The organism is Aliiglaciecola aliphaticivorans, from assembly GCF_054782055.1.
The window spans coordinates 1-52,970 of sequence record NZ_BAAGTF010000049.1 but is presented as its reverse complement, the minus strand read 5'-3'; the positions used below and the strand labels follow the sequence as shown (position 1 = coordinate 52,970).

Here is a 52,970-nt window from a genome sequence, read left to right as displayed (position 1 = left end):
GTTTAAGGGGTTGTTAACCTCATAATTTGCCATACTTTGGAGAAGTAACCCACCTTTGTATGCCTTTAAATATGGTGAGTATGGCGATTTATGTTACTTTAGAGGGGAAAATCCCTAGAACCCCAATAATGGAAATTATTTCCTTATAAAATAGTAACAATGCAGTTGAAAGGTCTAAATAGTAAATATATAGTGTCACAATGACATAAAACAGGTTCTTCAATGTTGGAATACGATATTAATCAATTTAAGAATCCGCTTTTCACAGTGGACAGTGTATTATTTACTGTTGTTGAAAGTGAACTTAAAGTACTAATGGTCAAACGGGCTAATGAGCCCTTTGCTGAACGATGGGGTTTGCCAGGTGGTTTTGTTGATGTAGACAAAGACGACAACACAGACATGACTGCGCGAAGAAAACTAACTGAGAAAACAGGTTTGTCACCTCGTTATCTCGAGCAGCTACAGGTTTTCTCTGGCATTAATCGTGACCCCAGAGGCTTTAGTGTTACCTCGGCCTATTATGCCCTTGTGGCTCACCAACCTGTCCAACCAAGTATTGATACCGTGGAGCAAGCAAAATGGATAAGTTTGTTTGGGCTTAAGTCCTTAGCTGTTGCGTTTGACCACAAATACATCATAGACATTGCGCATAAACGTTTACAGCAAAAAGCCCTGTATTCCATGGTGCCTGTGTATTGTTGCCCAGAGCAATTTACCGTAGGTCAGCTAAAAGATGTAATTGAAACCATCATAGAGAAAGAAATACAACGTAAAAGCCTTATGAGGCGGATTGACTCATCAGGTATGTTCGAGTTTGTGGATGAAAAAGTTAATTCCGGAGGCCGATCAGCGCAGTTATATAAAACCAAAAAGGACGTCAGCATGGCTCATTTTGAACGTAATTTCAGTATATGAATATGCAAAAACCATTAGTAGTTTATATCGATATGGACGACGTTCTGTGCGACTACAAGAGCGCACATAGTACCAAATTGGCAGCCAATCCTGGAATCACTTTTCCGCAAAGTCAATATGGCTTCTTTGCTTCATTACAACCCATTGAGGGTGCGATAGAAAGTGTAAAAGCCCTTATTAAAGATAAACGGTTTTCACCTTACATTTTGACAGCACCATCATATGTAAACCCTCTTTGTTACACTGAAAAAAGGGTGTGGATTGAAACGTATTTTGGCTTGGAATTCACAAAGAGACTGATAATTAGCTCTGATAAATCCTTATTTAAGGGAGACGTCTTGATTGATGACAATGCATTTGGAAAGGGACAAGAAGGGTTTGAAGGCATGATTTTTCAGTTTGGAAACCCAGAATATCAGAATTGGAAAATGGTAATGAAAGGACTTCTTGAATTGGTAAAGTAGTGAAAAATGCCACCGTTAAAGTTGAACCTGAGTTGCTAACTTTACGCTTTTGGGGGACGTTATCGAAATCAATAATCCTATGAATTTTTATTCAAAAAAAATTTCAGATTTCGATAATCAATGTTGAATTAAAATCAGGATTTAATCCACCCGGGTAACCTTTGGGGTTGCAAATGACTCTACAACCATTCACCGAATAATCAGAAGTATTATGAAGATGGCCATGCAACCATAAACATGGTTCATAACTATTAATTAAACCTTCAAAGTTGGATACGTATGCCGACGTAAGTACATCATTTCTATAGTGCTCTGGAGCAGACAAAACAGATGGGCCATGATGTGTTATAACGACGTTTTTTTGGGACCGGTGTTGCTCAAGTTGCTCCGTCATCCATATTTGCGACTTTTTGTTGATAAGGGCTGTATCAATAGAGCGTATTTTGGAATAACCCGGCAACCGCTTTATCTTCTTATAGTCGTTCATATTCTGTTGACACTGATAGCCAGATAACCGTGGATTGCCAAAAAGCTCAAAGTCAGTCCATAAGGTACAACCAAAAAAATTCACATCAGCAATTTTGAAAACATCATTTTCCAATACATGAATATTTGTTCCTAAGCTTTGCTCTTTTAATTTATTGATTAGTTTAGGGTATGTTTCTCCGTAGAATTCATGATTACCTAAAACATAAAGGGTTGGCTTCATTTTGATGGTGTCGAGCGCCCATTCTAGCCCGCGATTTTTTGTGTGAATATCTCCAGCCAGAACAACAACATCACACTCTGTTTCTTCGTATTGATATTTACCAAATTCTAAATGTAAATCACTGAGCAATTGAATCTTCAATATTAAGCCTTCGAAAATAAATTAGTTACATAGCTTGAGATTGAAATTAAAAGCATATAGATACGGTACGCCGATAATCACCCACTCAAGAGCTAAACAATGCAGTTTACGATAGTGTGACTATGGCATCACCAACATTGATCTTAATTATATCGCCTGTATTAACGCCTAAAAATTCGACAGACTCTTGACTTAATTCCATGAAATGCCGGCCACGTTTAGATGCGTAAACTAATCCTGGATGAACGTGACTACCTATCGGTAGTTCCGAGTCGCGGATCTTATCTAGTTCAAAACAAAAGTCAGCACGTTCTGCTTGTGTCGATTCACTTTCGTTTATATAGGTGTCCCACGTTGGCTTTGCAGTAATCATTTTTTCATGCCAGAAAGCGCCAAGAAGTTCCTTCGAACAACGCTGGCAGAGGTCTACTTCGAACACTTTCCCATCATCCTGGCCACTGCTATAGCCACAGTTTCTAGTAATGCTAAGATATTCGTGAAACTCAGATGGTTGTTTTTCTTTATCGGCAGCAACACCACATTTGTCACACGTAATTAGGTTGCATTCTTTCACTTCAACTACTTGATAAGTTTTCAAAATTTACCTGCTGAATTTGTACTTTTAGTATAATTAATTGAGTTCTTTTGGTGAGAGCTCATTGAGTACGTACTAATAATTGCGCGTTTTTTATTGAATTAAGGTTTGCACAACCGCTCAATAAAAGTAGTTAACTCACTCACGCTAAAAGTTTCAATTTCTCCTCTGGTAAGGCTTCTTGCAGTGGAAAAGGTTACGCCTAACTTGTGAGCCACGCGCTTGATTGGTATTCCACTAAAATCAATTTGTTTATGAAGTTCGACCATCAGGTCAGAACGCAATTTGTCATTAGCGGCATCCTCGATGTTTCCGGCAGTAACTTCAAAAATATTATTGTATTCTAATTTCATAGTGTAAATAATTGACGGCACATTGGTCAGCATAAAGTTTACACAATTATTTTTGAGCACGCTGCATTACTAGGCCACCTTTTCACATAAAAAAACTGATTATTCAATTCGTAATAATAAACATTATTACGAATTGACGAGATGTACTTGTCTGTGTACGCTACCCTCTATGAAATATCATCCCATCACAGACACTTTCAAGCTATTGCCTCAGCAACGAGCATTGTTGGACTCTCCCGAGTTTGCGCATGTTTACCCCTCTTTGGATGACTACCTAAACAAAATGGCAAGGGACGGCATTGCTGCGCGCAAAGACCTGGCCTTGTTGCTTCACTTTCTGGTTAGCGTGGTGGGTAATTCAAAAGGCACACAAATGCGCTTTCGAAATGAAGCTGAACGCTTTGTGTTGTTTTGTTGGAACGAAAAGCATAAGTCAATTCTCGAGCTAGATACCGAAGACATCCGGGATTACATTGATTGGATTTGGTCACCGCCCAAAGCGCTGATTTCGGATACCACGATTGCCAGTCGCTTTAAAGCTAAGGCGGGTTCTGATATACGCACAGTGAATAAAACCTGGCGACCATTCGTCCTTCGACAGTCCAAAGCAAACCGTAAAACTAATGAGTTCATTTCACCAGAGCGCTCTTCTTTAGACAAGCCTAAAAGCCGCTACAGTCTTAATCAAACCTCATTGCAAAATTCTTATGCCTCCTTGAATGTGTTTTTAAAGGAGCTATGGGGATCAGAGCACATTGCGCGAAATCCCATTAGTTTGGTGAAGAAAAGCTGCAAATACATGGTGAAAGGCAATATCTATAAGCCACCGCATACATTAGACGATGAAACCTGGCAGCTGTTTGTGGATACGCTGACGTTGGCAGCCGATGAAAACCCGGCTTATGAGATGCATCGATTTCTTGTTCTTACGTTAAAAGTTCTATTCTTGAGGATTTCAGAACTGTCGCATCGTGATTATTATACGCCCATATTTGGGCATTTCAGACAGGACTCCAGTGGTGAAGGCTGGGTTTTAAACATTATTGGCAAGGGCAAAAAAGAACGCCTGGTAACGGTGCCTGACGAGTTTATTGATAATGTCCTTATTCGCTATAGAGAGTCGTTAGGCCTGTCTCCCCTGCCCCATATTGACGAAAACACACCCATTATGCCGTCACAAAAAACCGGTCAACCGCTTCATCAAGATAGCCTCAATAATATGGTAGAAGAAGCATTTAATTTGGTGATCAAGTCGTTGGTTAAGAAAGAAAAAAAGGAACAGGCTCACGCCATTGCTGGCTCCTCTTCCCATTGGTTAAGACATACTGGCGCCACGCAGGCATTAGGTGAAATCAGCGAAACCATGCTAGCCGAAGAGCTTGGCCATGCGAGTGTCAAAACTACGGTTGAGGTCTATGTAGCACCGGCACACAGGGATCGTATTAAAAAAGGCGTGTCAAGAAAGCTCTAACGAACCGACAAAAATTGCCTCAGGCTGTGTAAAAACGAATATCCATGACTCAAGTTTATTCCTTTGGATTTATTACCCAGATTTAAACCTATTGGGAACTTTAATTTTTATGGACAACAACATTTGTGCAAATGTTTTTGCTTGAGAATCTAATTTAACAGAGGCTGTACCACCACCACCAAGTGCTTGTGTTATAAAGAAATTAAGCCCATTAATGCCGGGAATTTCATAGCGAGTTACATTACCTTTAATTGTATGAGCAAAATAGCTAGCAATAACCTCAGCGGTAAGTTGTTGAGATAAAACAGCCATGTATTCTGGCTTTCTGGCAATAACACCAATATTAGCGTTATCTCCTTTATCACCACTACGAGCATAAGCAAGCTTCTCCAATATAACTTCTTGCCAATTCGCCTGGGGAGTTGACAATTCTAACTCTTCTGCTGAGAATTTAAATAATGCTGGCTTTTTACTCGTTGAGTCAGGTTCACTTAAGTACGTTTTATTTATTATTACATTTTCATTTAATTGCACCGTAACAGGTATTTGTGATTTATCTATTAAAGTAGAATGAACACGCATTAACGGCAAAGGCTTAACTCTTGATATGCCAAAAGCGGTCATACCAGGTGAGGCTGATGTTGCTAAATAGGCAAGTTCAGCTGAGGCGAATGTTAAAGCCTTACGGTTTTGATGATGCAAACCATATTTAGCCATTACTTCACGTGGTGAAACATCTTGTTTATGCGGTCCGTAAGTATCTTCTGCTCCAACAATTTCGATACTCACTTGCTCATACTTTCCTAAATTATTCTCGACAAAATAATTCTCTGTTCGTTTTACCCAAGCATTCAAGTTTGCTCTTGCTTTATCAACTGCTCTTAAACCAGCCATATAAAATGTACCCATTAAACGGTAACCGTCTATATAGGTAGCACATACTTTATATTTACTGCCGGGAGAACGCCCTTTTGCTCCCTGCACTTTTACCTGATTTTTACCAATTTGATTAAGTTGAACATTGCTCCAATCACAAGCAACATCAGGTAATAAATAGTTAGCAGGATCGCCTATTTCATAAACAATTTGTTCTGCTACTGTTGCCACCGACACCATCCCTCCTGTATCGGGGGGAATGGATACTATAAAGTCGCCATTTGAACTAACATCGGCAATAGGGTAACTCATATTAGAAAAATCAGGCACTAAATGCCAATCTGTGAAGTTCCCCCCAGTACATTGAGCACCACATTCAAGTACATGCCCAACTAATGCACCTTGTGACAATTTATCATAATCGGTGGCTTTCCAGTTAAACTCATGAATAAGTGGCGCCAACATAACAGCACTATCAACAACTCTACCCGTTACAACAACATCAGCACCCGCATTAAGTGCATCCACAATAGGTTGAGCACCTAAATATGCATTTATGCTTGATAATTTTTCCGGTAAGGGTTCGCCACTCTGGTTTTCTGTTAGTTTTTCAATGGGTAACTCAGATATTTCACTTGATAAGTCATCGCCATAAACCCCTGCAATATTTAATGAAAGATCTAATTCTTTACAAAGACTCTGTAATGCTAAAATACAACTAGGTACATTAACACCACCCGCATTGGCAATTACTTTAATACCTTTTTCAGCGCAATCCGCTAAAACATCTTTCATGGCGACAGTAACAAAATCAACGGCATAACCAAGGTTTTCATTTTTAGCTTTTGCTTGAGATAAAATAGCCATAGTCACTTCCGCTAAATAATCAAAAACCAAATATTGAATATCACCTGAATCAACTAATTGGCGTGCAGATAATTGACTATCACCATAGAATGCTGAAGCACAACCTATTCTAACTTGTTTATTTGTCATAATAATCTCTTGTTAATCAGCATGTTGTTCTACGGTTATGTTTAATAATATTTGTTTTGATTTGACTTGCTGACCCTTTTCAACATTTATCGCCTCAACAACACCATCAACCACTGATTTCAATTGATGTTCCATTTTCATCGCCTCTAAGATGCCTAAGGTTTGTCCTTTAGTTATTACTTGACCTACTTCAGCTAAAATATCAACAATAGCGCCATCCATTGGTGCCCTAATTTGTCCGCCACCTTCACTATGCTCTACATCAGCTGGCTTATTAGAGACATTATCAAAAATAAAATGTCCTAAACCATCATCCAAATATAATCGTTGTCCATCGAACGCATAGTGATACTTGTTTCGAATATTCTGTTCAAGAAAGACACATATGCCTTGCGTAAGGTTGAGTTGAGAGTCTACATCGATTATTGCAATTATTTCTTCATTTACGCTGACTTGAAATTTACCACTATCAAATTGCTCAGTTGCCAAATGTAGGTTATAAATATCACCATTAAACGATAACTTTAGCGCATAATTTAATACTGCTGAACTAGCCCAGTCGAGTTTATTAGGCGATTGATTTACTAATAAATGCTGTTTATAAAATAACACTGCAGCTCTTGCTAAGGTTTTTTCACTAGGCTTATCTTGAGCCATGCTAAAGTCATCAGTAAAGTGTTGTTCAATAAAAGCTGTTGTTGCTTCGCCTTGAGCAAAAATAGCGTTACTTAATATATTTTTCAAAAACAGTTTGTTGTTATTGACCCCAAGTAAAGTTGTATCTTGAACAGCTGACTTTAAACGTCTTATCGCTATATCGCGGTTTTCTCCAAAAGAGATAATTTTAGCCAACATGGGATCATAAAACTGACTAACTACCTGTCCTTTTTGGATACCTTGATCAACGCGCACACCTTCTCTGTTTTCATTTGCGGGGGTATACCAATCTACAACTGTACCGGTTTGAGGCATAAAATCATTTCGCGGATCTTCAGCATATAAACGAACTTCAACAGCATGCCCTGATAGTTTGATTTGCTCTTGAGATAAAGGTAGCTCCTCTCCAGCAGCAACTAGAAATTGCCAGTGGACGAGGTCTACGCCTGTAATGAGTTCAGTAACGGGGTGCTCTACTTGCAAGCGAGTATTCATTTCTAAGAAATAAAAATTATTATTTTTATCCACTAAAAACTCAACCGTACCCGCCCCTTTGTATTCACATGATTTGGCTGCATCCACAGCAGCCTGTCCCATTTCCTGACGAAGATCTTCGCTAACAAATGGAGATGGAGCCTCTTCAACCACCTTTTGGTGGCGTCGTTGAATCGAGCAATCTCGCTCACCTAAATAAACAACATTACCAAAGTTATCCGCAAAAACCTGAATTTCAATATGTCTAGGCTCTATAATCGCTTGTTCTAAAATCAATTCACTACTACCGAAAGCAGTTTGCGCTTCAGATCTTGCCGTTTTAATGTTTTCTATTAAATCTTGTTCTTTTAAGACTAAACGCATGCCTCGGCCACCACCGCCAGCAGATGCTTTGACCATAAGCGGAAAACCTATCTCTTTTGCTTTTTCAACTAAAACATCAATTGTTTGATCGGCCCCTTGGTAACCTTTTATGCAAGGCACACCGGCTTCAATCATTGCAATTTTAGATAGACGCTTACTTCCCATAAGTTCTATAGCACTAGCATCAGGACCAATAAACGTAATTCCAGCGCTTGCACAAGCTTTAGAAAAATCAGCATTTTCAGATAAAAAGCCATAACCCGGATGTATTGCTTGAGCACCCGTTAATTTTGCTGCGTTAATGATTTTCTCGTGTGATAAATAAGATTCCGCCACATTTGAAGCCCCTATATGTACGGCTTGATCAGCCTCATGTACAAATAACGCATCGATGTCGGCATCGCTGTAAACAGCAACAGTTCTATAGCCTAACTGACGAGCAGTACGAATCACCCTGACGGCAATTTCACCACGATTGGCAATTAAAATTTTATTAAATTTGTTCATTATTTTTCAGCTCATTGTTATAAGGTGGAATTAATTTACCCAGCTAGCAGGACGTTTTTGTAAGAACGCAGCTGTGCCTTCTTTGCCTTCCCCCTTTAGTGAGTTGCAGAAATAACTTGCAGCTTCATCTAGTAGTTGCTCATGTTCGACTAAACCAACTTGTAAAATTAATTTTTTAGTTAATGCATTAGCTTCTGGTGCACAAAGCATGATTTTAACGATAACATTTTTCAATTGAGTTTCGAGTTCATCTTGATTTTGAGTAACATAGTGAACAAAGCCTAAAGCTTTAGCTTCTTCACCATATATAGACTCACCTAGTAATGTTAATCGCCTTGTTTGCATTAAACCTATTCTAGATACGACAAAAGGCGCTATTTGCGCTGGAACGATACCGAGACGAGTTTCAGGCATTGCAAATTTAGTATTAATATCAGCAATAGCTACATCAGAAATACACGCCAAGCCAATCCCTCCACCTAGTACAACGCCTTCTAATACAGTAACAACCACTTGAGGGGCACTATTGACAAGGGTTATCATTTTTCCAAAGCTTCGATTAAAGAGCCACATAGGATCATGAATTTCTGATGCCCCATCAAAGTTCATTCCTGAAATATCACCACCAGAGCAAAAATTATTTTCAGCTCCTCTGATAACAATAACCCGAATAGAGCGTTCATCTTTGACGCAATCAACAACGGAAATTAATTCATTTACTAAGGCAAGGTTCATCGCATTTTTTTTATGTGGTCTATTCAAGGTGATATATAGAACACCTTCGCTTACTTTAGTGATTAATTCTTGGCAATCGGGCAACTTCATAATTTTTCACTTCTTATTTTATTAGAATCGAGCAATACCAAAACTGGTTGCATTAATAGAACGTTCTTGGGCTTCCCGGCAAAGACTCAGAACAAACCCAACAATAGAGCGTGTATCCCTAGGGTCAATAATGCCGTCATCCCATAAACGTGCGGTATTAGCTAGCGCGTGTGATTTTTCTTCCATTGCAGTCACTACATCTGTTTCTAGAAGATCTAGCTGCGCATTGTCCACTTGTCCTGAACGAGACATTTTAGCTTCGGCTATTGTTCGCATAACACTTCCAGCCTGAGCCGGTCCCATTACAGACACAACAGAGCGCGGCCAAGCAAACATGAAACGTGGAGAGATCCCCCGTCCACACATCGCATAATTACCGGCACCATAAGAGCCGCCAACAACAATGCTAATTTTGGGAACAGTCGCGTTAGTGACAGCTTGAATAAGCTTAGCGCCGTGTTTAATTATGCCAGCTTGCTCTGATTCTGTGCCAACCAAGAAGCCCGTGGTATTATGTAAAAACAATAAAGGCACACCAGATTGTTCGCATAATTGAATAAACTGGCCTGCTTTTGCAGCTCCATTTGCGGTAATAGGGCCGTTATTACCAATAACACCACAAGAATAGCCTTGAATATCAATATGTCCGCATATAGTCCCAATGTCATAATCTTTTTTAAAATCAACAAAGTCAGAACCATCACAAATGCGAGCAATAATTTCACGCACATCATAAGGTGTTTTGCTTTCAGTTGGTACAATGCCTAGAATTTCATCTTTATCATAGTTTGGCTCTTTAAAACTAGGGGCTTTTATTGCTGATACTTTGTTAGACCAGCCTAACTTATCTACCACTTCCCTAGCTATTCTTATGCCATCGGCATCATTTTCGGCTAAATAGTCTGCTGTTCCCGCAATTTCACTGTGCATTTGAGCACCACCAATTTCTTCATCAGTAGCAATTTCACCTGTAGCCGCTTTTAATAATGGCGGCCCTGCAAGGTAGACTGTAGATTGTTTTCGGATCATGATGACGTAATCTGATAAACCCGGCTGGTAAGCCCCGCCAGCAGTAGCACTACCATGAACAACGGTTATTTGTGGTACACCAGCGGCAGATAATTTAGCTTGAATAGCAAAGGCAGAACCAGAGAAAGCAAACCAATCACCCAATTGTTTTAAGTTCCCCCCGCCACTTTGAGCTAACGTTACAATAGGCAATTTGTTTTCTAATGCAATAGCCAACATACGTTGACGTTTTGCACTACCTAACTGGGTGACACTGCCACCCTTTGTTAAATAATCATCAATCATGATCATACAACGTACGCCTGAAATATAACCAATGCCTGCTATACAGCCACCACCTGCCGCTGAACCATCTTTATCACCCTCTTGCATGTAACCGCATAGCGTTGATAATTCAAGGAAAGGTGTGGCTAAATCAAGTAGCGCGGTTAATCGCTCACGTGGAGGTAATAATCCACGTTTAACGTAGCGCGGTGCTTTAGCTTTAGCTGCTTCAATAACACTCAATTCTATTTCTTTGAACTCAAGTACAGAATCGTACATTACCTGCCAATTATATTTGAATTGTTCAGATTGAGTTTCTAATTGTGTTTCAATAATTGACATTTCTATACCTTCCTCGAAGGGAATATCCCCATACCTTTGGCTATGATTGATAACATCACTTCATCTGCTCCACCCCCAATTGACATTAAACGAGTATCTCGATATGCACGAGAAACTGGGTTATCCCACATAAAGCCCATTCCTCCCCAATACTGCAAACATGAGTCGGTGACTTCTCTAGCCAAACGTCCGGCTTTTAATTTGGCCATAGAGGCTTTCATGGTGACATCATCGCCATTAACATAACTTTCAACGGCATCATAGGTTAATGCTCTTAGGGCTGAAATTTCTGTTTGCAGTTCAGCTAATCTAAAATAGACTACCTGATTATGTAAAATAGGCTTACCAAAAACGTGGCGTTCTTTCACATATTCAATAGTGTCTCCAATGCAAAATTCTAAACATTTTAGGTTGGCTGCTGCACTATATAAGCGTTCTTCTTGAAATTGCTCCATTTGATAAATAAAGCCCATACCTTCTTCACCCACAAGGTTTGCTTGAGGAACGCGTACATTGTCAAAAAACACTTGTGCAGTATCAGAAGAGCGCATTCCCAACTTATCTAGCTTTTCAGAAAAAGATACCCCTGGTAAATTCGTGGGAACGATAACGATAGATTTGTTCTTATGTGGGTTTTCGCCTTCTGTATTAAGTAATACACACAAGTAATCAGCTTGCGTTGAATTGGTGATCCACATTTTAGAGCCATTAATGATGTAATCATCACCGTCTTTCACAGCTTTAGTTTTGATTGCCGCAACATCGGAGCCAGCATGAGGTTCACTTACTGCAATAGAAAAAACGGCATCACCAGAAAGAGCTTTACTAAGATATTTTTCACGTAAAAAATCACTACCATATTTTGCTAATGCTGGGGTAGCCATGTCTGTTTGCACGCCAATCGCCATAGACACACCGCCAGAACGAATTCGACCTAGCTCTTCAGTAAAAACAATTTGATAACTGTAATCAAGGTCTAAACCACCAAACTCTATAGGCTTATTAATACCTAGCAACCCTAGATTCCCCATTTTTTTGAATAAGTCATGCGCAGGAAAAATGCCATCTTTTTCCCATTGATCACAATATGGGTTTATTTCTTTATCAATAAACTGGGATACCGTTTTTCTTATACTGTCGTGCTCTTGTGTGAAAATCATGACTCACCCCTTTTAAAGCCTTTAAAGTTACTATTTTCTTCGCCAATAACGACAACCTTTTGAAACACGGGTCTTGCTTTCATTCGTTGTAGATAAGCTACAACTTGAGGTTTATATTCACTATCAAAACCTAATAACTCTCCTAAATAGAGCGCGTAGGCAACTGCAATGTCGGCAACAGTAAATTTATTTGCACATAAAAACTCACGGTCAATCAAATGATTACTTAGTCGATTTAAACGTGCGATAAACCATTTACGGTAATCGTCTGCAACTTGTATTGCTCGTCGCTCTGGTTTTTCAAAAACACCATAACGTAAAGCAATTGTTTGCGGGAATGTCAGTGTGGCATCACTATGAAATTGCCAATTAAGGTAATCACCATATTCAGGATGTGAGGCTTCTAAACCAAAATCATAACGTTGGTAACGCTCAACCAAATATAGACCGATTGCTGAAGATTCAGTCATATGCGTTTGGTTATCAACAAAGTAAGGAATTGTGCCTAATGAGTTAATGGTTAGAAAATCTTTTTTAAATACACGGGGGGGGAAAGGTAATTCAATAAGTTCGTAATCGAACCCCATTTCCTCCAATGCCCATAGCGGTCTTAGTGAACGGGCATTATGGCAATGCCATAATTTTATTTTTGTTTTATTATCAGGTGTCATGCTCAAACCTCATACTGTCTACATGCTAAATCACGCATGATTTCTTCAGAGCCACCACCAATAGCGTTAACGCGAACTTCACGATAAAGACGCTCAACTTTAGAGCCGCGAATGTAGCCAATACCACCTAATATTTGCATTGCTTCGCGAGCACAAAACTCCATAGTTTGACTCGCTTGTACTTTTAACATTGCAATATCACCCGCGTTAGGCTTGCCTTGTTCTAATTGGTAAGTACATGTTTGCAAATAGGCTTGTGTTGCGTTAATACGTTGTTTCATATCTGCAATTTTATGACGTATAACCTGATGTTCACTTAGTGTTTTACCAAAGGTTTTCCTTTGTTGCGCCCATTCAACTGCTTCAGCCAAACAGACTCTGGAATAGGCTTCCATATTCACAACTAAACCTAATCGCTCTAGATTGAAGTTATTCATAATGACTTTGAAACCTTGGTTTACTTCGCCTAAAAGGTTTGCTTTAGGTACTCGTACATTGTCAAAATAAATAGTCGCGGTGTCTGATGCCCACCATCCTTGTTTTTTATCTAATGCTGTTCTTGTAACGCCCGCTAAATCAGCAGGTATAAGTAAAACGGATACACCCCTAGCGCCTTTTTCTCCCGTACGTACTGCGGTAGAGAACCAACTTGAATACATACCACCTGTAATATACGTTTTAGAGCCATTTACAATATAATAGTCACCATCACTTTTAGCAGTAGTGGTTAGCTGGGCTACATCTGAACCCGCACCAGGCTCAGTAACCGCAAGTGAAATTCTTTTCTCGCCACTTAACACAGCAGGCCCAACTTCTTGCCTAATATCTTCATTCGCAAATTTTAATACGCTGGGTAAAGAAATGCCGTGAACAGACAGCGCAGCAGTAACTCCGCCAGCCCCAATGCGAGCCAGCTCTTCTTGAACAATGTGGCCATACCAAATATCTAATCCCTCAGATAAGCCGCCATAAGCTTCTGGATAACCAACTGCGAAGATACCTACCTCAGCAGCCTTTGGCCAAAGTGAATCAGGTATTTTCCCGCCTTCATCCCATTCTTCTGCATATGGCATAATTTCTTTATCAATAAAACGCCTCAGCTGCATTCGCCATTCTTCATGAGAAGGCGTTAAAAAGGGGTTGGTTAAACGTGCACTATCGAAGTCTAAAGACATTGCTCACTCCTGATTAATTAAGGTCATTGGTGTAGTTGTCTAATGTACTAAATTCGAAAAAATATGTTTTCTTGGGGGAAATAGAACACATTGACAACAAATTTTTTTGTTTCCTATTTAGTGAGTGCTATATATTATTGCTATCGGCCAAAATCATTTCAGCCGCTTTTTCGCCAATCATAATTGTGGGGGCATTGGTATTTGCAGAAATTAAAGAAGGCATAATAGATGCATCAACCACACGTAAAGATTCGATACCATAAACTTTCAAACTGGCATCAACTACCGCCATATCGTCATTACCCATTTTACAAGTGCCTACAGGGTGGTATACATGCGATGCTTTATCGCGTATAGCCTGAGCTATCTCTTCATTTGTTTGACAATCTTTCCCTGGAAAGAGTTCTTCGCCCTTATGCTGGCTGTACGCTGGCATATTAAAAATTTCTCTCACTTTTCTAACCGCTTTGACCAATACATCAATATCATAAGGATCGTCTAGCAAATTGAGCTGAATAAGCGGATCAGAGGCTGGATTAGCATTGCGCAATGTTACCTGGCCAATGCTTTTCGGGCGACAGACATTGAGCTCCGCGGTAAAACCATGTTGGAAGAATAAATCAAGATTACGTCCATGATCATCAAACAAAATTGGCACATAATGAACCTGAACATCAGGCACTTCAACATCATTAGAAGACTTCAAGTAACCACCAACGCGAGTAATAGAATGTCTTAATGGGCCTTTTTTACCTAAAGCAAACTGTATAAGTTCTTTGGTACGTGTCGCTAGTGCGCCTGGAGATAATGAAAAACCATCTTTTTTCAAGCTACTACACACCACAGATACGGTAGGATGCTCTTGTAAATTTTTTCCAACCCCTTTTAAGTCATGTACACATTCAATACCAAATTTTTCAAGTTCATCTTTATCACCAATACCTGAAAGCATTAATAATTGTGGTGAATTAAATGTTCCACCACTAACAATAACTTCCTGGCTGGCAAAAGCTTCTTTCAACTCTCCTTGTTGTTGGTATTGAACTCCCACCGCTTTTTTATTCTTGATTAAAATTTTGCTTGCGTGTGCTTCAGTGATCACGGTTAAATTTTTACGTTGCAATGCAGGCTCTATAAAGCATTTTCGAACGCCAGCTCGTTGACCATTTTTAATAGTAAATTGGTAATTACCAATACCTTCAAGCTCATTGTCATTAAACTCATTTCTAAATGGCACACCTGCTTCTTGAGCCGCTGTAATGAACATATCTTCAAGCTTGTAATAGTTCCTGTCTACACTTGAAACTGATAACAAACCTCCTTCTCCGTGATATTCATTGGCACCATTTTCATTATCTTCGGATTTTTTGAATATGGGTAAAACATCTTTAAAACCCCAGCCTGGGTTGCCTAACGCTGCCCAATGATCATAATCACTACTATGCCCACGAGTGTAAACCATTGCATTAATTGAGCTACTACCGCCAAGCCCTTTACCACGAGGACAAAACTGTCCTCTGCTGCTTGTACCAGCGTCCGGTTGACTATTAAAGGCCCAATTAAATTTTCTCATATACATATGAGCACCGAAGGCTCCCGGCGTAGAAACAAAAATAGAACTATCTGCGCTTCCAGCTTCTATTAAGCAGACTTTATTATTAACGTTTTCACTTAAACGATTAGCAAGCACGCCACCAGCACTGCCACCACCAACAATAATGTAATCAAACATAAAGCTTCCCCATACCTAATTTGGAAATTATAAAAATCATTTTCTGTTTTTTAAGAAATCATGATTTTTGTTGTTTATATTTACTTGCCGTAAAGCGTCACTACAACCGCACCGCCTAAACCTACGTTATGCTGCAGAGCCAGTTTTGCACCTTCAACTTGGCGATCACCTGCTTGACCTCTTAAATGCCACGTTAATTCCGTACATTGTGCTAAGCCAGTTGCGCCGATAGGATGGCCTTTTGACATTAAACCGCCCGATGGTCCAATAACAAACTTACCCCCATAAGTATTATCTCCATTGGCAATAAACGCTTCCGCGCCACCTTCAGGACATAAACCTAAGCCTTCATAGCTTATTACTTCATTGGTAGTGAAACAGTCGTGCAACTCAATTACATCAATATCTTCCGGGCTTATGCCTGCACTGTTATATACTTGTTGGGCCGCTATTTCGGTCATGCCTTTACCTGCGGCATAAATAGGGTCTTGCCAAGATTTTTCGGTATCTGTTGCCATCGCTTGCGCTAAAATTTTCACACCATTGCTAATACCATGTTTTTTAGCAAAAGCCTCGCTACAGACAATCGTTGCTGCTGCGCCACACGTTGGAGGACAAGCCATTAAACGAGTCATATACCCATCGTAAATAACTTTGTCATTTAACACTTCTTCAAATGTTAATGGCTTAGTAAACATTGAATAAGGGTTTTTAACCGCATGGCTACGAGACTTAGCTGATACTTTTGCAAATATGTCTGCTTCAACATTGTATTTATTCATATAATGTCTCCCCGCAGCGCCAAATGCTTGTAATGCCAAAGGTCCTTGTGGCGCATTAAATTTTTCTAATACAGGAACTGCGCGATCAAATGGACTTTCTCTATCATCCCAATGTGAGCCTAAAGCACCTGGTTGCATTTCTTCAAAACCAAACGCCAATGCACAATCAACCTCGCCAGAAAGTACAGCTAGACGCGCTAAAAACAAAGCGCTAGAGCCGCTCGAACAGTTATTGTTAACGTTAATAATTGGAATACCGCTTTGAATAACGTCATAAAAAGCATGCTGAGCACAGGTACTATCTCCATAGATGTATGCACCGTATGCTTGCTGAATTTGCTTTGCTTGAATACCGGCATCAGTTAAGGCTTCGTTAATTGCCTTAGCTGCCATTACGCGATACGGTTCTTGCTGACCTGGTTTACAAAATTTAGTCATGCCTACGCCGGCTACAATTACACTACTCATTGATTTATTCCTCTTCTTTTTTACCAAAAACGCCGTCAACAGTAAGTTGATCAAATTCGTCTTGGCTGAATGAAAATTCATTCATTAAAATATTATTATTTGCGCCCAATTCCACACCTTTAAAACGATAACAATGCTCACTTTCAGACATGTTAATTGCACAGCCAACTTGTGATATACCCTCAACATTGACAATCATATTGCGATCTTGAATTAGCTGGTGATTGCATGCTTCCGCTAGCGTTAATACAGGCTCAACACAAACGTCTAGCTCTCTAAAAAACGCTTGCCATGTTGTAAAGTCTCTCGTTTTAATAATGCCTTGAAGCAGAGTTTTAAATGCTGTTTGATCTTCGATTTTTGGAGACATGGCTAAATCTATTGATGCGGGAATTTCGAGCGCTTTACATAAACCTACTCTAAATTGAGGCTCTAAACCGCCAATAGAAAAATAACGTTGATCAAGCGTTTCATAGTAATCATAAAACTGCTGACCATTTAATAGCTCTTGCTCTGGCCCCGTTTCTTTATTAGAGCCGAGATAACTAGCAGCAGACATAGCATTTAAGGTAAATACTGCATCAGTGATACTAATATCTATATATTGCCCTACACCTGTTTCTAAACGCTGAACAACCGCAGCAAGAACACCTGCCACTAAATGCATCGAGCCACCTGCAACATCCGCAATTTGGATGCCTGCAGGTACGGGCGATTGGTTTTTTCTTCGACTGTAATCTTGAATACCAGCAAGCGCTAAATAATTATTGTCATGCCCCGCCCTATTTTTATAAGAGCCTGTTTGACCATAGCCTGTTAATGAACAATAAATTAACTTAGGATTTATTGTTTTTAATACGTCATAACTTAAACCAAGTTTAGCCATAACACCTGGACGAAATTGCTCAATGACAACGTCATACTCACAGATGAGCTTTTTAACAACATCTATCGCTTTAGGTTTTTTTAAATCAAGTCCAATAGATTTTTTTGAACGATTTAAATAACGGTGCACATAAGATGAGCCATCATCCTTCTCACCTAACTCCCGAGTTAAATCAAGACGCCCTGGGGCTTCAACGCGCAAAACTTGCGCGCCTAGGTCTGCCAAAACTAATGTCCCAAAAGGGCCAGGAAGCAAGGTTGAAAAGTCTAATATCTTTAAGTTTGATAATGCTGCCATAAGCGGCCTTTATTTGAAAAATAGCTATTATTAATACTTGAATTCAAAGGCACTAATCTTTGATTAATTCACGACTAATTATTTCTTTCATTATTTCTGACGATCCGCCATAAATACGCTGAACTCTTGCATCGGCATATTCACGGGCAATACGGTATTCTGTCATGTAGCCATAACCTCCAAAAAACTGTAAACACTCATCTGCCACTTTTCCTTGTAATTCAGTAGAATGCAACTTGGCCATTGAGGCAGTAACAGCATCAAGCTTGTTGTCAGCTAAAAGTGTAATACATTGATCCATAAAAGCTTTTTGCACACGAACTTGCGTTGCCAAATCTGCCAATTTAAAACGAGTGTTTTGAAAATCAGCCACACGTTTGCCAAAAGCGTTACGCTCTTTGACATATTCCAAAGTAATATCAAGCATACCTTCTGAAGCGGCTTGTGCACCAACGGCTAACCCTAATCTTTCACGAGGCAGCTCTTTCATCATCGTGATAAAGCCAAGGTTTTTTTCACCTAACAATGCATTATCAGGAACAAACATATCGTTAAAAAACAATTCAGAGGTGTCTTGTTGATGAATACCTAATTTGCTTAATTTTTTACCTTTAACAAAGCCTTCGGTTTTTGTTTCAACAATAAATAATGAAACACCTTTAGCACCCGCTTTAGGGTCTGTTTTACAGGCCATAACAACAATATCGCAATGCTGACCATTTGAAATAAAGGTCTTACTACCATTGATGATATAACCACCCTCGACTTTCTTAGCGGATGTTTTTATTTCTTTTAAATCACTACCCGCACCGGGCTCTGTCATACCAATAGCACCAACACACTCACCGCTTGCCATTTTAGGTAAATAAGTTTGCTTTTGCTCTTCTGTTCCCATATTTAATATATAATGAGCCACGATACCGGCATGAACACCAATACCACCCCCCGCTATGGCACCGACACCACGGCGATAAAAATTATCATAAATTAAAGCTGCGAACTTGAAGTCAACTCCAAAACCACCATACTCTTCGGGTATGTCAACACATAACAAGCCAGCTTCACCTAATTTATTCCAAACTTCCCTAGGCATCCATTTGTCTTCTTCCCATTTTTCATAAAATGGTTCAATTTCTTGATCTATAAACTTATTTATAGATTCTGAAAAAATACGTAAATCTTCATCAATCCAACTACAATAAAAAGGTAACATGTCACTCTCCTACATTCTTAAACCGCCACCAACAACCGTCATTTGGCCACTGATGTAATTTGATTCTGGCGTACAAAATAAATACACCCCGTCGGCTGCTTCGGCTGCTGTTCCACTGCGCCCTAATGGGATCATTCTTGCAAAACCTGCACTCACTTTTTCGGGGATGCCAACACCTACTTCATTACCATCAATAACGATGGTTTTCTTTTCATCTGTTGCTTCTGTTAACCGGGTTTCGATAACACCAAAAGCAACACCATTAACATTGATTTTATGACGACCAAGTTCTTTTGCTAAGGTTTTGGTCATTCCGGATAACGCAGATTTCATAGAAGAGTAATTAACTTGCCCTATGTTTCCATATTCACCAGCAATCGAAGATATATTGATTATTTTTCTGAAAACCTCTTTTCCTGCTTCAGCTTCAGATTTTGCAACAGGAATTACTGCTTGCACAAAAGCTCTGTTAAGTTGAAACGGTGCTTTGAGGTGAATTTCGTACATAGCATCGAACTGTTTATCTGATGCTTTATGAATCATTGCATCCCACGTATAACCAGCATTATTAATAAGGATATCGGGTACGCCAAAAGCGCTTACAGCCTCAGCTATAAATCTATCAGCAAAGCCTTCTTGGGTTACACTGCCGACAACCGCAATAGCCTCCCCCCCTTTAGCCTTAATTTCTGCAACTGTTTCGTTAGCTGGCACTTCATCTAAATCATTGATAACCACCTTTGCACCTTCACTTGAAAGCTTCAGTGCTAAGGCCTTACCTATACCTCTTCCAGATCCTGTAATCAGTGCTATTTTTCCTTCCAATTTTCTATTCATAATCATTTCTCATTAAAATATTCACTTTAAGTTCTAGTTAAATTGATAGTGGCAAGACCAGAGATTTTAATATCTCCCGTGTTTTCGTCTTTCGCCTCGACCAATATTTCAATTATTTTTTGTTTATCAACGATATCGATTTTTTGTATAATGCCGGTGCAAATTATTTGTGCGTAAACAGGCGTTATGGACATAAACCGCACATCTATACTTTGTATACAACGCTGATCAACCCAGTTGGTAATCAAACGTCCCAAATAAGCCATTGATAACATCCCGTGCGCAAAAACATCATCCAGCCCCGCCTTTTTGGCAAAATCGATATCAATATGAATAGGGTTAACATCGCCAGAAGCTCCGGCATATAAAGCTAATGTAGTCCGAGATATTTTGCTTGTATTCAAAACTGGTAAATGGTCGCCAACAATAATTTCATCAAAAAGAATCATTCTATTTCCCCTTCGTTTTCCACACGCTTAATTTCTTATTACCAATGTTGTTTCTAAATCAGCAACATGTTCACCACTTTGGTTTTCAACCTTGGTTTTTTCAATTAAAAACTCTAACGCACCACCTTTTTTTGCATATATATCTTCAACATTTGAATAAAAAGTAAGTTCGTCGCCAACTACTGCTGATTTAAAATAAGTAAAACTTTGATTTGCGTGTAATAACTTCTCTAAAGAAACACCAATATTTTGATAATTTTCAAACGGCTTTGGCACATCCATCTTTAAGCAAAACAAAAAAGTGGGTGGGACTGGCAATGAATCGTATCCAGCTTTTTTGGCCGCTAGCTCATCAGTGTAAATTGGGTTATCTTCTGCTATCGACTTAGCAAAATTAATCAGCCGTCCTTTTTCTACACTCGCAACGACAGGCTCGAACGACTTCCCTACATCCTTTAAGTCCAACATATAAACCTCTTATTTTACAATAAGTTAAATTGAGTTAAAAACATAAAAACACTTGGTACATCACTATAAAATAACGTGTTTTTGACTAGGCCTATAGGGTGGTAAGTGCCATTTTTTAAAATAAATTGGCGTATAAAAACAATGGGTATGCTCTCATTAGTTGCTGCTGAATTGTTAATAGCCCCCTTACCCGCCTCTTAAACACATATTTGCCTCCTGCTGAAGATGGTATGTCATTGTTTCCTTATTGACATAAGGGTAACCAAAACTTCAATTTCTCTCGTGGCCGGGCACACTGCGTTAAAAAATAAATAGCTGCACTCAAATTGCAGATTAATCACCCTTGGACGACTCCTTTTGGCGACCCAGGTTCGGGTGGAGGTATTTTGCTGACCATAGCGGGTAAACGATGGCATCAATACCATTTCGATCATCAAAGGCTATTCCCGCGACCGGCGGCCAGAGCTGAGCCCAAGTGATACTGGACCTTACCTCTGAAAAGCGCCCACGTACGCCAATATATGAAACCCGCCAGCAGCAGCAATGATATGGAAGGCTTTAAGAAATTTGTTTATTTGAATAAAATGCAGTGGTCAGAGAGATTTATTTAACCATACTATGGCAATAAGCAGTGCTAAAAAATAAGTGCTGTCGTTTATACGAATGTACATGCGGTAAAACGCAAACATCTTCGATGACAGGGGAGCTTTTCCTGATAGCCGCACCTCTTAGAGTCGATACTCTATTGGGCTTTTCGCTCCAAGTGATATCTTAATGCGTTTCAGATTATACCATTTTATATAATTGTCGATTTCCGCCATTAAATGCTCGAGTGTTGAATTACTCCAATCCCTCGGGTAAAAAAATTCAGTCTTAAGGCGACCAAAAAAACCTTCACAAGCAGCATTGTCAGGTGAATAGCCTTTGCGAGACATAGAGCGAGTCAAACTGGCGCTATCTGTGCGCTCCCACCGATAGTGTCCTCCTCTATCTGAGTGCACAATGGGTTGCTCCCTAGGGCCCAAATGTAACAATAGCGTCATCAAGCATGGTATTAACCAGTTCAGCATTAGGTCGTTTACCTGTTTTCCAACTCACTACCATGCCATCAAAGCAGTCTACAATTGGCGATAAGTATACTTTGCCAGCTGGAATTTGGAATTCGGAAATATCAGTGAGCCATTTTGTATTTGGCGCGTTCGAGTGAAAATCGCGATTAATCAGGTTACTCGCTGGCGGACTTATTTCGCCGTAATACGAGTTATATTGACGTCGTTTGCGACTTGAATGTGGAATAAGGTTTTCTTCTTGCATCAAACGACGAATTACTTTCTCTGCAATGCTTATTCCTAATTTCCGGACTTCTGCGTGAATGCGTCGATAGCCATAACACTGATAATTGGTATTAAAAATATCAGTTATCGACTCTCTAGCCTCTTTATATTTTTCTGGCAGTTTTCTCCGAGCCTTGTGGTAAAAATACGAACTTCGCGGCAATTTCACCGTTTTGAGAAGCTCTTTAAAACAATGCTTGTCGCGCAAGGCATCAATCAGAGTGGTCTTTTCTTGATTTGTTAGGCGCTCGTGACTGATGCCTTGCTCTTTTTTTAGTAGGTCATTTGCCTTCTTTAAAATATCATGCTCAAGTTGTAATTTGTGCATGTGAAGGTGTAAATCTTTCAGTTGTTCTTCAAGTTGCGGACTATTGGCATTCTTCAATGATAAATTCTTGTTAGCCATGGTATTTGTATATTCTGGCGGCAGTAATTGGTCTTTCCATATGTACAGTGATTCGCGCGAAACACCAATATTTTTTGCTAGTGCATCAGCAGAATCCGTTCGTGTGCAAAGTTCAATAACCGCCGCTTTTTTTTCTTCTTTCGAAAATAAACGTTGTTGAGACTTTCCTTTTTTCCGCCTATGTGACTTTTGAAATTTCAATTCATCATGCCATTTATTGAATGTATGTGCGCAGGGATATCCCATTACTTTCTGTGTGTGAGTAAAGCATTGACCATTGTTGAGATAATGGTCAATCACTGCTTGTTTTTGTGCGGTCGTGTACGTAGGTTTCCGCTTGAAATTTTTGGGCAGATCACCAGTTTCGTCGTAAATCAGAACCCATTGTCGTAAATATTTTTTTGATGGATACCCAAGCATACGAACCGCAACTGACGCTTTTCTGCCTAGTTTAATGTAAAGCTCAACTGCTTTGATGCGTTCTTTATATGAATACATAAGACTACCTCTAAAGTAGTCCAAGTTTTTAGCCGCACCCTCAGTGGATCAATTTTGGATGCAAATTAACAATATGGGTAATCAGGAAGTTTACAGTATCGATTTGTATTTTGACGGCGTACACCCCTGCCAACGAATGAAAGCACGGGTAAAGGAAGCAACCTCACTAAAACCACATCGTTCTGAAATACATTCAAGGCTCTTAGTTGTATGCTCAAGGTAAAACAAGGCTTTTTTGTGTCTAAAGTCATCTTTGATTACCATGTAATTAGAGTTTTCTAACTCTAATTTTCGTTGCATGGTTCGAACAGATATTCCAAGTTCCGATGCAAGTTCATTTTGAGTTGGAAATTGGTTTCTAGGGTATAAAGAAATGATGTTTTTAATCTGGCTTATAAGCCCCAAAGAGTCAAAAGAATGACTTGTTATAGATAATGGTACCCTTAATTGTTTTTCCACATCTTTATAGTTACATAAAACAGGTTTGTTTAGCCATGCTTTATCAAAAACGAGCTCGTTATAATTTTGATTGAATTTAACCGGACAGTTGTATAAGAAATGATAATCGCATAGGTTCACTGGTTCATCGTCTTTAAAGGATATATAGAGCAAAGGAACCTCTTTTTTCAATAACATACTTAACATTCTATTCGCAATACAAGTAAGCATAGTAATAGCGAATAAATAGTGGTTAGAATTTTTTGTTACAAAAGAAAATTGCCACCGCACTATATCCTTTTCAAGGATTAAATTTGCTGCTATGGGGCTTTGGCATACACGATTAACATTATCAATGGCTGTTAAAGCCTTTGATAATGTTTTTTCTGCACATGCAGATTTGATCATTAAAGCAATAGCTCCTCTAGGGAGCGGTTTTTCTTGAGTACCTAATAATTCATCTTTTGTATAGCTTAAAAGCACTTTATAAGACTCTATAATGTAGTGTAAGGAGATAATTCCTTGGGGTTCATCAATGCACTCAAATGGTAAGCCTATTGCTTGTGAAAAATCTCTCTTGGACATACCTACATAATCAGCAATTGAACAACAATCTTGAATAAACTTATTGGTAGAGAATAATTCATTTCTATTCATTTTTTTACATGCCTCTGCATTTGGTTTGACTCAGGGGTATTTCAAAGGAGCACAAATTATAGCTAAATTTAACAATCGGTTAGGCATCTGTTTTTCAATAAACGACGGTTTGCTTTTTTGGAGCACGTACATTCGTATAAACGACGAGCACTTATTTCATAGCTATGCTCATGGCCACAGCACTGGCAAATAAATCCGTTTGGCCACTTTAGTTCCTTCAAACAAGCTAAAATTTTGGCTTCTGGCATGTTTATTTGTCTACGCTTTTTGTTAATGATTCACGGTAAACACTAGGGGTTTGTCCTGTCCATTTTTTAAATGCTCTATTAAAGTTTGCAGTGTATGAAAACCCAACAAGATAAGATATTTCATCATACCTCAAATGCAATTGCTTCAAATAGCCTAATGTTAACTCTTTACGTGTTTTCTCTAATAGACTCTGATAGTTTGTACCTTGCTCATTTAGCTTTCGTTGCATATTTCGAAGACTAAAACCTAAAGATTCAGCGATCACTTGCTGAGAAGGGCTACCAAAAGGTAAAAGATCAAATATCTTTGACTTTACAACATGTTTTAAATCATTTTTATCTATACGAGACATGAACTCTTCAAGAATTTTTTCATGCATTTGAGTTATTAATGAATTAGTCGTTATCAATTGCTTTTGAGTTTGTTCAAGATCAAAAACAATAGTTGTTTTTTCTGCATTAAATACAACATCACATTTAAAGTAGTCATTTAAATAATCAGTATCATGATTAGGCTCGGGAAAAGAAAACAACACTTTCAAAGGTACAATATTTGCTCCTGCTAACTCCCTAGAAAATTTAATTACAGTGAGAATAAAAAGTTCAACTCCAACATAAGATAATACAGGGCTCGCTGTACTTTTATGGCAAAACAAATTCATATGAACCAATAATTGACTATTCCTTTCTAACACCGTGAGCTTACATGTATTTGATAGTACTCTTTTGTAGTTAGCTAAGCATTGGAGAGCAGCTTGTAGGCTTTCAGACGAGACCATGGCATAACCAAGAGCATGAAATATATTAGGATGAAACTGATTGGCAACAGAAATGGAGAAATCATGCCGATTCAACTTAGCGTTAGTATAATTAAGTATTTTAGTTATATTTTTTGCTGTAGTTCTTGATTCTGGGTTATTAAAAGCTCGGCTATCAATCTTAAAATTTTGACATGCTTCATCAAAATCAAGATCAAATAACTCCATTGCACGCTTAATAGAGATCATCCAACCGCTCAGTACCGTATAACTTTCTTCCATATTTTACTTCCACAAGATAAATGTAGACCCCAATAAAAATGATTAAAAATGACAAAACAAATACATTTTGACGTAAAAAGCACTAGTTAAAACCAACGCCCTACGTCATCTTATGTAACAAGTTAAACATAACATTAACATTTCATCTAATGATAAACATTAAGAGTGCATTACAATGAAAAATAACACTACCATGAAGGTCTCATTGGGAGCGGCTATAGTTTTAGCTCTCACGTCACCGGCAGCTCAGGCAGCAGATTTTTACTTCGGAGAAAATGACGACATATTATTGGCAATTAACTCTCAACTGTCTGTTGGTTCTAGTTGGAGAATGTCAGATAGAGACCCAAAGTTTTACTCCTCAAACAATTTGGCTGATGGTATTCCTGGAACAGGGCTTTCTTCAACAACTGATGATGACACCTTGAACTTTGGCAAGCATGATGCTTTCTCAACTATCATTAAAGGGATAAATGATATTCAACTGGAAAAGGATGGTTTTGGTGCATTTCTTCGTGTCAAATATTGGTATGACTTAGAGTTAAAAGATGGTGATCGTCCTCACGGTAATGGACCAAATGGATATGTTGCCGGTGAACCACTCAGTGATGATGGTTTTAGTGATACTTCAAAGTTTACAGGTATACAAATCCTTGATGCCTATGTGTACGGCAGCTTCGATATAGGTGATGCTCCTTTAGATGTGCGTTTAGGTCGCCAAGTGGTTAGCTGGGGAGAAAGCACCTTTATTCAAGGGGGTATAAACGCTATAAACCCCCTAGATGTCAGTGCATTACGTCGCCCTGGGGCCACTTTGAAGGAAGGGCTATTACCTGTTGGTTTGCTTTATGCCAATTTAGGCGCTTCAGAAAACTTAAGTATTGAAGCCTTTTATCAATATGAATGGAGTAAAACAGAAATTGATGGTTGTGGTACTTTTTTTGCGGCCGTTGATTACGCTGCAGACGGCTGTAACTTCATAACCGCAGGAGGTAATGATTCGCAAGCGGTTGCTGGAGGTGTATACTCTAAACGTGTAGATGACATAGAGCCTGAAGACGGCGGGCAATATGGTCTTGCTCTTCGTTATTATTCTGAAGCCTTAAATGACACTGAATTTGGCTTATATTTTATGAACATTCATAGTCGTTTACCTATCGCCAGTGTTTACCGCTCAGAATTTGCTGATTTACCAGGTTTTGTTGAATTGTCTGGTAGCCCTTTTATTCCTTGGGCACAAACAGCAGATCCACAAGTAGCAAGCTTACTGAATGCCTACGACATTACAGATTTATCGAAAGATAATATAGATTCGCTCAATGCTAACTATACTATTGAATTTGTGGAAGATCTTAAAGTATATGGCTTAAGCTTTGCCACCAATGTAAGTGGTGTGGCTTTATCGGGTGAAGTTTCTTATAAGCCAGATACCCCTATTCAAATTAATGGTAACCATGCGGTAGGTGCGGCGTTAAGTGAAAGTCCTTTGCTACCGTTTTCAGCACGTTTACAAACGGTTGGAGGTGGTGAATACCTAAAAGCTTGGGACGCATTTGATATAACACAAATACAGATAACTGCTGTACAATTTTTTGATCAAGTACTAGGCGCTTCAAGAGTAACTTTTATAGGAGAGGTTGGCTTAACCTTAACCGATGGCATAGAAGATATGGCTCAACAAGGCTTTCAATATGGTAGAGATACCATTTATGGTAATCCTACATTCGTACCAGGTGAGGGGGGCTTTAATACTGACTCGGCATGGGGCTATAGAACAAGGGTTGAGTTTGATTACCCTGATTTATTCGCTGGCATTGCATTAAAACCTGTAATTTCTTGGTATCACGATGTAGATGGTTATAGCGCTCAATTCAATGAAGGTAGCACCGTAGCCGCGGCTTCATTGGAGGCGTTATACCGCCAAAAATACTCTCTCACCATTGCATATACTAATTTTGCTGGTGGTGACTACAACTCGAACACAGATAAAGATTTTCTTTCGTTAAGCTTTGCCTTTTCGTATTAATTAAGGATTAGATAGATGAAAAAATTGAAAACAACGATTAGCTTGCTGGTGGTATCAATAGGCGTAATGTCTAGTGCTCTACAAGCCAAAGTGTCATCAAATGAAGCGGCTTTATTAGGCACATCATTAACGCCTATTGGTGCTGAAGTAGCAGGCAATGAAGCCGGAACCATTCCAGCGTGGACAGGAGGCTTAAACAGTAAAAATACCACTAAGAGTAAAGACTCAGGACGCCCAGACAATCCTTTTCCTGATGAGAAAGCTTTATTTGTCATTACGAACGAAAACCTAGAGCAATACAAAGCTAATTTAAGCGATGGTCAATTGGCGATGTTCAAAAAATATGCCGATTATAAAATGCCTGTTTACCAAACTAGAAGAACAGCTGCTTACCCCCAAAATTTATATGAAATTGCAAAAACCAATGCGACAACTGCAGAGCTAGTTGATGGTGGTAATGGCTTAAAAAACTTCAGTATTACCGTACCGTTTCCTATCCCCAAAAATGGCGCTGAAATCATTTGGAATCATTTGACTCGCTACCGCGGGGGGGCTGCTGAACGGTTTTTAGTCACCGTTCCTGTTCAAAAAGACGGTTCCTTCACTGCTGTAAATATGAATGATAAATTAGTATGGCCTGACTTTTTAGTGTCTGGGCGAGATGCGGTAAAAGATGATAACGTGTTGTTTTATTACTTACAGCAAATCACCGCGCCTGCTCGCTTAACAGGTACCGCTTTATTACTTCATGAAACACTAGACCAAGTTAAAGAAGCCCGCCGCGCATGGGTTTATAATGCAGGTCAACGTCGCGTAAGACGTGCACCCAATGTTGCTTATGATAGTCCAGGAGCAGGTACTGACGGATTAAGAGCTTCTGACAATTACGACATGTATAACGGCGCGCCAGATCGCTATAACTGGAAATTAGTCGGTAAAAAAGAGTTATATATCCCTTACAACTCTTATAAATTACTTGATACAAGCGCTAAGTACGAGTCAATCGTTAAAGAAGGTCACCTTAACTCAGAGTTTTTGCGATATGAGTTACATCGAGTATGGCAAGTTGAGGCGACCCTTAAAGAAGACGCCCGTCATATTTATGCTAAACGTACATTCTTTGTTGATGAAGATTCATGGGGAGTATCGGTTGTAGATCAATATGACGGTAGAGGCAAGCTTTGGAAATTATCTGAAGGGCATAATGTTCAATTTTATGACGTAGATACACCATGGATAGTTGCTGAAACTTTATACGACTTAAACTCTGGTCGATATCTAGTTACCGGCTTAAGTAATGAAGAGCCTATATTTATGAAATGGGGAATTGAGGCTAAACGTAGAGACTTCTCAACATCAGCATTACGACGAATAGGTCGTTAGTTTCTAAGCTAATTGAACAGGTTATAACTAGCACCCAGTGTGCTGGTTATAACTTTACACTATTTCAATAATTCTGTTCCCAAGTTAAGTTTATTTTCTTCGTTATGTTTGTCACTTAATTATATAAGGTTTCAATTTTATCCTATTTACCTACCACCGGAGAGTATTGTGAGATCGTATACCCGAACAGGTTTTCTGTTATTCGTTTTTTTTTTATTTTATGGCACTAATTGTCAAGCTACAATAGAGCTACTTAACACCAATTCATCAATGAGCCACTTAGCCCCTAACAGCATTATTACTTCTATAACTAATAGATTAAATAATAATGTTTTAGCCGTTGGGGAAAGAGGGCATATATTAAATTGGAAATCTCCTGGCGATTATACGCAAGAAATATCGCCTGTAGCTCTTTTATTAACCGACGTTATTATTTTGTCTGACGGTACAAAATTAGCGGTAGGACATGACGGGGCCATTATTTCGGCTAAAGAAAATTCAATGGATTGGATTAAACTCTTTGATGGTTTCGAACTTATAAACCTAAAAATAGGTTTGATCGAAAAACGAATAAGGGCATTCAAAAAAACCATTGAAACTATTACAGATACTGACGCCCTTGAAGAAGCTGATTTTGCACTAGAGGATTTAGAGTTTTCTTTAGAGGATGCAGGAAAAGCAAAAATTTCTGGCCCTACTATACCACTATTATCAGTAACTCAAACAAAGAATGGGAGTCTTATAGCCGTTGGAGCCTATGGAACTTTACTTAAAAGTTTGGATTTAGGAAAAACATGGCAATTGTTAGATGAGCGATTGAACAATCCAGATAAATACCACCTTAATAGCATTATCACAGATGAAAACAATAGTACTTATGTTGCTGGCGAGCAGGGCAAGGTTTATAAATCTATTGATGATGGTAGCACATGGAAATCTATCAATACTCCATACAACGGAAGCCTTTTTGGAATACTTAGCCACAAAGAGTCTGGCAACCTTATTACTTTTGGTTTAAAAGGTAATTACTTTATCTCTAAAGATCAAGGAGAGCACTGGGAGCACTTTATCTCTGAAAACAGGGCGACTCTACTTGCTGGATTTACTAAAGATAACGGTGACACAATATTGGTTGGACACGGCGGAACTATATTAAGCTTCAATATCAATAAGCCGGAAAAAACCAACTTAACCAAACATTCCTCAGCCGCAGCTATATCAGCAGTTACCGTCCTTAGTGACCAACTAATATTAGCAGGTCAATTCGGTATTATTTCGTTGAATATTAATGAAGGAATTCATCACTAATGTCTCATTCTAATAAGTTAGTTTTATTCTTTGAAAAATTGATATTTTCTAATCGAATTTTAATATTAACATGTCTCATTTTACTTTGTGCAGTGTTAACTTTTCAGGGTACCCAAGTAAAACCTGAAGCCAGTTTTTTAAAAATGCTACCCACTAACCATGAGTTTATTAATAACTATTTATCCTACAAAAAGGAATTATCAAACTTAGGAAATGTAGTAAGGGTTGTTGTTGAAAATAAAAATGGGGATATTTTCGATGCTGACTACCAAGAAGTATTAAAAAATGTCACTGACGAAGTATTTTTCATTTCAGGTGTTAATAGGGATGGTTTAAAGTCTTTGTGGACACCTAATGTACGTTGGCAAGAGGTTACCGAAGAAGGCTTTATCGGGGGTAGTATTATACCCGATGGATACAACGGTTCGAAAAAGTATCTTGATATCATCAAGTCTAACGTTCTCAAATCTGGGCAGGTTGGAAACCTAGTCAGTAATGACTTTAAATCAAGTATTATTTTAGCCCCCTTACAAGACACAAATCCTGAAACAGGGTTGCCATTAGATTATCATGAATTTTCAAAAGCTCTCGAAGATAAAGTTAGAGCAAAATACACCTCTGAAAATATAAATATTCGAATCGTTGGTTTTGCAAAAGTGGTTGGTGATTTAATTGATGGAGCAATGGAAGTTGTTCTGTTTTTTATGTTAGCGGTACTAATTGTTTTACTGTTGTTATGGTTTTATTCCCGCTGTTTACGTAGCACATTTGCTGTTGTTATCTGTTCTATTTTGGCTGTTTTTGCCCAGTTAGGCACACTAAATATAATGGGCTATGGTATAAACCCATACTCAATGCTAGTACCGTTTTTAGTGTTTGCTATTGGTGTAAGTCACGGTGTTCAAATTGTAAATTCTATTATTCATCATGCTGAAACAGGCGCAAATAAACTAGATGCTGCGAAACTTGCTTTTAGATCACTTTATTTGGCCGGCATTACCGCATTGATTAGTGATGCTATTGGTTTTACTACATTAATGGTTATTGATATTGGTGTCATTCAAGAGCTTGCTATTGCGGCCAGCATCGGGGTGGCGATTATCATTATAACTAACTTGGTTGCATTGCCTATTATATTAAGCTTTATTGGTATATCGCCTAAAGCAGTTGAGTATTCAAGAAAAAATACTCATAACATTAGCTTAGTAGAGAAGTTATTTGCTAACTTTTCTAAGCCTCCTTTAGCCATACTAACTATTGTCGTTTCTGCGGGCTTATTCTCAGGCGGGTTGTATTACTCTCAATTTATGAAAATAGGTGATTTAGATGCAGGGGCTCCTGAACTAAGACCTGATTCTAGATATAACCTTGATAATGCATTTATTGTCAAAAACTATACCGCAAGTACTGACGTATTTGTCATTATGGCGGAAACAGGCGCTGATCAATGTAGTAAATATAACAATTTGGTGTTAATCGACCAACTACAATGGCAGCTTAAAAATACCGCGGGTGTTCAAGAAGTTAGATCAATATCTGACATTTCAAAATTGGGCATGTTTGGCATGAATGAAGGTTCTCTAAAGTGGGCTAATTTGAATAGAAACGAATTTGTAGTCAATGCAACTTTATCACAAATCCCATCCGGTTTTATTAATGCTGACTGTTCAATGGCTCCTATCATTGTTTTCTTAAATGACCATAAAGCTGACACATTAAGCACCGTCGTCAATACAGTTGGAGATTTTAGTAAACAATATCCTCAAGATGGTATTAAATTTCTTCTTGCCGCTGGAAATGCAGGTGTTGAAGCATCAACCAATATCGTAATTGAAGAAGCACAAAATGAGATGCTTATTTGGGTTTATTCAGTTGTTATTATTATTTGTTTAATCACCTTTAGATCGGTGCCTGTTGTTGTATGTATTATAGTTCCTTTGATTGTCACCTCGGTGTTGAGTCAAGCGTTAATGGCCTTTGTAGGTATAGGAGTTAAAGTTGCAACACTACCTGTAATTGCATTAGGTGTCGGGATTGGGGTTGACTATGGCATTTATATTTTCAGTAAAATAACAGAAGGGCTTGCCATGAAAAAGTCTCTCTATATTTCCTATTTATATACATTAAACCAAACCGGCAAAGCAGTAGGTTTTACTGGCGTAACTTTAGCAATATGTGTAGCGACATGGGCTTTCTCTCCAATCAAATTTCAATCCGATATGGGCTTATTATTAACCTTTATGTTTGTTTTTAATATGATCGGTGCGCTTACCTTAATTCCAAGTTTAGCTTGGTTATTACGTATCGGAAAAAGCCAGAGCGAATCTTAGTTCGCAAACTACTAATAATACTTTTAGATATGTGTTTAAGTAAACTCAAGGATATTAAGTGACTTTAATTAATCATACTCATATTCCAGGACATCATTGTTCTAGCACTGCAATAGCAGACTTGGTTCGTTTTCATCATTTCGATTGGAGTGAAGACTTCTGTTTTGGTATAGGCGGCGGCTTAGGCATTACTTATTTAAAAACACCCTCTTCATCTCCTACTCGCCTGCTTCATACTCGCTCTTTAGGATATGAAAAGCGCTTTTTTAATGCTATTGGTGTAGATGATTTTTCATGGTTAAGTGGCCGTACGGAAGAAGAAAGCGAGAAACAACTTCTTTGTGCCATAAACGAAAATCGGCCTGCACTACTACTTAGTGATATTTTTTATTTACATTACTTTAATTCATCAAGTCATTTTCCTGGTCATGGAATTATGGTTTGGGGTTACGATAAAAATAGTAACGTTTTTTACGTTACTGATACAGAAAGAGAAAACTTAGAAACTGTATCATTTTCGGATATGAGAAAAGCGCGGGTATCACAAATACCCCCCTTTATATGTAATGGTGATTTTTATGCTCCGCATCATCTAACCAAGCCTACAGATTTACAAACATTATGCAAATTGGCTATTAAGGAAAATGCATATAGGTTGCTTAATTCAACTGAGCATTCAAGCGGCTTTTCTGCTTTGCATTCCCTGACCGATGATCTCAGTAATTGGGCTGAATTTGATGATTGGCAATGGAACTGTCGATTTGCATACCAAACTATTGAAAAAAGAGGTACCGGCGGTAGTGGTTTTAGAAAAATGTATGCTCGATTCTTAGTTGAAGCGGGCCAACATCTAGAATCTATTAAAACCTTAGAATTAGAAAATAAAATGCTTGAAAGTGCACAGAGTTGGCATGTGCTTTCAACCGCTTTTAAGCAAGCCTCTGAGAACAATAAACCAGATTTTGAATTTATTAAAGAATGTATTAAACAAGTGATTGCAAAAGAAACCTTCTATTGTGAGAGCGCTTTATTAGTTTAAGTTTATAACTTAATTAAAAATTAAGGAATATTGATGGATACTTCCAGAAACATAATTAACAGAGTTGCGATGGGCGATGTTTTTAGGCGTAAAGCAGCGACATCCCCGAACCTTGACGCCATTGTAGAATACAGAAACAATGAACGGCTTGCTTATACTCATTTAGCGTTAAATAAAGCGCTAAATAAAGTTGATAATATGTTAAGAGCGTTAAATATAAAGCAAGGTGATAGAGTTGCATTAGCCAGTCCTAATTCACTTGAATTTGCTCTCGTTATTTATGGTTGCATGAAAGCAGGCGTTGTTGTTGTACCTGTAAATTATTTACAAGGACCTTCTGATTTGGTTTTTACGCTTAATCACTGCGAAGCTAAAGCAATATTTATTGAAGATTCATTAGTTGAAAAATTTGAACAATGCAAACACGAACTCAATTTTTTGAAACATTGGATTTCAATACCTGTTACAGGTTGTAACGTACCAGATAGCTACCTTTGTTTTAATCAGTTACTTGAAAGTGCTGCTGATAAAGAAAATGAAGATCTAATTATTAGCGATCGCGATCCTCTACAAATTTTATACACCAGCGGCACAACATCTAAACCTAAAGGTGTAGAAACTTCTCATCTTGCCCTATTTATCAATAGCCTATCAGCAGCTATTGAGCTAGGCATAAAAAAAGAAGGTATAGGTACATCGGTTATGCCAATGTTTCATTGTGCACAACACCTAATTTCAACCTCAGTATTGCATATGAGTGGTACGGTTCTTATATTTAGAACGTTTGAATCAGAGGATTTTGTCAAAATTATTGAAAAAGAAAAAGTTAACTTTATTTTTCTTTTACCTTTAATGTGGAAAGCGCTTCTAGAGGTTCCTAACATAGAAAAATACGACTTCAGTGCATTAGATACTTGTATGTATGCAATGGCACCAATGGATAAACCAAGCTTACTCCGCTTGAAAGCTATTTTTAAATGTCCGTTTATCTTAGGCTCAGGACAAACAGAAATGACCCCCGTTACCACTGTCTTTCATGATAAATGGTCATATAAAGATGGTAATTACTGGGGAGAAGCGTTAACAACAACAGATCAAGCCGTAATGGACGATAATGGCGTAATATTACCCGATGGTGAAATAGGTGAAATCGTATGGCGTTCACCTTCAGCAATGAATAGCTATTATAAAGATCCTGAAGCTACCGCTGAAGTATCTACTTTTGGTTGGCATCACTCGGGGGATCTAGGTTATTTTGATGAAGATCACCAATTAATGTTTGTTGATAGAAAGAAGGACATGATTAAAACAGGCGGTGAAAACGTTGCTTCTGTTAAGGTAGAGAGAGTCATAATGTCACACCCAAGCGTAGCTGGTGTGACCGTTATAGGCTTACCACACCCTCATTGGACAGAGGCCGTAACCGCTATCGTCATCCCAAAACCTAATGTGGATATAACGGAAACTGATCTAATAAAAATTTGTAAAAACGAACTTGCAGGTTACGAGGTTCCTAAACGCATTCTATTTGTAAATGATATTGCTAAAACAGCTACAGGAAAGTTTCTTAAAGCTCCTTTACGTGAAAAATATGCAAACCTATACTTATAATGCTGTTACTGAAGGCTTTTGTTCTACAATTAAATATTGGATAATTAAAAATAAATCTATTGTGGTCAAGGAACATTGCCGACAGTCTTATAGCAAAGTCAGATTTTTACTGGCATATTTTGGCTTTAAACCGCTGTATTGTGATGTGGAAAATATTACTTTACTATTAGGTGGTATTTCTAAACTTAATGAAGTGAAACATTTTTTCTAATTAATCTATGCGCTCTAAAAATTTCAACATCCATCGAAATAAGCTCACCCTTATACAGTCTCAGCCGGGTTTCGGAAAAACAGAGCTTTTGAATAAACTTTATCAAGAATCTAAAAATTTAAAAAAGTCTATATTTATATCTATATCTCAATCAGATAATAATCCCATAGCCCTTCTTAAAAAAATAGTTATATCCCTTAAAGCTGCTAACTTGGATACGAATACATCCTTTATAAATCAGCTTGATAATATCTCTTTGCCATCATTAGAGCCTATTATTAATTCAATGCTAGATTCATGTTTTATTAGTGAAATTAATTATATTTTTGTGGATGATGTTGATCTACTATTAGATAAGTCTTCTAATAAAATCATAAGTAGTTTATTACAGTCGCCGTAGATTTGGTTTATTTAAATTGGAATATAATCGAATTAAATCAAGTTTTTACGGCGACTTCTAAACTTGTTTAATCTAGCTTTCCATATTACGTGGAGACGATACTTTCCATGTGGCGTCTCATTTATTTCAGATTAATCGTGGATCAGCTTAAAATGGGAGCGCGCCACCGCGATGGCTTTATTTGGATCATCCTGCCAGGCAGTGATCTGCACATTAGCAATCCTCTTACCTAATTTGACGATATCACAACGCGCGTAGGTTTCTTGGGCGCGGCCCGAGAGCATGTAGTCGATATTAAAGTCAATCACTTTGGGCACGCTGGTGGACTCCATTGCCCACATTAAACTTACGATAGCTGCATTCTCCATAAAACCCGCAATCACACCACCATGAATAGCAGGCAGCGCAGTATTACCTACGTTTTTTTCATCAAATGGCATACGGAATACTAGAGAGCCATCTTCATTTTCAGAGAAGCGCACACCGAGAAAATTCGCATAAGGGATCATCTCAATGGCTTTATCAAACTCTTTGGTTTCACGTATTGATTTGAAGAAATCATTTTTCTCTGACATTACTTAACTACCCCTTGCATTTTACTACTGGACGCGCGCATAAAAGTTGCCACGCAGGACGCAACGGGGTCATTAATATCTGTTTGGTAAGCCACACCACGAATAAAGGCCACCGTATTGGTCAATTTATAACACTCCGCAGCCGCTTCAATGCCCTGCCCTGCCAACGCAGGTTTGAGAAAATCAACACGCAAATCCAAGGTGGCAATGGATTCCATCGCAGGCAAAGCACAAAACGTGGCCATACCACCAACACTGTCCATTAAAGACAGAATAACACCACCATGGATGATCCCGTTGGCGAGATCACCCACCAAGCTTTCTGCAAAGGGAATTCGAAATATGGCTCTGTTTCTTTCCAAAGAGACTGTTTCCATGCCTAGCTGCTTCGAGTGTGGGATATTCCCGAAAAACCCCTTTTTTGAAAGAACTGAAAATTGAGGGTCGTCAATTAGATAGGTACGCTCTTTTTTTTCTGACATACTATTTCCTCGTGCCATTTAATATTTAGGGGAGTAAAATTCTGTAATCATAGGCATTCCGTTAAACATAATCAACAACGTGACGACACCAAGGCGTGACTAAACTGTAAAATAAAAGTGGGCAGTAATCAATATAACCAAATTTGGGCATAAACATTGATTCTTAGCGCACATTTATTTACTTAGACATATATGGGGCTCTCGTGCTGTCAACGGCAAGGCCAAATATCCCCTCTCAGAGCAAAATTATCATTGTATTAACAAGTTCGAATATGACTGCCCAATGCCACTATCTAGTTGTATTGGTAGTTGAGTCTGAACGGCTGTGACTTATCGTATGTTGATGAGGTGATGTAAATCGCTGACAACCAGTAGTGAGACAATTTTGTTACGCCAAAATGCTTGTCTAGACGAAATGTTGAAGGATAGAGAACATAAACCTATTACCCCACAATATAAAGACAGTAAAGCCGCAGGGCATTAAAGCTACACTGTTATAAACGATAAGATATTGGCGCAAATTGCTAATGCAATGCAGTTGTTTAAATTGAATAATAAAAAAATGCTTATCTTGGAAAACTTATAATATGCACGTACTTCAAACCATAAATGACGTTAAAGAATGTTTCGAATTACAAAAATGTTATTTTTCATCCGAACCTTATCGGAGCTATGATGATCGTGTTAAAGATCTGAAAAAACTCAAGAGGCTCCTGCTTGATAATCAAGATGATTTCGTTGAGGCCTTAAATAAAGATTTTGGTAGTAGAAGTGCTGATGACACAAAGATAGGCGATATTATCACTACTATTTCAGGTATTAATTACACCATTAAAAACTTGAAATCATGGATGAAACCTAAAAAACGTAAAGTAGACTTGTTATTTCAACCCGCTAAAGCATCTATTTTGTTTCAACCTCTTGGTGTGGTTGGTGTAGTAGTACCATGGAATTACCCTGTATTTTTATCTTTAGGTCCTTTAGCTACGGCATTGGCAGCGGGTAATTGTGTTATGTTAAAAATGTCGGAGTTTACGCCTGTAACAGCAACGCTATTAGCCGGTTTACTTCATAAAGTCTTTAAGCAAAAACAAGTTGCTATTATTGGAGGTGAGGTTGAAATAGCTACGGCATTCACTTCGTTAGCATTTGATCATTTGTTTTTTACTGGCTCAACCAATGTCGGTAAAATTGTTATGCAAGCAGCCGCTAAAAACCTTGTACCGGTTACTTTAGAATTAGGCGGAAAATCTCCTGCAATTATTGATGGTATAATAGACATTAAACTTGCTGTTTCGCGTTTTATTTTAGGTAAAGTTCTTAACTCAGGTCAAACATGTGTAGCGCCTGATTATATTTTTTGTCCTGAAGATAAAGTCACAGTGTTAGTTGAAGAACTACAGAAAATTTATAGTAAAATGTATCCTAAAATCACTAATAATAAAGATTGTACCAGTATTATTAATGATGCCCAATTTGAACGATTAAATGGTTTGTTAGACGATGCGAGAAGTCATGGAGCAAATATAACTCCGCTCACTGCAGAACCTATCAACAAGACAGAAAGAAAAATGCCTTTAACCGTGCTAACTGATGTCAACGATGATATGAAAGTGATGCAACAAGAAATTTTTGGCCCTATCATCCCTATAATTACCTACAAAAATACCGCAGAAGCTATTCACTATATAAATAAAAATGACAGACCGTTAGCATTATATATTTATAGTTTTGATAAAGCATTCCAGCAAGAAATTTTATTGAACACTCATGCTGGTGGGGTCTGTATTAATGAAGCTACTTTTCATGTGGCCAATGATGATTTGCCTTTTGGCGGCATTGGAGCTTCGGGTATGGGCCAATACCATGGGGAAGAGGGTTTTAAAACATTCTCTCACGGCAAGTCAATTTTAAAGAAAGGGCGTATTAGTTTCGCCCACCTCTTGTTTCCTCCATTTGGCGGATTTATGCATAAATTGGTTTATAAATTATTTATTCGCTAGGCCGTGCATCTTAAATTGTTGTTGGATTCATTAAGTTAATCCTCAAGTCTATTTATTGTTCTGGCTTAACCCAAAAAAACATCATTCAATATGATGCTTTTGGGGATACTAATAATCAGTGATTAATGAACATAGCCCGCTTGGCAGGAACAAAATCAAAAAAATATCCTTTTTAAATAACAAACAGGAAAAAACATGAATCAAACCTTACTTGCGTTAACGGGCTTTGCTGGCTGGACATTAGTTCTTAGCTTCATACTCTTAAATATGAGAGCTTATTATACTTTTTTGAGTAGCAATAAAGTTGCCCTTAATAACTTTCATCCTGATGGCAGTAATACTCCTGGCTTTGGTCAAAGGCTTACAAGAGCCCAATTAAACTGTCTTGAGATGCTGCCAGTGTTCTGTGCTTTAGTCATTGTGGCGGCACTTTCTAAACAACTAGATATGATGAATTCAACTGTTATCTACCTACTTTATGCCCGTATAGCTCAATCAGTAATCCATATGATTTCAACTAATATTATCGCGGTTATCTTACGTGCTAGTTTTTGGAGTATACAATTAGCATTATTATTATTCTATTCCTATCAACTACTTGTAAATTTTTTTATAACGTAAATACAATATTTGGCTTTTATGCAAAATTTACTCATAAATAATTAGAATACTTAAACCTAAAAATAAGAGGTTGCTATGCACTTTTATCAAGCTTTACAACGAAATGCTACTATTTTACCTAACACTATTGGAACATCTTTCGCTGACAGGGAGCACACCTGGAATGAAGTTAACAACAGAGTAGCGAAATCAGCAAGTGGGCTAGCCGCCATCGGAGCAGGCAAAGGCATTCATATTGCAATTTTAGCTTTAAATTCAGATAAATATTTTGAGTGTTTAAATGCTATCCCTTGGTCTGGCAGCGTTATGGTGCCATTAAATATTCGGTGGTCTGTCAAAGAAAACCTTTATTCATTAAATGATTCGGAATGTAGCATTTTGTTTTTTGATGATGCTTTTATCGACACAGCTAAAGAGTTGAAGCTGAAATGTGACAATATCAAGCATATGATTTATATAGGTGAAAACTCGGCACCTGAAGGTACATTAGATTATGAAGAATTTATAGCTAATGCTACACCAATGCAACCAGTCAAATGTGATTATGATGATCTTGTCGGTATTTTTTATACTGGTGGTACAACTGGTTTTCCAAAAGGCGTAATGTTATCTCATAAAAACCTATGGACAAGTTCTGTTTGCTTAATTTCAGCAATGAAAATTAATACTGAAGGTGAGCGATATTTGCATGCAGCACCAATGTTTCATTTGGCCGATATAGGTATTGGTTATGGTACGGTTATCAGTGGACTTACCCAAGTATTCATTCCTGCTTTTACACCCAAAGCTGTTATTGAAACAATACAAGCTAAACAGGTGAACCATGTTCTATTAGTACCTACAATGATAACTCTGTTACTTTCAGAGCCTACGCTAGAAACCTCAGACTTGTCTTCATTGCAAAATATTGTATATGGAGCGTCTCCTATGCCAGAAGGAATTTTAATTTCAGCAATGGAAAAAATGCCTTCTGTACAATTCATTCAAGCATACGGGCAATCAGAACTATCACCTCTAATTACAATTTTGCCTGCTGAATATCATGTATTAGAAGGTGATAAATCGGGTAAGTTACGCTCTGCTGGCCGCCCTGGTTACTGTGTGAGCGTTGAAATTAGAGATGCAGATGGTCGCGTAGTTCCCACTGGAAAGGTAGGTGAAGTATCCGCCTGTGGGCCTAATGTAATGCTAGGTTATTGGAAAAATGAAAAGCAGACTCAATCAACAATTGTTGATAATTGGGTTTTAACGGGTGATGCAGGTTATATGGACGAAGATGGATTTCTTTTTCTAGTTGATCGAGTAAAAGATATGATAATTACTGGCGGAGAGAATGTATTCTCTGCCGAAGTTGAAAATGCACTTTCTTTGCACCCCAAAATACTTGAATCAATTGTTATCGGTATCCCTAGTGAGGAATGGGGGGAAAGTGTCCATGCAATCATCCGGCTAAATGATAATGTAGAGATTACCGAAGAAGACGTTATCGCGCATTGTCGAGAGAATATAGCTAATTATAAAATCCCTCGAAGCATGGAGTTTCGTGAGAAACCTTTCCCGATGACAGGTGCGGGTAAATATAAAAAAAATGAGCTTAGAGACCCATTTTGGAAAGATAAAGTTCGAACCATAAATTAACTTTTACGCGCCTTGTGATAAAAACGTGCCGCGATAGAGCCGATAATCGGACACTTAAAACAAGATCACAGGTTATGCCGAAACTGGCTCAAAGGCAGTGAGAGTGACAGTATCAATCTGTTGATGACTGCCTGCGTCTGGAACCTGAGGAAGTGGTATATCGCTTTCGTTTTGTTTGAATTTAGAGGGTAACACTGGCTATATATTGGAGCGTATCGGCATCACAATGCTGATGAGGTATTCTCTAACGTATGCCTTTAAAAAATAGAGGTTGCTTAGACAAACCGTCCAATGTCCTGCCTGAGCAATACTGCATTTTTCAGCAAAGACTACTTAAACGGTCTGCTAAACCATAGAGAAAACGTTAGCTGAGCAAGGTAAACGCTTACCTAAATATGTAGAGCGTGAATTTGACGAGTTCCTGAGCGTATTGCCGGACATCTAGAGGTAATTGATGTAGTGTTCCGCTTAAGTTTATAACTGCCTTCGAAACTGATCTGGAGTTAGCTGAAACCAGCGTTTAAAAGCTCGACGGAAATTCGAGCTGTCATGGTAGTTAAGAATTGCAGCAATCGCATCTACAGACATTTCACTATTTGCCAGATAGCTGCAAGCTTGTTGCGAAAGTAGCTCATCTCTAATTTTCCTAAAACTACTACCTTCCTGTTTCAGCTTTCTTGAAAGGGTTCGTTTACTAATAAACAACATGGAGGCTGCGGTTTCTTCACTAATGTCTCCCACTGGATACGTTAGTATTATTTTCTTGAGTTGATGTATGTGACTTATTGTTTTAGTCGGTAGTTGATCCAGCATGGATTGACACTGACGCAATGCCAAAGAATAGTTTTCGTGGTTCCCCGATGCATTTTTTATTTTGCAAAGGTCGGCAGGTATTTTAATGACTAACTCATTAGCTGCAAACTCGATTGAACCGGGCAAGAATTCAGAATAACGTTGATAGTAACTAGGGGCGCTATGAGAAAAACAGATACGTATCTGTTTAACAATGTCTCCAATTATAAATTCGGCAACTTGCAGTATAACCGACGCTAGTACTTCAGATAAAATACGGTGCATATCTTCGTTTAGCTCAGCGTCAAACAACCAGGTACAATCCCAATAACATTTACTTCGCGTCAACTTTATTTTTAAGAAATCGATACGAGTGGGCAAATAATTTTTGAACGCTTTAAGTGCAACTAACAGATTAGGACTGCTACTGGCCATAAATCCCATAGCCCCATGAGTTGTCGGTGTTAAGATTTGACCTAAGTATAATCCAAACAGCTCTTCATCAGTCATTTCTAAAGCATTGTGTAAAATTTGAATCTGCTGCCTTGATGTCAGCAAGGTATCTTCCTGCAAAAACTGATCGATGGTCATTTCTGTTTGGCTGATCAACATGGGCAATTGGCGCACTTGCAAACCCAACACTCGCGCAATCACACGAGAATAGTTTGATGATATACAGGCTATTTCAGGCATATTATTCTGTACTTCCTGCCGATTTCGTTTATCGGATGCTTAACCAAAAGTGTTTGGTTGCTCAAACTTTAGAACTATTTAAGCATGTTAAAAGACCAGTGTCTTTAAATGACCCTGTAATGTCAAGTAATGACCTTCCTAAGCTTTCTGTCCTCACGTAATCTGCATCTAGTTAATTTGAGGTGCGTTTTTTTTGTACCCTCTCCTTGCGGGCTATGAAGCTAGCGGGTCAATCAATATTTTCGGAGTAAGTTATGGGCAGTATTACCTTTTTAGAGCACGATGGTACAGAACACCTAGTTAACATTGAGACAGGCAAATCCCTGATGCAAATTGCTATAGATTCTGGCGTTCCTGGCATCGATGCTGATTGTGGTGGTGAATGTGCCTGTGGTACATGCCATGTCATCCTTGAAGGCACGCAGAGCGCTAGCATAGGAAAGGCAAGCGATGAAGAATTGCAAATGTTGGATTTAACCCCAGAGCGTGCAGAAACCTCACGATTGGCTTGCCAAATTATCATGACTGATACGATGGATGGCATGATTGCGCGTCTTCCTGAATTTCAAATGTAGCCGCCCTGTCCATTCAGTCCCTGTAAGTAATTATCTGAGGTAAAAATCGTTATGAATATTGTTGATGTGATTGTCGAAAAAAGTAGCGCAATGGTTCCTATGCCTTTGCAAATTAAAGCCGCCCATTTAATGTACAAGGTGAAAACCAAAGTAGGGATTTACCAAGGGTTTCCAAAAATTGTTGAAGCCTCGGTACCTGATGTATCAACGTTGGCGCTAGCAGATATTGACCTTAGTAATCCATTTTTGTTTAAACAAGGGCATTGGGAATCCTACTTCAAACGCTTACGTGATGAGTGTCCAGTTCACTTTCAGAAGAAAAGTCTGTTTGGCCCATTTTGGTCTATTACACGCTATGCCGATATCATGTTTGTGGATAAAAACCACGAACTGTTTTCTTCTGAGCCATTTGTAGTGATTGGCGCTCTACCTAAAGAGCTCGCCCTAGATATGTTCATTGCAATGGATCCACCCAAGCATGATTTACAGCGACAAGCGGTACAAGGGGCTGTCGCACCAAAGAATCTAAAAGAAATGGAAGCACTCATTCGTAGCCGTACTCAAGAAGTGCTAGACATGCTGCCATTAGATAAACCATTTGACTGGGTGAATGAGGTTTCAATAGAGCTCACTGCAAGAATGTTAGCGACACTACTCGACTTTCCTTTTGAGAAACGTAGGAAACTAGTTTACTGGTCAGATTTAGCTGGGGCTGGAGCTGAAATGACTGGAGGGATAAGTGATACTGATGAGGTATTTGAGGGCATGGCAGACATGGCCAAGGATTTCTCTCAGCTTTGGCGCGAAAAACAAGCTAGAACAGCGGCTGGAGAAGAGCTTGGTTTTGATTTGATTAGTCTTATGCAAGCCAGTGATGCCACAAAAGACTTAATCGATAAACCATTAGAATTTTTGGGCAATTTAGTGTTATTGATAGTCGGAGGAAATGACACCACGCGAAACTCTATGTCAGGAGGGGTGCTCGCTCTGAACCAATTCCCTGATGAATTTGCCAAACTCAAAAACGATCCTAGTCTGATCTCTAATATGGTGTCAGAAATTATTCGATGGCAAACTCCGCTGGCGCATATGAGACGTATTGCAACACAAGATGTTGAACTTAACGGCCAGACGATTAAAAAAGGTGACAAAGTTGTTATGTGGTATGCCTCTGGCAACCGAGACGAGCGTGCTATTGACCATCCCGATCAGTTTATTATTGAGCGAAAAGGGGCACGTAATCACTTGTCCTTTGGTTTTGGGGTGCACCGTTGTATGGGTAATCGTTTGGCAGAATTACAGCTACGTATTCTTTGGGAAGAATTACTAACACGTTTTGACAAAATTGAAGTGGTCGGTGAGCCTGAAGGGGTGCAATCGAACTTTGTCAAAGGTTACTCATCGATGATGGTTAAGCTCACCTCGAAGCAGTAGCATTTCATTTCTAAAGTTAAAACGAGAAAAAGGTAAGGTGATTTATGACACAAAAATGCATCATCATCGGCGCGAGCCATGCTGCCGCTCAATTAATCACTAGTCTTAAACAAGAAGGCTGGAAAGGTGATGTGTTAGTGATCAGTGATGAGCCTTATTTACCCTATCATCGACCTCCACTTTCTAAAGCATTTTTATCTGGCGAAAAATCCTCTGAAAGCCTAGTGATTCGGCCCACCGAATTCTACGAAAAACATGGTGTGAATTTTGTGCAGGGGCGCGTTACAGCAATCAATCGACAGCAAAAAATCTTAACCCTTGGCGATGGTAAAACATTTACATACGACAAGCTGGCATTGTGTACAGGTGCGAGGGCGAGAAAAATTGACCTTCCCGGTTGTCACTTGAAGGGTATACATTACCTTCGAGATATGGACGATGCAAAAGCAATAAAAGCGAATGTGGTGAAAGGCCAACACGCCGTTATTGTAGGTGGTGGTTATATTGGTTTAGAAACTGCGGCTTCGCTTATTAAGCTTGGAATGCAGGTCACCTTACTGGAGACGGCGTCTAGAATACTGCAGCGCGTAACCGCACCTGAAGTGTCTGATTTTTATCAGCGCGTACATAGTGAAAATGGAGTCAGTATTCACACCAACGTTACGGTGACAGGGTTTGATGGTCATGACTATATTGAAAAGGTTTTACTTGCCGACGGTACTGAACTTTCTGCACACTTGGTGGTGGTTGGGGTGGGTGTTGAGCCCAATGTCGAGTTGGCAGAGATGGCAAGTTTAGTAGTTGATAACGGTATACTAGTCGATGATTTTTGCCGTACAAACGACAGGAATATCGTTGCTGCGGGTGACGGCACAAATCAGTTCAACAAAATATACGGTCGCCGTATTCGACTGGAATCCGTACCAAACGCGAACGCACAAGCCAAAATTGCTGCAGCATCCATTTGTGATTTGGACAAAGGCAGCGTTACCTTGCCTTGGTTTTGGTCTGATCAGTACGATCTGAAATTACAAATCGCAGGTTTGAGTCAAGGTTATGATGAAATCATTTTTCGTGGTGACAGGTTGACAGGGTATAACTTTACAGCCTTTTATTTAAAAGAGGGGCAACTGATAGCTGCTGACTGTGTTAACCGCCCTCAAGACTTTATGTTGAGTAAAAAACTCATAACACAAAAGACCATTATTCCGTTAAACCAACTTTTAGATGACTCAATTCCATTAAAAACTCTTCTCTTGAATGTAAGCTAAATTCAAAAATTAGACTTAATTTAATCCGATACAATTCAAGCAAGTTGAAATTGCTTACTGTAGGGACTTGGTGTTAGATGAAAAATTGACAATATAATAATGAGCCTGATATGTCAGGTTCTGGCACAGACTGTGTAAAAACTCAGAATGCCGCTACCCAACTACGTCATATGTGATCCCCGATCTGTGAAACGACTTAGTCACCGATTATTAGCGTTAGCGCGGCATATTGGTTTTGTGGTGCTGAGGTGGGTCGATAATGACAAATATGATGTTTTAACGCGATTTTTGGCGTGAATGGAGGCTGAATTCGCCTTTATTTACTGATGGCTTCCATCAATACAGTTGTTCCCATTATGGTCATCATTCGTTTCAGGTTGTAAGCCAATACATTTAGGCTCATTTCGATACTCACATTCTTTTTACGTCTCATTAAGAAGTGTGTCGCACCCATGCACATTTTAATCGTTCCAAACGGATGCTCTACGGTTTGTTTTCTCAGAACGGGTGTGTCTGGATTATCGTCGAGCCGCTGCTGCATGGCGTCTATTACCTCTTGTAAACACCACTCCAAAAGCGCGGTTATTTGCCGATTTTTAAGATAAGCAGAACTTTCCACATTAAAAAATCATTATCTAATAATGATCCATTCACACTTTCAATTCTGAATTAAAAAATCAATAAACAGGCAAAGTTCACATTCAAGAACTATAAAAAGAAGTGTCGTTGAGAACGGTATGACGCCACCACCGATTGACCGTCTTAGCTAACGTCATACCCTATAAAACCGTGCAGGTGCACGACCCAATAAGTGTTGCATAATTTGGGATTAAATCCAGCCCTCATCGACTTTTTATGCCGATGCCAACGTCAAGTCGCCTTTATCAATGTCTTCGCTGTCATACGCTAGTTGTGATCTGTCACCGTTGTGATCGCGGCCAACGTTATTGCACTAAGGGTTGTAGTAAAAACGCAAGAATAGCCTCACAAAAACGCACCAGTAAAAAATACCAAACAACGCGTGCAGGACGTTTTAATAATGCCGCACGACAACAACGTTTTCGAGCCCGTCAAAAACAAAAAGTAACGCATGACTCTTCCCTTGAAATTCCCCGCCGTGCTGTACTGAGTCAGCAGTTAAATTCACCTAAATGCCCTGTAGAGCACCAAAAACAGACAACAACGATGTATTGCCACTTCTGTGGCGAGGTCTGTAGTCCCTTTTTGCGGCATGGGTTTTTACGTTATCGGGTCAGTAAGGCCAATTTACGGTGCGAGGCCTTAATTCTTTGATGAGGAAACAAATATGGCAATTGACAAAGAGGTCGAGGCAAAAATATTACGTTATCATTTTGTTGAACAATGGCGTACCGGCACGATTGCCCACCCAACTTGGCATTCATCATGGTGTCGTTGATCGGGTGTTAGCTCAGGCCGGCTTACCTAAAGTTGAGCGAACCCGCCTTGCATCCATTATCGACCCTTACCTGCCCTTTATTATTGAAACCCTCCATGAATTTCCGAGACTGACCGCAGCCAGGCTTTATGAAATGGCAAAGCAGCGAGGATTTAGAGGTGGATCCAGTCAGTTCCGCCAACGTATTAGTGAGTTAAGGCCCAGACAACTTCCCGAAGCGTATTTACGTTTAAAAACCTTGCCCGGTGAACAGGCACAAGTGGATTGGGGACATTTCAGTCATATCCAAATTGGCAACGCCAAGCGGCCATTGATGGCCTTTGTGATGGTGTTGAGTTGGTCGCGGCAAATATTTTTACAGTTTTATCTCAACCAGCAAATGGAAAACTTTTTACGCGGTCATGTTGGCGCATTCGAGGCATGGCAAGGTTTACCGAAAATACTTTTATACGACAATCTCAAGTCAGCGGTATTAGAGCGCCAGGGTCAAGCCATACGCTTTCATCCAACGTTGCTTGATTTAGCGAGCCATTACCGTTTTAACCCCAGAGCAGCCGCCCCGGCACGGGGGAATGAAAAGGGCCGGGTTGAACGTGCCATTCGTTATATCCGCGATAACTTCTTTGCCGGGCGTCATTATCAATCAGTTGAAGACTTAAATCGCCAGGCTAACGACTGGTGCCAGGGGGTAAGCATCGACAGGCGCTGCCCTGAAAATGCTGACTTAACCGTCAGAGAAGCCTTTTTTTTACAAGAGCAGCCAAGTCTATTGGCATTACCTGATACCCCATTTAATACCCGTGAACAAAAGCAGGTTAAAGCCTCAAAAACACCCTATGTTCGCTTTGATTTAAATGACTACTCCATTCCCCATCAACAGGTCCAAAAGCAGCTAACGGTGAACGCCTGTTTAAAGCGGGTACGCATTATTGATGGTGAAACATTAATAGCCGAGCATCCGCGCAGCTTTGGCAAAGGGGAGCAAATTGAAAACGAACAGCATATTAATGCGTTATGGCTAGCCAAAACCAATGCCAAAATACATCGGGGGCAAGACAGGCTGTCACAGGTATCCCCCTTAGCGAAGTCTTTTTACAACAGAGCCTTGAACGTGGTCACCCCTTTGGGAAAGAGCGCAACAAAGTACTGGCCTTTTTCATTGACCAAGACTTGTGCCTGGTATTCGGTCACCTTTCTATAAATATCAAATACCTGTCGGGTCTCAAAACCTGCCTCTCTATAGCGCCCTTTAGGCAAGGATTTTCAGTCAATATTAATGACTTCAGTTTCATCTGGCTTATCGACTTGCTGCAATGTAGTACCAACGTGACCGTTTTGCCCACCTGGTTTTTTATCTGACGCCTTTGATTATTTCTTTCTTCGATTTGGATCCGTCGACGGCGGCTTACTGGTATTTTGACTGTTTAATTCCAACCGCTTAGTTAGCAGCTGTACTACTAAAATTAGCACGCTGAACATGGCTTTTAAGGCGGGCGACAAATCCTTCTCTTGATTAAGAAGTAATTCGGCTTCCTTGAGTGTCTGCTCTATGTCAATGCCATCCAGCTTCACCCAGCGACCTAAACGATGTGATTCAATATCCCCATATTATCATGGCTTTTTTTAACTAATTTTTGCGCGCTGTAAAGCAATGTAACGGATTTTTATTTTTTGACTTCGACCGGCTATCAGGAAGTTGATTAAAACCGACAGTCGATCAGGCCGACCGACGTACCGGGTGAGTAGGTAGGTTGAAGAAATGTTTGGCGTTTCTGAAAAAACCAAGCAAAACCCCGTCAAGCGTTTTTTGAATTAAACTCGCTGAATAGTTACAAATAAGTTAACATTATTATAAATGACCGACTGTCGGTCATTTATAATTGACGGATACTTTGTGGAACAAAATGGCAATTAAAGTAGATAAACACAAGAAAAGACGAGACATTGCAGGTGCTTGTACTGAGCTGTTATTGGAAAAAGGCATAAAAAATCTAACCATTACCGAGATAGCCAAAACCGCAGGGATTGGTAAAGGAACGGTTTATGATTATTTTAGTAATAAAGAAGAAATAGTTTTTGAAATCATTCGAAAGTTCATTGAAGAGCACCACAATTATTTACTTAGTCAAAGTGACAAGCAGACATCGACTAAGCAAAAAGTATTATACCTCTTCGATTTTTTCCTCTCGGATTATAAGCCTTATGAAAAACACCTGGACGTTTATCGGGAATATTTAAGTGTCACCTTGTCGTCAAAATGCAGTCCCATGGCCGAATTCAATAGGGAGTGTTCCGGCTTTATAAGAAATATCCTGGAAGACATTATTAACGAGGGCATCGAAAAAGGCGAAATCAAGGACGTGGCCAGACACTTGATAGATGGCTTAATGAAAGCAGAAAGGGGCTATATGGTGATTGCCTGGGCAGAAGGCAGGGATTTAAAACAAGAATTCAAAGACTATATAGACACACTGTTCGATTTAATTGAGGTAAAATAGTGAAAATAATCATAACGTTAGCCCTAGCACTTTCCGCTGCAACGGTACAAGCCAAAGAAATATATGCAACCTTTACCGTACATGCGAAACAGGGTGCCAATTTAGCGTTCAATTACAGCGGTATTATTAAAGAATTACATGTCGACATTATGAGCGTGGTTAAAAAAGATCAGATCCTGGCAACATTAGCCAGCGACGACTTAATTGCCACCAACAATGCATCTAAAGTGACATTGAAATACGCCAAGTTAGACCATGAAAGACACAAAGATCTGTACAAAAAAAATCTCATTGATAAAGCCCTGCTTGATAAGTACGCCATGGCGTATGAGGCCATTAAGGCCAAAATTGAAGTAGAAAACGCCATCTACGATAAAACCATTTTAAGAGCGCCATTCGATGGTGTGATTAGCAAAAGAATGATTGAGCTAGGGGATGTAGTGAATGGGCAGATGATAAAAACCGCCTTCAATCTTCAAAGTGAACATGCTCGAATATTGGTCGTTGAATTTGATCAAAAATATAACAGCGATGTCAATATTGGCGATACCTTTCTATATAAAGTCGATGGTGATGACAGGCAATATGAGGGCCAAGTTTACCGGATATACCCGGAGGCCAATAGGGATAACAGAAAAATCGCCATACAGGTGATTGCCAAAGGTTTAAAAGTGGGTCTATTTGGCGAAGGTAAAATACTCACCTCGGATGATAGCAATAATTTAGTAAAAGTAAGTCAAGAATAGCCCTATGTATAAATTTGCAATCAATCGTCCGATCACCATCCTTATGGCCGTTATGGCGCTTATCATATTTGGTCTCAAGTCCTACACCTCAATGCCTTTGGCACTCTTCCCGAATGTGGATTTCCCCATAGTCACTATCAAAACGGTTTATCCCGGCGCGGATGCTAAAACCGTTGAATCTAAAATTACCGATAAAATTGAAGAAGCCGTTTCGGGTATTAATGGCATCGATAAATTGGACTCAACCAGCTATGAAGGATTGAGTTATGTCATCGTTAGATTTGATCTAAAAATAGACATCAACGAGGCCGCTAACGATGTGCGAGATAAGATTGGTGGTGTGATCTTACCGGAAAACGCACTGGCACCTCTGGTGCAAAAAATCAGCACGGCGGGCGAAGCTATCAGTGTATTTGTGGTCAGCAAAACAGGTGATATGTCTGCGCTAATGCAGCTGGTTGATGAAAAGATCAAACCCAAATTACAACGCATCCCCAATGTTGGTGATGTGGATATTGACGGCTATCAAGACCGGGAAATTCGTATATTGGTCGATCCCTATCTGCTCAATAAATACAAAATATCAGCGATTGAATTGCAAAATGTCATTGGCAATGAAAATTTTAAAGCCAGTTCCGGTAAGAGTATTAACGATAAACAAGAACTGATTATTAAATTCCATGGTGATGCCAAGGACATTGAATCATTGGCCAATATAGAAATAAAACCCGGTTTACGTTTGAAAGATGTGGCAAAGGTATTTGATGGCTTAAGCGATGTAGAAAGTTATTCGTCGTACAATGGACAAGTCGGCGTGATGCTGAATATTATGAAAATATCAGGCACCAATGTCATTGGTATCATTAAAGAAGCCAAGCAATTGTTACCCGAATTAAAAACGCTGGCCGGTGACGATTATCAGATAAACTTGATCAAAGACCAGTCCGATAAAATCATTCACAGTGTCGATCAGGTCAAGTTTGATTTAGTTTTTGGCGCTATTTTAGCGATAGTCATTGTTTTCATATTTTTACGTAATCTTACCGCAACCATCGTCTCTGCACTGGCCATCCCAACCTCTATCATCGGTACCTTTGCGATTATCGATTACATGGGTTACGACCTGAATAAATTAACCTTAATTGGACTCACCCTCGCCATAGGCATTTTCATAGACGATGCAATCGTAGTGATTGAAAATATCAGCAAAAAAATGGAATCTGGCATGGAAGCCTTTCAAGCAACTTATGAAGGTGTGCACGAAATTGCCTTTTCACTGCTGGCAATTTCGGCAATGTTACTGGCCGTTTTCATCCCTGTTGCGTTCATGAGTGGACTCGTCGGCAAATTTTTTAATGCGTTTGCCATGACGGTTGCCTCCGGTATTGTATTGTCTTATTTCGTGGCGATTATGTTTATTCCCACCATTGGCGCCCGAGTGTTAAGACACAAAGAAACTAAATTCCATGCCAAAACAGAACCCCTGTTCCAGGCATTAGATAATGGCTATGTGAGAATTCTAAAGCCCCTGATTCGATTTAAATACATTACCGTATTAGTGACCTTTGGCTTCCTTATTTTATCCAGCCAAATATTCACCAATGTCGGCATGGACTTTGTTCCGGCGGAAGATAATAGCGAGTTTCAAATCACCGCCAAAGCAGAAGTAGGTACATCCATTGGCGAAATGAAAAATAGAATGAAACCCATTATGGATGCCATCAAAGACGACGACATGATTGATTATTATACTCTGAGCATTGCTTATACCACCGCCAACGAGTCGCACAAAGCCTTAGTCTATGTAAAGTTAAAGTCCATTGAACAGCGCGGTTTAGGTCAGGCAGAGATAATAATCAAGTACCGTAAAGCGTTTAAGTCCATACAATCTATGGCCTTGGCCGTTGAAAAAATCCCACCCATAAACACTGGCGGCAGTAATGCACCAGTACAAATCGTTATTACTGGTGACAACCTGGAAAAGCTTAGCGAGATATCGCAACAAGTCTCCCAGATGTTAGGCACATTTGGGGTTCTAGGGATTTTCCCCTCTAAAGTAACATAAATCGCCACAACCCTCGCAGTTAATGGCTTGTGGAGCTGGGTTACCTTTCATTTTAGACTTCATTTTCAACAATAGGCCTAGTTATTTC

44 protein-coding genes and 3 pseudogenes are annotated in these 52,970 nt (G+C 39.1%); 21 read left to right on the top strand and 26 right to left on the bottom strand.

From position 1 onward, the window contains the following. Positions 1-222: 222 nt before the first annotated feature. Positions 223-918, top strand: coding sequence for an NUDIX hydrolase (locus ACYVIL_RS18970; RefSeq protein WP_191867379.1), 696 nt, complete (start codon positions 223-225; stop codon positions 916-918). Between the two features lie 2 nt (positions 919-920). After that, on the top strand, positions 921-1,382 hold the full coding sequence (locus ACYVIL_RS18965; protein ID WP_191867380.1) for a 5' nucleotidase, NT5C type: 462 nt from the start codon (positions 921-923) through the stop codon (positions 1,380-1,382). A gap of 103 nt (positions 1,383-1,485) precedes the next feature. On the opposite strand, the gene ACYVIL_RS18960 is transcribed toward ACYVIL_RS18965, so the two are convergent. The 3 genes from ACYVIL_RS18960 to ACYVIL_RS18950 form a co-directional block, all read right to left on the bottom strand. Beyond that, complete coding sequence (locus ACYVIL_RS18960; protein WP_191867381.1) at positions 1,486-2,232, bottom strand: metallophosphoesterase; 747 nt, start codon at positions 2,230-2,232, stop codon at positions 1,486-1,488. A gap of 106 nt (positions 2,233-2,338) precedes the next feature. Beyond that, positions 2,339-2,830 carry a hypothetical protein gene (locus tag ACYVIL_RS18955; RefSeq protein WP_460314173.1) on the bottom strand — a complete coding sequence of 164 codons (492 nt, stop codon included), beginning with the start codon at positions 2,828-2,830 and terminating at the stop codon, positions 2,339-2,341. Between the two features lie 98 nt (positions 2,831-2,928). Continuing rightward, the gene (locus ACYVIL_RS18950; RefSeq protein WP_460314171.1) at positions 2,929-3,240 is read right to left on the bottom strand and encodes an XRE family transcriptional regulator; all 312 of its coding nucleotides are present in this window, start codon (positions 3,238-3,240) and stop codon (positions 2,929-2,931) included. A gap of 109 nt (positions 3,241-3,349) precedes the next feature. Here ACYVIL_RS18950 and ACYVIL_RS18945 point away from each other — a divergent pair, with 109 nt between their 5' ends. Next, the gene (locus ACYVIL_RS18945) at positions 3,350-4,651 is read left to right on the top strand and encodes a tyrosine-type recombinase/integrase (protein WP_191867384.1); all 1,302 of its coding nucleotides are present in this window, start codon (positions 3,350-3,352) and stop codon (positions 4,649-4,651) included. A 72-nt stretch (positions 4,652-4,723) separates the two neighbouring features. Here the strand turns inward: ACYVIL_RS18945 and ACYVIL_RS18940 are convergent, their stop codons facing one another. The 18 genes and pseudogenes from ACYVIL_RS18940 to ACYVIL_RS18855 all read right to left on the bottom strand — a co-directional run bounded on the left by ACYVIL_RS18940 (position 4,724) and on the right by ACYVIL_RS18855 (position 25,764). After that, on the bottom strand, positions 4,724-6,523 hold the full coding sequence (locus ACYVIL_RS18940; RefSeq protein WP_191867385.1) for an acyclic terpene utilization AtuA family protein: 1,800 nt from the start codon (positions 6,521-6,523) through the stop codon (positions 4,724-4,726). A 12-nt stretch (positions 6,524-6,535) separates the two neighbouring features. Continuing rightward, positions 6,536-8,545 (bottom strand): acetyl/propionyl/methylcrotonyl-CoA carboxylase subunit alpha, encoded by a 2,010-nt coding sequence (locus ACYVIL_RS18935; protein ID WP_460314169.1) that lies wholly within the window; start codon positions 8,543-8,545, stop codon positions 6,536-6,538. Positions 8,546-8,575: 30 nt separating this feature from the next. Next, positions 8,576-9,370: an enoyl-CoA hydratase/isomerase family protein gene (locus ACYVIL_RS18930; RefSeq protein ID WP_460314167.1), complete on the bottom strand. Its 795-nt coding sequence runs from the start codon at positions 9,368-9,370 to the stop codon at positions 8,576-8,578. Between the two features lie 21 nt (positions 9,371-9,391). Next, positions 9,392-11,005 (bottom strand): acyl-CoA carboxylase subunit beta, encoded by a 1,614-nt coding sequence (locus ACYVIL_RS18925; protein WP_460314165.1) that lies wholly within the window; start codon positions 11,003-11,005, stop codon positions 9,392-9,394. A 2-nt stretch (positions 11,006-11,007) separates the two neighbouring features. Then, positions 11,008-12,165, bottom strand: coding sequence for an acyl-CoA dehydrogenase family protein (locus ACYVIL_RS18920; RefSeq protein ID WP_460314163.1), 1,158 nt, complete (start codon positions 12,163-12,165; stop codon positions 11,008-11,010). Further along, positions 12,162-12,836, bottom strand: a complete 675-nt coding sequence (locus ACYVIL_RS18915; protein WP_460314161.1) for a glutathione S-transferase family protein — start codon at positions 12,834-12,836, stop codon at positions 12,162-12,164. The genes ACYVIL_RS18920 and ACYVIL_RS18915 overlap by 4 nt, the downstream gene beginning before the upstream one ends. Before the next feature lie 2 nt (positions 12,837-12,838). After that, entirely contained in the window at positions 12,839-14,011 is a 1,173-nt protein-coding gene (locus ACYVIL_RS18910; RefSeq protein WP_460314159.1) for an acyl-CoA dehydrogenase family protein, read from the bottom strand. A gap of 127 nt (positions 14,012-14,138) precedes the next feature. Beyond that, positions 14,139-15,743, bottom strand: a complete 1,605-nt coding sequence (locus ACYVIL_RS18905; protein WP_460314157.1) for a GMC family oxidoreductase — start codon at positions 15,741-15,743, stop codon at positions 14,139-14,141. An 80-nt stretch (positions 15,744-15,823) separates the two neighbouring features. Next, positions 15,824-16,993, bottom strand: a complete 1,170-nt coding sequence (locus ACYVIL_RS18900; RefSeq protein ID WP_460314155.1) for a lipid-transfer protein — start codon at positions 16,991-16,993, stop codon at positions 15,824-15,826. A gap of 4 nt (positions 16,994-16,997) precedes the next feature. Next, positions 16,998-18,176, bottom strand: coding sequence for a CaiB/BaiF CoA transferase family protein (locus tag ACYVIL_RS18895; RefSeq protein ID WP_460314153.1), 1,179 nt, complete (start codon positions 18,174-18,176; stop codon positions 16,998-17,000). A gap of 52 nt (positions 18,177-18,228) precedes the next feature. Further along, positions 18,229-19,389 (bottom strand): acyl-CoA dehydrogenase family protein, encoded by a 1,161-nt coding sequence (locus tag ACYVIL_RS18890; protein ID WP_191867394.1) that lies wholly within the window; start codon positions 19,387-19,389, stop codon positions 18,229-18,231. 9 nt (positions 19,390-19,398) lie between these two features. After that, positions 19,399-20,226 (bottom strand): SDR family NAD(P)-dependent oxidoreductase, encoded by an 828-nt coding sequence (locus ACYVIL_RS18885; RefSeq protein ID WP_191867395.1) that lies wholly within the window; start codon positions 20,224-20,226, stop codon positions 19,399-19,401. Positions 20,227-20,252: 26 nt separating this feature from the next. Further along, a complete protein-coding gene (locus ACYVIL_RS18880; protein ID WP_191867396.1) occupies positions 20,253-20,675 on the bottom strand; it encodes a MaoC/PaaZ C-terminal domain-containing protein in 423 nt (140 codons plus the stop codon). A 27-nt stretch (positions 20,676-20,702) separates the two neighbouring features. Next, a complete protein-coding gene (locus tag ACYVIL_RS18875; protein WP_191867397.1) occupies positions 20,703-21,143 on the bottom strand; it encodes a MaoC family dehydratase N-terminal domain-containing protein in 441 nt (146 codons plus the stop codon). Positions 21,144-21,871: 728 nt separating this feature from the next. Then, a protein-coding gene (locus ACYVIL_RS18870) for an IS3 family transposase (protein ID WP_191867398.1) occupies positions 21,872-23,381 on the bottom strand; the annotation gives its coding sequence in 2 pieces (ribosomal slippage) (positions 21,872-22,169 and positions 22,168-23,381; 1,512 coding nt in all). Positions 23,382-23,471: 90 nt separating this feature from the next. Next, positions 23,472-24,476 (bottom strand): AraC family transcriptional regulator, encoded by a 1,005-nt coding sequence (locus ACYVIL_RS18865; protein WP_460314149.1) that lies wholly within the window; start codon positions 24,474-24,476, stop codon positions 23,472-23,474. A 113-nt stretch (positions 24,477-24,589) separates the two neighbouring features. After that, positions 24,590-24,730, bottom strand: a pseudogene (locus tag ACYVIL_RS18860) (transposase); the annotation flags it as partial. Continuing rightward, positions 24,727-25,764, bottom strand: coding sequence for an AraC family transcriptional regulator (locus ACYVIL_RS18855; protein WP_460314147.1), 1,038 nt, complete (start codon positions 25,762-25,764; stop codon positions 24,727-24,729). The pseudogene ACYVIL_RS18860 and the gene ACYVIL_RS18855, both read right to left, overlap by 4 nt. A 175-nt stretch (positions 25,765-25,939) precedes the next feature. Here ACYVIL_RS18855 and ACYVIL_RS18850 point away from each other — a divergent pair, with 175 nt between their 5' ends. The 7 genes from ACYVIL_RS18850 (at position 25,940) to ACYVIL_RS18820 (ending at position 36,072) form a co-directional block, all read left to right on the top strand. Beyond that, the gene (locus tag ACYVIL_RS18850; protein ID WP_460314145.1) at positions 25,940-27,790 is read left to right on the top strand and encodes a DUF1302 domain-containing protein; all 1,851 of its coding nucleotides are present in this window, start codon (positions 25,940-25,942) and stop codon (positions 27,788-27,790) included. 15 nt (positions 27,791-27,805) lie between these two features. Next, on the top strand, positions 27,806-29,173 hold the full coding sequence (locus ACYVIL_RS18845) for a DUF1329 domain-containing protein (RefSeq protein WP_460314143.1): 1,368 nt from the start codon (positions 27,806-27,808) through the stop codon (positions 29,171-29,173). A gap of 168 nt (positions 29,174-29,341) precedes the next feature. Continuing rightward, positions 29,342-30,481, top strand: coding sequence for a WD40/YVTN/BNR-like repeat-containing protein (locus ACYVIL_RS18840; RefSeq protein ID WP_460314141.1), 1,140 nt, complete (start codon positions 29,342-29,344; stop codon positions 30,479-30,481). Then, entirely contained in the window at positions 30,481-32,811 is a 2,331-nt protein-coding gene (locus ACYVIL_RS18835) for an efflux RND transporter permease subunit (protein ID WP_460314139.1), read from the top strand. Before ACYVIL_RS18840 ends, ACYVIL_RS18835 begins: the two co-directional genes overlap by 1 nt. Positions 32,812-32,869: 58 nt before the next feature. After that, positions 32,870-33,850: a BtrH N-terminal domain-containing protein gene (locus tag ACYVIL_RS18830; RefSeq protein ID WP_460314137.1), complete on the top strand. Its 981-nt coding sequence runs from the start codon at positions 32,870-32,872 to the stop codon at positions 33,848-33,850. Between the two features lie 33 nt (positions 33,851-33,883). Beyond that, positions 33,884-35,461 carry an AMP-binding protein gene (locus tag ACYVIL_RS18825; RefSeq protein ID WP_460314135.1) on the top strand — a complete coding sequence of 526 codons (1,578 nt, stop codon included), beginning with the start codon at positions 33,884-33,886 and terminating at the stop codon, positions 35,459-35,461. A 299-nt stretch (positions 35,462-35,760) separates the two neighbouring features. Further along, complete coding sequence (locus ACYVIL_RS18820; RefSeq protein ID WP_460314133.1) at positions 35,761-36,072, top strand: hypothetical protein; 312 nt, start codon at positions 35,761-35,763, stop codon at positions 36,070-36,072. 131 nt (positions 36,073-36,203) lie between these two features. Here ACYVIL_RS18820 and ACYVIL_RS18815 read toward each other — a convergent pair whose 3' ends face one another. After that, a complete protein-coding gene (locus ACYVIL_RS18815) occupies positions 36,204-36,647 on the bottom strand; it encodes a PaaI family thioesterase (RefSeq protein ID WP_187447829.1) in 444 nt (147 codons plus the stop codon). Beyond that, positions 36,647-37,129 carry a PaaI family thioesterase gene (locus ACYVIL_RS18810; protein ID WP_187447828.1) on the bottom strand — a complete coding sequence of 161 codons (483 nt, stop codon included), beginning with the start codon at positions 37,127-37,129 and terminating at the stop codon, positions 36,647-36,649. Before ACYVIL_RS18810 ends, ACYVIL_RS18815 begins: the two co-directional genes overlap by 1 nt. Positions 37,130-37,716: 587 nt before the next feature. On the opposite strand from ACYVIL_RS18810, the gene ACYVIL_RS18805 reads away from it, so the two are divergent. From ACYVIL_RS18805 to ACYVIL_RS18790, 4 genes and pseudogenes are all read left to right on the top strand, one after another. Beyond that, positions 37,717-39,132 (top strand): coniferyl aldehyde dehydrogenase, encoded by a 1,416-nt coding sequence (locus ACYVIL_RS18805; protein ID WP_187447827.1) that lies wholly within the window; start codon positions 37,717-37,719, stop codon positions 39,130-39,132. A gap of 195 nt (positions 39,133-39,327) precedes the next feature. Beyond that, on the top strand, positions 39,328-39,753 hold the full coding sequence (locus ACYVIL_RS18800; protein ID WP_187447826.1) for an MAPEG family protein: 426 nt from the start codon (positions 39,328-39,330) through the stop codon (positions 39,751-39,753). 75 nt (positions 39,754-39,828) lie between these two features. Continuing rightward, positions 39,829-41,391 (top strand): long-chain-fatty-acid--CoA ligase, encoded by a 1,563-nt coding sequence (locus ACYVIL_RS18795; RefSeq protein ID WP_460314130.1) that lies wholly within the window; start codon positions 39,829-39,831, stop codon positions 41,389-41,391. Between the two features lie 21 nt (positions 41,392-41,412). After that, positions 41,413-41,544 (top strand): annotated as a pseudogene (locus ACYVIL_RS18790) (IS5/IS1182 family transposase); the annotation flags it as partial. 321 nt (positions 41,545-41,865) lie between these two features. Here the strand turns inward: ACYVIL_RS18790 and ACYVIL_RS18785 are convergent. Then, the gene (locus tag ACYVIL_RS18785; protein WP_191867408.1) at positions 41,866-42,876 is read right to left on the bottom strand and encodes an AraC family transcriptional regulator; all 1,011 of its coding nucleotides are present in this window, start codon (positions 42,874-42,876) and stop codon (positions 41,866-41,868) included. A 254-nt stretch (positions 42,877-43,130) separates the two neighbouring features. On the opposite strand from ACYVIL_RS18785, the gene ACYVIL_RS18780 reads away from it, so the two are divergent. The 3 genes from ACYVIL_RS18780 to ACYVIL_RS18770 are packed head-to-tail and all read left to right on the top strand — an operon-like array spanning position 43,131 to position 46,156. Then, complete coding sequence (locus ACYVIL_RS18780) at positions 43,131-43,451, top strand: 2Fe-2S iron-sulfur cluster-binding protein (RefSeq protein ID WP_191867409.1); 321 nt, start codon at positions 43,131-43,133, stop codon at positions 43,449-43,451. A 51-nt stretch (positions 43,452-43,502) separates the two neighbouring features. Beyond that, positions 43,503-44,885, top strand: coding sequence for a cytochrome P450 (locus ACYVIL_RS18775; protein ID WP_191867410.1), 1,383 nt, complete (start codon positions 43,503-43,505; stop codon positions 44,883-44,885). Positions 44,886-44,929: 44 nt separating this feature from the next. Then, a complete protein-coding gene (locus ACYVIL_RS18770) occupies positions 44,930-46,156 on the top strand; it encodes an NAD(P)/FAD-dependent oxidoreductase (RefSeq protein ID WP_191867411.1) in 1,227 nt (408 codons plus the stop codon). Between the two features lie 316 nt (positions 46,157-46,472). On the opposite strand, the gene ACYVIL_RS18765 is transcribed toward ACYVIL_RS18770, so the two are convergent. Beyond that, positions 46,473-46,775 carry a transposase gene (locus tag ACYVIL_RS18765; RefSeq protein ID WP_425325384.1) on the bottom strand — a complete coding sequence of 101 codons (303 nt, stop codon included), beginning with the start codon at positions 46,773-46,775 and terminating at the stop codon, positions 46,473-46,475. Between the two features lie 694 nt (positions 46,776-47,469). Between ACYVIL_RS18765 and istA the strand changes: the two genes are divergently transcribed. Further along, positions 47,470-48,774 (top strand): IS21 family transposase, encoded by a 1,305-nt coding sequence (gene istA, locus ACYVIL_RS18760; protein ID WP_460314126.1) that lies wholly within the window; start codon positions 47,470-47,472, stop codon positions 48,772-48,774. A gap of 89 nt (positions 48,775-48,863) precedes the next feature. Here istA and ACYVIL_RS18755 read toward each other — a convergent pair. Beyond that, positions 48,864-49,019, bottom strand: a pseudogene (locus tag ACYVIL_RS18755) (DUF6444 domain-containing protein); the annotation flags it as partial. A 458-nt stretch (positions 49,020-49,477) separates the two neighbouring features. Between ACYVIL_RS18755 and ACYVIL_RS18750 the strand changes: the two are divergent. The 3 genes from ACYVIL_RS18750 to ACYVIL_RS18740 are packed head-to-tail and all read left to right on the top strand — an operon-like array spanning position 49,478 to position 52,882. Then, positions 49,478-50,071: a TetR/AcrR family transcriptional regulator gene (locus ACYVIL_RS18750; RefSeq protein WP_191867412.1), complete on the top strand. Its 594-nt coding sequence runs from the start codon at positions 49,478-49,480 to the stop codon at positions 50,069-50,071. Beyond that, positions 50,071-50,817 (top strand): efflux RND transporter periplasmic adaptor subunit, encoded by a 747-nt coding sequence (locus tag ACYVIL_RS18745; protein ID WP_229816626.1) that lies wholly within the window; start codon positions 50,071-50,073, stop codon positions 50,815-50,817. Before ACYVIL_RS18750 ends, ACYVIL_RS18745 begins: the two co-directional genes overlap by 1 nt. A 4-nt stretch (positions 50,818-50,821) precedes the next feature. Continuing rightward, a complete protein-coding gene (locus tag ACYVIL_RS18740; protein WP_229816627.1) occupies positions 50,822-52,882 on the top strand; it encodes an efflux RND transporter permease subunit in 2,061 nt (686 codons plus the stop codon). The last annotated feature ends 88 nt before the right edge of the window (positions 52,883-52,970 follow it).

Bases quoted from the DNA above. Each gene is read 5' to 3' on its own strand.
- ACYVIL_RS18970 (WP_191867379.1), top strand. From the start codon at position 223: ATGTTGGAATACGATATTAATCAATTTAAGAATCCGCTTTTCACAGTG.
- ACYVIL_RS18965 (WP_191867380.1), top strand. From the start codon at position 921: ATGCAAAAACCATTAGTAGTTTATATCGATATGGACGACGTTCTGTGC.
- ACYVIL_RS18945 (WP_191867384.1), top strand. From the start codon at position 3,350: ATGAAATATCATCCCATCACAGACACTTTCAAGCTATTGCCTCAGCAA.
- ACYVIL_RS18940 (WP_191867385.1), bottom strand. From the start codon at position 6,523: ATGACAAATAAACAAGTTAGAATAGGTTGTGCTTCAGCATTCTATGGT.
- ACYVIL_RS18935 (WP_460314169.1), bottom strand. From the start codon at position 8,545: ATGAACAAATTTAATAAAATTTTAATTGCCAATCGTGGTGAAATTGCC.
- ACYVIL_RS18930 (WP_460314167.1), bottom strand. From the start codon at position 9,370: ATGAAGTTGCCCGATTGCCAAGAATTAATCACTAAAGTAAGCGAAGGT.
- ACYVIL_RS18925 (WP_460314165.1), bottom strand. From the start codon at position 11,005: ATGTCAATTATTGAAACACAATTAGAAACTCAATCTGAACAATTCAAA.
- ACYVIL_RS18920 (WP_460314163.1), bottom strand. From the start codon at position 12,165: ATGATTTTCACACAAGAGCACGACAGTATAAGAAAAACGGTATCCCAG.
- ACYVIL_RS18915 (WP_460314161.1), bottom strand. From the start codon at position 12,836: ATGACACCTGATAATAAAACAAAAATAAAATTATGGCATTGCCATAAT.
- ACYVIL_RS18910 (WP_460314159.1), bottom strand. From the start codon at position 14,011: ATGTCTTTAGACTTCGATAGTGCACGTTTAACCAACCCCTTTTTAACG.
- ACYVIL_RS18905 (WP_460314157.1), bottom strand. From the start codon at position 15,743: ATGTTTGATTACATTATTGTTGGTGGTGGCAGTGCTGGTGGCGTGCTT.
- ACYVIL_RS18900 (WP_460314155.1), bottom strand. From the start codon at position 16,993: ATGAGTAGTGTAATTGTAGCCGGCGTAGGCATGACTAAATTTTGTAAA.
- ACYVIL_RS18895 (WP_460314153.1), bottom strand. From the start codon at position 18,176: ATGGCAGCATTATCAAACTTAAAGATATTAGACTTTTCAACCTTGCTT.
- ACYVIL_RS18890 (WP_191867394.1), bottom strand. From the start codon at position 19,389: ATGTTACCTTTTTATTGTAGTTGGATTGATGAAGATTTACGTATTTTT.
- ACYVIL_RS18885 (WP_191867395.1), bottom strand. From the start codon at position 20,226: ATGAATAGAAAATTGGAAGGAAAAATAGCACTGATTACAGGATCTGGA.
- ACYVIL_RS18880 (WP_191867396.1), bottom strand. From the start codon at position 20,675: ATGATTCTTTTTGATGAAATTATTGTTGGCGACCATTTACCAGTTTTG.
- ACYVIL_RS18875 (WP_191867397.1), bottom strand. From the start codon at position 21,143: ATGTTGGACTTAAAGGATGTAGGGAAGTCGTTCGAGCCTGTCGTTGCG.
- ACYVIL_RS18865 (WP_460314149.1), bottom strand. From the start codon at position 24,476: ATGAATAGAAATGAATTATTCTCTACCAATAAGTTTATTCAAGATTGT.
- ACYVIL_RS18855 (WP_460314147.1), bottom strand. From the start codon at position 25,764: ATGGAAGAAAGTTATACGGTACTGAGCGGTTGGATGATCTCTATTAAG.
- ACYVIL_RS18850 (WP_460314145.1), top strand. From the start codon at position 25,940: ATGAAAAATAACACTACCATGAAGGTCTCATTGGGAGCGGCTATAGTT.
- ACYVIL_RS18845 (WP_460314143.1), top strand. From the start codon at position 27,806: ATGAAAAAATTGAAAACAACGATTAGCTTGCTGGTGGTATCAATAGGC.
- ACYVIL_RS18835 (WP_460314139.1), top strand. From the start codon at position 30,481: ATGTCTCATTCTAATAAGTTAGTTTTATTCTTTGAAAAATTGATATTT.
- ACYVIL_RS18825 (WP_460314135.1), top strand. From the start codon at position 33,884: ATGGATACTTCCAGAAACATAATTAACAGAGTTGCGATGGGCGATGTT.
- ACYVIL_RS18815 (WP_187447829.1), bottom strand. From the start codon at position 36,647: ATGTCAGAGAAAAATGATTTCTTCAAATCAATACGTGAAACCAAAGAG.
- ACYVIL_RS18810 (WP_187447828.1), bottom strand. From the start codon at position 37,129: ATGTCAGAAAAAAAAGAGCGTACCTATCTAATTGACGACCCTCAATTT.
- ACYVIL_RS18805 (WP_187447827.1), top strand. From the start codon at position 37,717: ATGCACGTACTTCAAACCATAAATGACGTTAAAGAATGTTTCGAATTA.
- ACYVIL_RS18800 (WP_187447826.1), top strand. From the start codon at position 39,328: ATGAATCAAACCTTACTTGCGTTAACGGGCTTTGCTGGCTGGACATTA.
- ACYVIL_RS18795 (WP_460314130.1), top strand. From the start codon at position 39,829: ATGCACTTTTATCAAGCTTTACAACGAAATGCTACTATTTTACCTAAC.
- ACYVIL_RS18785 (WP_191867408.1), bottom strand. From the start codon at position 42,876: ATGCCTGAAATAGCCTGTATATCATCAAACTATTCTCGTGTGATTGCG.
- ACYVIL_RS18780 (WP_191867409.1), top strand. From the start codon at position 43,131: ATGGGCAGTATTACCTTTTTAGAGCACGATGGTACAGAACACCTAGTT.
- ACYVIL_RS18775 (WP_191867410.1), top strand. From the start codon at position 43,503: ATGAATATTGTTGATGTGATTGTCGAAAAAAGTAGCGCAATGGTTCCT.
- ACYVIL_RS18770 (WP_191867411.1), top strand. From the start codon at position 44,930: ATGACACAAAAATGCATCATCATCGGCGCGAGCCATGCTGCCGCTCAA.
- ACYVIL_RS18750 (WP_191867412.1), top strand. From the start codon at position 49,478: ATGGCAATTAAAGTAGATAAACACAAGAAAAGACGAGACATTGCAGGT.
- ACYVIL_RS18740 (WP_229816627.1), top strand. From the start codon at position 50,822: ATGTATAAATTTGCAATCAATCGTCCGATCACCATCCTTATGGCCGTT.